Source organism: Pseudoalteromonas sp. P80D2, assembly GCF_036680945.1.
GTDB lineage: Bacteria > Pseudomonadota > Gammaproteobacteria > Enterobacterales > Alteromonadaceae > Pseudoalteromonas > Pseudoalteromonas shioyasakiensis.
Genome location: NZ_JAZDAR010000026.1, coordinates 404747 through 462289, shown reverse-complemented (window position 1 = coordinate 462289; position 57543 = coordinate 404747). Strand labels below are relative to the sequence as shown.

The 57543-nt window shown below is 42.1% G+C and carries 55 protein-coding genes and 1 other RNA gene (2 of these 56 only partly in view); 31 read left to right on the top strand and 25 right to left on the bottom strand.

The genetic code is table 11. The features are described from left to right. The 12 genes from mgtE to VRK28_RS06870 form a co-directional block, all read right to left on the bottom strand. Nucleotides 1–909 carry the 5' portion of a magnesium transporter gene (mgtE, locus tag VRK28_RS06925; RefSeq protein ID WP_054561109.1) on the bottom strand. It extends 450 nt beyond the left edge of the window, so 909 of the gene's 1359 nt are visible here — the first part of the coding sequence; it begins with the start codon at nucleotides 907–909; its stop codon lies beyond the left edge, outside the window. Nucleotides 910–1120: 211 nt separating this feature from the next. Continuing rightward, nucleotides 1121–1393, bottom strand: coding sequence for an HPr family phosphocarrier protein (locus tag VRK28_RS06920; protein ID WP_054561108.1), 273 nt, complete (start codon nucleotides 1391–1393; stop codon nucleotides 1121–1123). Between the two features lie 13 nt (nucleotides 1394–1406). Then, nucleotides 1407–2252 carry an RNase adapter RapZ gene (rapZ, locus tag VRK28_RS06915; RefSeq protein WP_054561107.1) on the bottom strand — a complete coding sequence of 282 codons (846 nt, stop codon included), beginning with the start codon at nucleotides 2250–2252 and terminating at the stop codon, nucleotides 1407–1409. Then, on the bottom strand, nucleotides 2253–2705 hold the full coding sequence (ptsN, locus tag VRK28_RS06910; protein ID WP_054561106.1) for a PTS IIA-like nitrogen regulatory protein PtsN: 453 nt from the start codon (nucleotides 2703–2705) through the stop codon (nucleotides 2253–2255). A 3-nt stretch (nucleotides 2706–2708) separates the two neighbouring features. Beyond that, nucleotides 2709–2996 (bottom strand): ribosome hibernation promoting factor, encoded by a 288-nt coding sequence (gene hpf, locus VRK28_RS06905; protein ID WP_036971325.1) that lies wholly within the window; start codon nucleotides 2994–2996, stop codon nucleotides 2709–2711. 27 nt (nucleotides 2997–3023) lie between these two features. Then, nucleotides 3024–4520, bottom strand: a complete 1497-nt coding sequence (locus VRK28_RS06900) for an RNA polymerase factor sigma-54 (protein WP_054561104.1) — start codon at nucleotides 4518–4520, stop codon at nucleotides 3024–3026. A 107-nt stretch (nucleotides 4521–4627) separates the two neighbouring features. Then, the gene (gene lptB / locus VRK28_RS06895) at nucleotides 4628–5353 is read right to left on the bottom strand and encodes an LPS export ABC transporter ATP-binding protein (protein WP_062566533.1); all 726 of its coding nucleotides are present in this window, start codon (nucleotides 5351–5353) and stop codon (nucleotides 4628–4630) included. Continuing rightward, nucleotides 5350–5871, bottom strand: a complete 522-nt coding sequence (gene lptA, locus VRK28_RS06890; protein ID WP_062566532.1) for a lipopolysaccharide transport periplasmic protein LptA — start codon at nucleotides 5869–5871, stop codon at nucleotides 5350–5352. The genes lptB and lptA overlap by 4 nt, the downstream gene beginning before the upstream one ends. Beyond that, on the bottom strand, nucleotides 5861–6415 hold the full coding sequence (lptC, locus tag VRK28_RS06885; RefSeq protein ID WP_062566531.1) for an LPS export ABC transporter periplasmic protein LptC: 555 nt from the start codon (nucleotides 6413–6415) through the stop codon (nucleotides 5861–5863). The genes lptA and lptC overlap by 11 nt, the downstream gene beginning before the upstream one ends. Further along, on the bottom strand, nucleotides 6412–6963 hold the full coding sequence (kdsC, locus tag VRK28_RS06880) for a 3-deoxy-manno-octulosonate-8-phosphatase KdsC (RefSeq protein WP_062566530.1): 552 nt from the start codon (nucleotides 6961–6963) through the stop codon (nucleotides 6412–6414). The genes lptC and kdsC overlap by 4 nt, the downstream gene beginning before the upstream one ends. 3 nt (nucleotides 6964–6966) lie before the next feature. Further along, entirely contained in the window at nucleotides 6967–7938 is a 972-nt protein-coding gene (locus tag VRK28_RS06875) for a KpsF/GutQ family sugar-phosphate isomerase (protein WP_062566529.1), read from the bottom strand. 3 nt (nucleotides 7939–7941) lie between these two features. Continuing rightward, nucleotides 7942–8910, bottom strand: coding sequence for a calcium/sodium antiporter (locus VRK28_RS06870; protein ID WP_062566528.1), 969 nt, complete (start codon nucleotides 8908–8910; stop codon nucleotides 7942–7944). A 248-nt stretch (nucleotides 8911–9158) separates the two neighbouring features. Between VRK28_RS06870 and VRK28_RS06865 the strand changes: the two genes are divergently transcribed. The 7 genes from VRK28_RS06865 to murA are packed head-to-tail and all read left to right on the top strand — an operon-like array spanning nucleotide 9159 to nucleotide 13815. Beyond that, nucleotides 9159–9977, top strand: a complete 819-nt coding sequence (locus VRK28_RS06865) for an ATP-binding cassette domain-containing protein (protein WP_082710978.1) — start codon at nucleotides 9159–9161, stop codon at nucleotides 9975–9977. Further along, nucleotides 9970–10749, top strand: coding sequence for a lipid asymmetry maintenance ABC transporter permease subunit MlaE (mlaE, locus tag VRK28_RS06860; RefSeq protein ID WP_054554167.1), 780 nt, complete (start codon nucleotides 9970–9972; stop codon nucleotides 10747–10749). Before VRK28_RS06865 ends, mlaE begins: the two co-directional genes overlap by 8 nt. Before the next feature lie 13 nt (nucleotides 10750–10762). Next, complete coding sequence (mlaD, locus tag VRK28_RS06855) at nucleotides 10763–11311, top strand: outer membrane lipid asymmetry maintenance protein MlaD (RefSeq protein WP_054561096.1); 549 nt, start codon at nucleotides 10763–10765, stop codon at nucleotides 11309–11311. A gap of 2 nt (nucleotides 11312–11313) precedes the next feature. Further along, on the top strand, nucleotides 11314–11991 hold the full coding sequence (locus VRK28_RS06850) for an MlaC/ttg2D family ABC transporter substrate-binding protein (RefSeq protein ID WP_062566527.1): 678 nt from the start codon (nucleotides 11314–11316) through the stop codon (nucleotides 11989–11991). Next, complete coding sequence (locus VRK28_RS06845) at nucleotides 11984–12277, top strand: STAS domain-containing protein (RefSeq protein WP_054561094.1); 294 nt, start codon at nucleotides 11984–11986, stop codon at nucleotides 12275–12277. The genes VRK28_RS06850 and VRK28_RS06845 overlap by 8 nt, the downstream gene beginning before the upstream one ends. A 5-nt stretch (nucleotides 12278–12282) precedes the next feature. Continuing rightward, the gene (locus VRK28_RS06840; RefSeq protein WP_054554171.1) at nucleotides 12283–12540 is read left to right on the top strand and encodes a BolA family protein; all 258 of its coding nucleotides are present in this window, start codon (nucleotides 12283–12285) and stop codon (nucleotides 12538–12540) included. A gap of 15 nt (nucleotides 12541–12555) precedes the next feature. Beyond that, nucleotides 12556–13815, top strand: coding sequence for a UDP-N-acetylglucosamine 1-carboxyvinyltransferase (murA, locus tag VRK28_RS06835; protein WP_055199193.1), 1260 nt, complete (start codon nucleotides 12556–12558; stop codon nucleotides 13813–13815). Nucleotides 13816–13882: 67 nt separating this feature from the next. Here the strand turns inward: murA and VRK28_RS06830 are convergent, their stop codons facing one another. The 3 genes from VRK28_RS06830 to VRK28_RS06820 form a co-directional block, all read right to left on the bottom strand. Continuing rightward, nucleotides 13883–14965 (bottom strand): trypsin-like peptidase domain-containing protein, encoded by a 1083-nt coding sequence (locus tag VRK28_RS06830; RefSeq protein ID WP_055020793.1) that lies wholly within the window; start codon nucleotides 14963–14965, stop codon nucleotides 13883–13885. 98 nt (nucleotides 14966–15063) lie between these two features. Then, nucleotides 15064–16416 (bottom strand): Do family serine endopeptidase, encoded by a 1353-nt coding sequence (locus tag VRK28_RS06825; RefSeq protein WP_054561091.1) that lies wholly within the window; start codon nucleotides 16414–16416, stop codon nucleotides 15064–15066. A 123-nt stretch (nucleotides 16417–16539) separates the two neighbouring features. Continuing rightward, nucleotides 16540–16983, bottom strand: coding sequence for a YhcB family protein (locus VRK28_RS06820; RefSeq protein ID WP_055020791.1), 444 nt, complete (start codon nucleotides 16981–16983; stop codon nucleotides 16540–16542). Nucleotides 16984–17161: 178 nt separating this feature from the next. Here VRK28_RS06820 and zapE point away from each other — a divergent pair, with 178 nt between their 5' ends. The 8 genes from zapE to VRK28_RS06780 all read left to right on the top strand — a co-directional run bounded on the left by zapE (nucleotide 17162) and on the right by VRK28_RS06780 (nucleotide 23898). Next, the gene (zapE, locus tag VRK28_RS06815; protein ID WP_058585925.1) at nucleotides 17162–18250 is read left to right on the top strand and encodes a cell division protein ZapE; all 1089 of its coding nucleotides are present in this window, start codon (nucleotides 17162–17164) and stop codon (nucleotides 18248–18250) included. Between the two features lie 339 nt (nucleotides 18251–18589). Further along, nucleotides 18590–19018, top strand: coding sequence for a 50S ribosomal protein L13 (gene rplM / locus VRK28_RS06810; RefSeq protein ID WP_054561088.1), 429 nt, complete (start codon nucleotides 18590–18592; stop codon nucleotides 19016–19018). A gap of 8 nt (nucleotides 19019–19026) precedes the next feature. Continuing rightward, the gene (rpsI, locus tag VRK28_RS06805; protein ID WP_095209788.1) at nucleotides 19027–19419 is read left to right on the top strand and encodes a 30S ribosomal protein S9; all 393 of its coding nucleotides are present in this window, start codon (nucleotides 19027–19029) and stop codon (nucleotides 19417–19419) included. Between the two features lie 743 nt (nucleotides 19420–20162). Then, on the top strand, nucleotides 20163–20753 hold the full coding sequence (gene petA / locus VRK28_RS06800) for a ubiquinol-cytochrome c reductase iron-sulfur subunit (RefSeq protein WP_054554178.1): 591 nt from the start codon (nucleotides 20163–20165) through the stop codon (nucleotides 20751–20753). Beyond that, entirely contained in the window at nucleotides 20753–22018 is a 1266-nt protein-coding gene (locus VRK28_RS06795; protein WP_054554179.1) for a cytochrome b, read from the top strand. Before petA ends, VRK28_RS06795 begins: the two co-directional genes overlap by 1 nt. Further along, entirely contained in the window at nucleotides 22015–22752 is a 738-nt protein-coding gene (locus tag VRK28_RS06790; protein WP_054554180.1) for a cytochrome c1, read from the top strand. The genes VRK28_RS06795 and VRK28_RS06790 overlap by 4 nt, the downstream gene beginning before the upstream one ends. A 79-nt stretch (nucleotides 22753–22831) precedes the next feature. After that, entirely contained in the window at nucleotides 22832–23458 is a 627-nt protein-coding gene (gene sspA / locus VRK28_RS06785; RefSeq protein WP_054554181.1) for a stringent starvation protein SspA, read from the top strand. Next, entirely contained in the window at nucleotides 23458–23898 is a 441-nt protein-coding gene (locus VRK28_RS06780) for a ClpXP protease specificity-enhancing factor (protein ID WP_062566526.1), read from the top strand. Before sspA ends, VRK28_RS06780 begins: the two co-directional genes overlap by 1 nt. 65 nt (nucleotides 23899–23963) lie before the next feature. On the opposite strand, the gene dolP is transcribed toward VRK28_RS06780, so the two are convergent. Genes dolP through VRK28_RS06760 form a run of 4 tightly spaced genes read right to left on the bottom strand, consistent with a single transcriptional unit; the run spans nucleotide 23964 to nucleotide 27436 of the window. After that, nucleotides 23964–24530, bottom strand: a complete 567-nt coding sequence (gene dolP, locus VRK28_RS06775) for a division/outer membrane stress-associated lipid-binding lipoprotein (protein WP_062566525.1) — start codon at nucleotides 24528–24530, stop codon at nucleotides 23964–23966. After that, nucleotides 24530–25117, bottom strand: coding sequence for an SIS domain-containing protein (locus VRK28_RS06770; RefSeq protein ID WP_054561085.1), 588 nt, complete (start codon nucleotides 25115–25117; stop codon nucleotides 24530–24532). Before VRK28_RS06770 ends, dolP begins: the two co-directional genes overlap by 1 nt. Before the next feature lie 32 nt (nucleotides 25118–25149). Further along, entirely contained in the window at nucleotides 25150–25521 is a 372-nt protein-coding gene (locus VRK28_RS06765; RefSeq protein ID WP_062566524.1) for a YraN family protein, read from the bottom strand. Nucleotides 25522–25558: 37 nt separating this feature from the next. After that, nucleotides 25559–27436 carry a penicillin-binding protein activator gene (locus tag VRK28_RS06760; RefSeq protein WP_062566523.1) on the bottom strand — a complete coding sequence of 626 codons (1878 nt, stop codon included), beginning with the start codon at nucleotides 27434–27436 and terminating at the stop codon, nucleotides 25559–25561. Between the two features lie 61 nt (nucleotides 27437–27497). Here VRK28_RS06760 and rsmI point away from each other — a divergent pair, with 61 nt between their 5' ends. Continuing rightward, nucleotides 27498–28355 (top strand): 16S rRNA (cytidine(1402)-2'-O)-methyltransferase, encoded by an 858-nt coding sequence (rsmI, locus tag VRK28_RS06755; protein WP_062566522.1) that lies wholly within the window; start codon nucleotides 27498–27500, stop codon nucleotides 28353–28355. 42 nt (nucleotides 28356–28397) lie between these two features. Continuing rightward, an RNA gene (gene rnpB, locus VRK28_RS06750) (RNase P RNA component class A) lies at nucleotides 28398–28749 on the top strand. A 481-nt stretch (nucleotides 28750–29230) separates the two neighbouring features. Here rnpB and VRK28_RS06745 read toward each other — a convergent pair. Both VRK28_RS06745 and VRK28_RS06740 read right to left on the bottom strand, forming a co-directional pair. Further along, nucleotides 29231–30877 carry a histidine kinase gene (locus VRK28_RS06745; protein ID WP_062566521.1) on the bottom strand — a complete coding sequence of 549 codons (1647 nt, stop codon included), beginning with the start codon at nucleotides 30875–30877 and terminating at the stop codon, nucleotides 29231–29233. Between the two features lie 17 nt (nucleotides 30878–30894). After that, nucleotides 30895–31440, bottom strand: a complete 546-nt coding sequence (locus VRK28_RS06740) for a hypothetical protein (RefSeq protein WP_062566520.1) — start codon at nucleotides 31438–31440, stop codon at nucleotides 30895–30897. A gap of 144 nt (nucleotides 31441–31584) precedes the next feature. On the opposite strand from VRK28_RS06740, the gene VRK28_RS06735 reads away from it, so the two are divergent. From VRK28_RS06735 to VRK28_RS06720, 4 genes are all read left to right on the top strand, one after another. Beyond that, nucleotides 31585–32223 carry a response regulator transcription factor gene (locus VRK28_RS06735; protein WP_062566519.1) on the top strand — a complete coding sequence of 213 codons (639 nt, stop codon included), beginning with the start codon at nucleotides 31585–31587 and terminating at the stop codon, nucleotides 32221–32223. A 185-nt stretch (nucleotides 32224–32408) separates the two neighbouring features. Continuing rightward, nucleotides 32409–32651, top strand: a complete 243-nt coding sequence (locus VRK28_RS06730) for a YdcH family protein (protein WP_054561078.1) — start codon at nucleotides 32409–32411, stop codon at nucleotides 32649–32651. A 183-nt stretch (nucleotides 32652–32834) separates the two neighbouring features. Further along, the gene (locus VRK28_RS06725; RefSeq protein WP_062566518.1) at nucleotides 32835–35081 is read left to right on the top strand and encodes a S46 family peptidase; all 2247 of its coding nucleotides are present in this window, start codon (nucleotides 32835–32837) and stop codon (nucleotides 35079–35081) included. A 139-nt stretch (nucleotides 35082–35220) separates the two neighbouring features. Beyond that, nucleotides 35221–37899 (top strand): M14 family metallopeptidase, encoded by a 2679-nt coding sequence (locus VRK28_RS06720; protein ID WP_062566517.1) that lies wholly within the window; start codon nucleotides 35221–35223, stop codon nucleotides 37897–37899. Nucleotides 37900–37944: 45 nt separating this feature from the next. On the opposite strand, the gene VRK28_RS06715 is transcribed toward VRK28_RS06720, so the two are convergent. Together VRK28_RS06715 and VRK28_RS06710 are read right to left on the bottom strand one after the other, a co-directional pair. Then, entirely contained in the window at nucleotides 37945–39771 is a 1827-nt protein-coding gene (locus VRK28_RS06715) for a metallophosphoesterase (RefSeq protein ID WP_062566516.1), read from the bottom strand. A gap of 52 nt (nucleotides 39772–39823) precedes the next feature. Then, nucleotides 39824–42580, bottom strand: a complete 2757-nt coding sequence (locus VRK28_RS06710; protein ID WP_062566515.1) for a TonB-dependent receptor — start codon at nucleotides 42578–42580, stop codon at nucleotides 39824–39826. 216 nt (nucleotides 42581–42796) lie between these two features. Here VRK28_RS06710 and VRK28_RS06705 point away from each other — a divergent pair, with 216 nt between their 5' ends. From VRK28_RS06705 to VRK28_RS06695, 3 genes are all read left to right on the top strand, one after another. Next, nucleotides 42797–43360: an RNA polymerase sigma factor gene (locus tag VRK28_RS06705; protein ID WP_082710973.1), complete on the top strand. Its 564-nt coding sequence runs from the start codon at nucleotides 42797–42799 to the stop codon at nucleotides 43358–43360. A 36-nt stretch (nucleotides 43361–43396) separates the two neighbouring features. Further along, on the top strand, nucleotides 43397–44278 hold the full coding sequence (locus tag VRK28_RS06700) for a FecR family protein (RefSeq protein WP_062566513.1): 882 nt from the start codon (nucleotides 43397–43399) through the stop codon (nucleotides 44276–44278). Nucleotides 44279–44349: 71 nt separating this feature from the next. Then, nucleotides 44350–47214 (top strand): TonB-dependent receptor, encoded by a 2865-nt coding sequence (locus tag VRK28_RS06695; protein WP_062566512.1) that lies wholly within the window; start codon nucleotides 44350–44352, stop codon nucleotides 47212–47214. A 102-nt stretch (nucleotides 47215–47316) separates the two neighbouring features. Here the strand turns inward: VRK28_RS06695 and VRK28_RS06690 are convergent, their stop codons facing one another. Then, a complete protein-coding gene (locus VRK28_RS06690; RefSeq protein WP_062566511.1) occupies nucleotides 47317–48777 on the bottom strand; it encodes a Gfo/Idh/MocA family protein in 1461 nt (486 codons plus the stop codon). A 274-nt stretch (nucleotides 48778–49051) separates the two neighbouring features. On the opposite strand from VRK28_RS06690, the gene VRK28_RS06685 reads away from it, so the two are divergent. Genes VRK28_RS06685 through VRK28_RS06660 form a run of 6 tightly spaced genes read left to right on the top strand, consistent with a single transcriptional unit; the run spans nucleotide 49052 to nucleotide 55754 of the window. Beyond that, nucleotides 49052–50317, top strand: a complete 1266-nt coding sequence (locus VRK28_RS06685) for a D-tagatose-bisphosphate aldolase, class II, non-catalytic subunit (protein WP_062566510.1) — start codon at nucleotides 49052–49054, stop codon at nucleotides 50315–50317. 23 nt (nucleotides 50318–50340) lie between these two features. Continuing rightward, nucleotides 50341–51459, top strand: coding sequence for an SIS domain-containing protein (locus VRK28_RS06680; RefSeq protein WP_062566509.1), 1119 nt, complete (start codon nucleotides 50341–50343; stop codon nucleotides 51457–51459). Nucleotides 51460–51476: 17 nt separating this feature from the next. Then, nucleotides 51477–52400, top strand: coding sequence for an ROK family protein (locus VRK28_RS06675; RefSeq protein ID WP_062566508.1), 924 nt, complete (start codon nucleotides 51477–51479; stop codon nucleotides 52398–52400). Further along, nucleotides 52378–53541, top strand: coding sequence for an N-acetylglucosamine-6-phosphate deacetylase (gene nagA, locus VRK28_RS06670; protein ID WP_062566507.1), 1164 nt, complete (start codon nucleotides 52378–52380; stop codon nucleotides 53539–53541). Before VRK28_RS06675 ends, nagA begins: the two co-directional genes overlap by 23 nt. A gap of 13 nt (nucleotides 53542–53554) precedes the next feature. Continuing rightward, nucleotides 53555–55249: a GMC oxidoreductase gene (locus VRK28_RS06665; RefSeq protein ID WP_062566506.1), complete on the top strand. Its 1695-nt coding sequence runs from the start codon at nucleotides 53555–53557 to the stop codon at nucleotides 55247–55249. After that, nucleotides 55242–55754 (top strand): hypothetical protein, encoded by a 513-nt coding sequence (locus VRK28_RS06660; RefSeq protein ID WP_062566505.1) that lies wholly within the window; start codon nucleotides 55242–55244, stop codon nucleotides 55752–55754. Before VRK28_RS06665 ends, VRK28_RS06660 begins: the two co-directional genes overlap by 8 nt. A gap of 30 nt (nucleotides 55755–55784) precedes the next feature. On the opposite strand, the gene VRK28_RS06655 is transcribed toward VRK28_RS06660, so the two are convergent. Next, a complete protein-coding gene (locus tag VRK28_RS06655; protein WP_062566504.1) occupies nucleotides 55785–57116 on the bottom strand; it encodes a sugar MFS transporter in 1332 nt (443 codons plus the stop codon). A 160-nt stretch (nucleotides 57117–57276) separates the two neighbouring features. Here VRK28_RS06655 and agaR point away from each other — a divergent pair, with 160 nt between their 5' ends. Beyond that, on the top strand, nucleotides 57277–57543 hold the beginning of the coding sequence (gene agaR, locus VRK28_RS06650) for a transcriptional repressor AgaR (RefSeq protein ID WP_054561067.1). Its footprint extends 498 nt past the window's final position; the window shows 267 of its 765 coding nt (coding positions 1–267); the start codon lies at nucleotides 57277–57279; its stop codon lies beyond the right edge, outside the window.

The window sequence follows — 57543 nt, the reverse complement described above, 5'->3', positions numbered from 1 at the left end:
GGCTGCTAACAATGCGGTTAATAAGTTAACCCCAAGCCAAATAGAGCGACGCTGCGAACTTTTTAGCACTGGCGCAAAGGTATCTTCTTCGTCGTCAAGACCAGCGAGGCTAAGCATGCTGTGTTCAGCATCTTCACGGATTACGTCAACGATATCATCGATGGTAATACGACCAAGCAAGTGAGCGTTATCATCGACGACAGGGGCTGAAATCCAGTTGTGACGTTCAAACAATTGCGCTACATCACTTTCATCCATAGAGATTAGGATTGACTCACAGTCTTCATCCATTAAATCACGAACAATTTTATCTGATGGGCTGGTCAGCAATGTAGTTAATGAAAGCGCGCCTAAAAAGCAGTTATGCTTATCAACTACATATAAGTCATCGGTACCCTCTGGTAGCTCACCTCGTAAGCGTAAATAGCGCAGTACAACATCGAGAGTAACGTCAGGACGAATGGTAACCGTATCGCTGTTCATCAAGGCACCGGCTGAACGCTCTTGATAAGAAAGTGCTTGAGTTGCTCTCTCTCTATCTTGCGAATCCATGGCACTGACAACGTCTTGATATACAGTATCAGGAAGACTACGTAAAACCTCACCTAAGTCATCGTCGTCCATATCTTCAGTGGCAGCAGCAATGTGCTCAGGCTCCATCTGGGCAATAATGCCAAGACGTACATCTTCAGAGAGTTCTTCTAGAACATCACCACGGACATCTGGATCAACCAGCTGCCAAAGCATACGACGAATTTTATGGGGAGAAGATTCAAGTAAAAGGGCTGTATCACAAGGTGCCGTTTTGGCTAACATTCCGCGCACTTGAACAAATTGACCACTATTGAGTGACTTGGTCACTTGTTTGAGTTGTTGTAGTGGGTAATCTTGTTCAAAGGCTTCTGGCATTGGCGTCCTTACAACTGAAAAAAGTTTAAATAGGCTAAGCAAATACAGCATAGTTGCTTTGTAGTGTATTTGCAGAGATATCGTCGCACTGCGATAAATTTATTAAGAGTTTTGTAATTTAGAAAAGCGAGCGATATAAAAGTAGGATATTTAAAGGGAATTTTAAATATCCGAATTAAGTTTACCGTAAACCTTGAAGTCTTAGCAAATGCTATTCTTGCTCGTGGAAGCGTTGTGCAATTAATTCGCCGATTGCCGTTAATGCAGCATCGGCGTCAGGGCCTTCGCATACAACGCGAACTTCTTTACCCTGACTACTTTCAAGTAGCATTAATGCTAACACGCTGTCGCCTTCAGCTTCTTTATCATCTTGATAAAGCGTAATTTTGGCATCAAATTGCAGTGCTAATTGCGCTAAAACAGTAGCAGCACGAGCATGTAAGCCAAGTTTATTTTGAATTAAAAAGGTATCTTCAGCGTGCATTGTTGGTGCCTAATTAAATGTCTTGTTCGCGGTGGCGAATTTTTACATTAGCATGGCTTTTGGCAAAGCTCTCACCAATTGTTTGCGCTAAGTAAACAGAGCGATGTTGGCCACCGGTACAGCCAATAGCAATAGTCAGGTAACTGCGGTTATTGCGCTCTAAGTGCGGTAACCAAGTTTGCACAAAGGTTTGTATTTGCCACGTGAACTTTTGTACTATGCTGTGGCTAGCTAGGTAATCTTTTACTGGTTGATCAAGGCCGGTTAGTGGCTTTAAATCAGGTTCCCAGTGTGGGTTAGGTAAAAAGCGTGCATCAAAAACGTAGTCAGCTTCTTTTGGAATACCATGCTTAAAGCCAAACGACATAAAAGTAATAATCAGCTTTTTATCTTTTTTACCTAAAATCTTTTCGCGAATTGATTCTGCTAACTGATGAACACTCAGATCAGTGGTATCAATCATAAAGTCAGCGCGAGTGATCAACACATCAAGCAGGATTTTTTCTTGTTTAATGGCCAGATCAAGCGGCAAAGAATCAATAGATAGTGGATGCAAGCGGCGTGTTTCTGAAAAGCGCTTGATCAGAGTTTGGTCATCACTGTCTAAATAGAATAGTGTTGGGTTTGCGAAACCTGGCAGGTACTCAAGAATATCATTAAATTCTTGCTGCTCTTTCGGTAAGTTACGCACGTCGATGCTGACCGCTATTTTATCGTAGTTATCAGACACACTTCGTACGAGCGAAGGCAGTAAATTAACCGGAATATTATCAACGCAATAATAGCCTAAGTCTTCAAGTACTCGTAAAGCGACCGATTTACCTGAGCCTGAGCGACCGCTGATAATTATTAATTCCATTTATGCCTCTGCTGATATGACCTGAAACAGTTGCTGATCGGTAGTAGCACTACGCAGCTGTTTACAAAATTCTTTATCTTTAAGTCTATCAGCAATTGTTGATAAGGTCTTTAGGTGAAGCTGACAGTCACCATCTGGTACGATGAGTGCCACAAAAATATCAACTGGACGATTATCAATTGCATCAAAATTAATAGGGGATTCACTCACTATCACAAATGCATGAGGCTCATCTGCGCCGCTCATTCGGCCATGTGGAATAGCAATACCTCGGCCAATGCCGGTGCTACCTAGTTTTTCTCGGTTGAGTAAAGCATCTAGGATATCTTGTTGCGATAAATGAGGAAGCTGCTGGTGGGCCAGTTCGCTGATATATTCAAGAATTCTTTTTTTGCTATTAAAAAGGACCGCAGCTTTGCTGCAGTCCTGGTTAGTAAGTGAACTTAGTTTCATAATTTAATGTCGAGCTAATTTCTCTTTGTGTTTAATGACTTGGCGATCAAGTTTATCGATCAGTGAGTCAATGGCTGCGTACATATCTTGATGTTCTGTAGAAGCGAACAATTCGCCTCCGTTTACATGTAAAGTTGCTTCTGCTTTTTGGCTTAATTTTTCTACATCTAGAATGACATGAACATTATTAATATGGTCAAAATGCCTTTCTAGTTTCGCAAACTTGGTGTTTACATAGTCTCTTAATGAATCTGTGATTTCTACATGACGACCAGTTAAATTTAGTTGCATAAGCATTTTTCCTTCTATGTAAAACGTCTAAATCAGACTCTTACGCTGATTAGACGGAGGTATTGCTAGAGACTCACGATATTTTGCAATTGTACGTCTAGCTACTTTAATTCCTTGCTCAGCCAATATATCTGCAATTTTGCTATCACTCAATGGTTTAGCTGAGTTTTCTGCAGCGACTAACTTCTTGATTAAAGCGCGTATTGCTGTAGAAGAACACTCACCACCATTTTCGGTGCTGACATGGCTTGAGAAGAAATATTTCAACTCAAAAATACCCCGTGGGGTATGCATATATTTTTGCGTTGTTACCCGTGAAATCGTCGATTCATGCATTTCGACCATTTCAGCAACATCATTTAGCACCATCGGCTTCATTGCCTCAGGGCCATGCTCAAAGAAAGCTTGTTGTTGTTGAACGATACAGTTGGTCACTTTTAATAGCGTATCGTTACGGCTTTCTAAGCTCTTAATAAACCACTTTGCTTCTTGTAAGTGAGAGCGAATAAATTGGCTGTCGCTACTTGATTTAACAGAGCGAGACATCGCCGCATATTGGCTGTTCACTCTAATCTTTGGCATACAATCTGGGTTTAACTCGACTACCCAGCGGCCTTTCACTTTTTTCACTGATACATCAGGTATAACGTACTCAGATTCTTCGCGTACTATGCTATCCGCAGGCTTAGGATTTAAGCTGTGAATAAGCGTCATCACTTCTTTAAGCTCATTTTCTTTAAGCTTAGTCTTTTTCATCAAAGTTCGATAGTCGCGACTCGCTAATAATTCGATATGCTCAGATAAAACCATTTTAGTTTCAGCTAAATATGGCGTATCGGCATCGAATTGGCGTAGCTGAATGCACAGGCATTCTTGTAAACTGCGCGCGCCAATACCCACAGGATCAAATAACTGAATTCTTTTTAAGACCGCTTCGACTTCATCAAGTTCGATTTCTTCTTCATCGTTATTTTGATTAAAGCTTTCGACGATATCTTCACAGCTTACCGTTAAAATACCTGAGTCATCGATAGCTTCTACAATTGCCACAGCAATCGCTTCATCAGTAGGGCTAAATGGCGTGAGTTGCAATTGCCACATCAGGTATTCGTGAAGGGTTTCGGTTGATGCTCCCTGATAGATAGATTCATCTTCAGGCATTGGCCCTGACGATGTTGAAGGGGCGGCACTCATGTACTCATCCCAGGTAACATCCATTGCTAAGTCATCGCTTACGGTGTCTTTATTGAGAGCATCACTACTTTCTTGCTCGTACTCGCTAGGTGCTTCTTCGGCAGACGCGCTGACTTGTACATCGTCAGATTCAGCTTTTTGCTCATTCTTGCCGGTGCTTTCTTCGTTGTAATCCGCTTCTTCCACTTCAAGTAGAGGATTACTATCAAGCGCTTCTTGAATTTCTTGCTGGAGATCCAATGTACTGAGCTGCAACAAACGAATAGCTTGTTGCAGTTGTGGAGTCATTGTAAGTTGCTGGCCCATGCGCAGCTGTAATGATTGCCTCATGTATCCCTAACAATCCTTTTTAAGTTATCGATACCTGTATAAACACAGTTATCGATTTATTGTCATTGTTATAAGTCTAGCAGATGCTCTAGTCGCTGGCGTAATGGTTACAGCCTGAATTGCTCGCCTAGATATACATCGCGTACAGTTTGGTCTGCTAATACGTGCTCAGGTGTGCCTGATGCAATTAGCTCCCCATGAGAAACAATGTAGGCTTTTTCACAAACATCAAGGGTTTCTCGAACATTATGGTCAGTAATTAGTACACCGATACCACGATTTTTTAGGTGCTCAATAATTTTCTTTATATCTAACACTGAAATTGGATCAACACCAGCAAAAGGCTCATCTAAAAGGATAAATTTAGGATTAGCGGCTAATGCGCGAGCAATTTCTACACGGCGTCGCTCACCACCTGACAGCGCCATACCTTGGCTGTCACGAATGTGTTGAATACTAAACTCATCAAGTAAGCTATTGAGTGTTTCTTCGCGGGTGGTTTTATTTAGATCTTTACGAGTTTCTAAAATGGCCATCAAGTTTTGGTAAACCGTCAACTTTCGAAAAATTGACGATTCTTGTGGCAGATAGCCAATACCTAAACGCGCACGGCTATGCATTGGTAAAAGGGTGATATCGTTATCATCAATACTGATTTTACCTTTGTCGCTAGGTACTAGGCCTACAATCATATAGAAGGTCGTTGTTTTACCTGCGCCATTTGGACCAAGCAAGCCAACAATACTGCCAGCTTCAACTTCAAGACCGACATTTTTAACCACTTGGCGGCCTTTGTAGCTTTTAGCTAAAAGCTCTGCTTTTAATGTGCTCATGGTTGGCCTTTATTATCTTTTTTATTTTCAACAGGCACTAAAATAGTGTGTACACGATCTGTTGAATTTTCGTCTTTTTCAGCACTGATCAGCTGCTGTGCCATATCATAGGTAATGCTTTTTGCTGTTACTTTTTGACCTGCTTGAGTAACTTCAGCTTCACCATTTAAGGTTAAGAAGCGTTTTGCAACATCATAACGTACTTCTTCTGCGCTAGCGCTCATTACGGTGCCATCAGCTTGCTTTTCTTCGAAGTAAGCAGGCTTACCTGTGGCAATAATCAACTCTACTGTACCTTCGGTGTCACCGCCGTGTGCTTCAAGGCGTTCAGCGGTAATACGACGATTACCATGCACGATCTCTACGTTACCTTCAAATATGCCAACGCCATCTTTTAGTTTACCTACTTGGCGATCTGAGCTAATGCTAATTTGAGCGCCAGTTTGCTCGGCAGCTGCGCCCGAAAAGGCAATCAATAAGCTTGGGATCAGGAGTAATTTCTTCAGTTTATTGGTCATAGTATATGGTTCGTGTATGGTTAGTTAACTCAACAATTTCGGTTTTTAAATCGGCTTTTAAGCCTTTACCGGTAATCTTTAAATTCGGTCCTGTTAGTGTCACAGGTTGCTTAGAAAACATGGTCATTTTATCAATGTCGACATTAATGTTTTCTGCTTTTATATCTTCGATCATGCCGTTATGGGTTAAGTTTTTAGCAACTACATCCCCTTCAAAAATCAGCTGATCGTTTTCGTACAATGTGGCTTCTTTGGCTTTTACTTGCCAAACCTGCTGGTCGCCATAAATAGTAAAAATAGGTTGCTCAAAAAAGGTAAACCCTAATTGTTGATACAACTCCATTTTAGCAGCAGCCACTTTATGACTAATTTTGCCTTGCTCGTCATACGCTGTTTGCTTTAACGCCACTGCGGTGTAATCAGGTGTTGCGATGATCTCGTCTTCACTAGTTATTGTGTCTGTTGATTGGTTAAAGTACGGGTACCATAACCACACCATGCAACAAACAAAAACAATACTCAGTAAAATACGGGCTATATTCATGCGCTGGTTCCATCGCTAGTTAACGGCTTACCGTTTTCTAACATGAGTAAATCAGTTAATTCACGCACAGCTCCAAAGCCACCTGGTAATAATGTGGTGTAATGAGCCAGCTTTTTAATCAGTGGGTGTGCGTCGTTTACAGCAACAGCAAACCCTACTTTTTCCATTACTGGTAAGTCTGGACCATCATCACCAATATAGGCAATTTGTTCATCGGTCAGCCCCAGTTTATCTTTTAACTCTTGATAAGCAATCAGCTTATCTTCTTGTCCCTGATAAATGTGCTGAACTGTTAGGCTAGTCATTCGCTGCTGAACTATTTGTGAATGGCGGCCAGTAATCACTGCCACTTCAAAGCCACTATTAATGAGCGCTTTAATACCAAAGCCATCTTTAGTATTAAATGCTTTAAGCTCTTCGCCATCATTACCTATATAAATTCGGCCATCAGAAAAAACGCCATCTATATCACAGATTAGCAATTTTACTTTTTGTGCGCGCTGACTCACATCAGGGCTAAGAGGCTGGTATAGCTCGGCGAATGTCATTGCTTAAAGAACTCCTGCTTTTAATAGGTCTTGCATATTAAGGGCACCAATTGGCGTATTACTTTGATCTACCACAATTAAACCATTGATACGTTTACGTTCCATAATATTTAAAGCTTCAGCTGCAAGCATATCAGGGCGAGCAGTTGTACATGAACGGGTCATTACTTGGCTAATTGCCGTATTATGGATATCGATGCGCTGCTCTAAAATACGGCGTAAGTCACCATCAGTGAATAATCCGGCTAACTTTTCATCTGCACCAATCACCGCGGTCATACCAAGGCCCTTGGCTGACATTTCGATTAGTGCGTCTTTAATGCTTTGGGTTTCGCTAACGATTGGCGTGGCGTCGCCTGCGTGCATCACATCATCTAATGTAAGCAATAAACGTTTACCTAAGCTGCCACCCGGGTGCGAAAGCGCAAAATCATCGGCTGTGAAACCACGGGTTTCAAGTAACGCAACCGCCATTGCATCACCCATCACCAAGGTTGCTGTGGTACTTGCAGTTGGGGCAAGGCCTAACGGGCATGCCTCTTGGCTTACTTTAATGCACACATGTACATCAGACAGTTTTGCCATGGTTGAGTCTGGGTTGCCAGTGAGTGAAATCATCTTTGCGCCAATACGCTTAATAACGGGGATAATACTAAGTACTTCGCTGGTCTCACCTGAGTTCGAAATACACATTACCACATCATCACGGGTGATCATGCCTAAATCACCATGGCTTGCTTCGCCAGGGTGAACAAAAAATGCCGGTGTGCCAGTACTTGCAAGGGTCGCCGCAATTTTATTACCAACGTGGCCAGACTTGCCCATACCAATCACAATAATACGACCTGTACATTGGAACATTAATTGGCAAGCGTTATCGAAATCTTGATTTATATATTGCTCAATTTCTTGTAAAGCTTGTGCTTCAATTTCGAGTACGCGCTTACCCTGCGCGATAAAGCTAGGTTGTGTCATTAATTATCCTACTTGGCTGAAAATATAGCCCTGATATGCAATAAATGCGACTAACAAGAAGCCACCTTCTACTCTATTGATACGACGAGCACCTTTAAAGTTCAATGACATGGCAATCAATACAACGGTTGCTGCAATCATGATAAGTGCATCGCGGTTTGCCGCAGAAGGGTCAATAACTGATGGGTTGATAATACCCGCAAGTGGTAATACGGCGAGTAAATTGAAAATGTTTGAGCCAACGATATTCCCAAGCGCTAAATCGTCTTCGTTTTTTAATACCCCTGCAATACAGGCTGCCAGCTCTGGTAAGCTGGTACCAATAGCAATAATGGTTAAGCCTATTACAAGGTCTGATAGACCAAAATATTTCGCAATATCAACGGCTGATTCAACTAAAAAGTGTGAACTAATGGGTAATAAAATCATGCCGATGACTAACCAAAATACGGCTGATTTAGTGCTTACATCGTTCGGAACGTCTTCACATGCTTCGCTGACAAATGGGTCATCTTGGTTTTTAGCACGCAGAGACACAATAACTAAGCCACCAATAAACACGGCAAAAGCAATCATCAAGGCAATGCCTTCAGCGAACGAAAAATAGTTATCTGAGAACACATACCAAGCAGCTACAGAGATTAACAGGACCAGCGGCATTTCACGTTTAAGTGTCATTGAAGATACTGAAAGAGGGCGTAGTAAAGCTGTGACACCAAGTACAAGTAAGATGTTAGTAATGTTAGAGCCGACCGCATTACCTACCGCAGTATCTGTTTTATCAGCAAGTGCTGCCGATGCAGATACCATCATTTCAGGGGCTGATGAGCCCATAGCAACAACGGTTAAACCAATGATTAGGGTGGGGATCCCCATATTTTTTGCGAGTGCAGCCGCCCCATAAACAAACCGATCGGCACTCCAAACGAGTGCAGCAAAACCAATAATTAAAATGACAAAAGAAGTCACCATTGTGATACGCCAACATTACTTATACAGATGACTGCAAATAGTAACAAAAGCGAACCTGAAAGTATAAGTAAAAGAATGGGCTGGCGAGCATAAAGCGTGCTTAGCAAGGAAACTAAATTTCAGGTGTCGTTAAGCTCTTTGCAGCTAGCTTTAGAATTTATTGATAGAAAATATTACAAAATTTTACGATTTGTTTTTTCCATCTTGACTAAAAAACCCTTAAAATGGCAAAACTAGTGAAAAACGTTATGGAGAGCGACTTGTCGCAATCAATAGTAGAAATCAAGGATGTAACCTTTTCACGGGGCGATAGAATCATATATAGAAATATGAGTTTTAACATTCCGAAAGGCAAGATTACCGCTATCATGGGACCAAGCGGCATTGGTAAAACCACCATGTTGCGCTTAATTGGCGGTCAGCTTAAACCTGATTCTGGTGACATTTTATTTGAAGGCAACAGCATTCCTGGCATGACTCGCAAGGAACTTTATGCTGCCCGCACCAAAATGAGTATGCTGTTTCAAAGTGGCGCTTTATTTACCGATATGTCAGTGTTTGACAATATCGCCTTTCCTTTGCGCGAACATACTCAACTCAGCGAAGATTTAATCCGACTTGTCGTTTTAATGAAATTACAAGCTGTCGGCTTACGTGGCGCACAAGACTTAATGCCGTCTGAGCTTTCTGGTGGTATGGCTCGCCGTGCTGCTTTAGCGCGTTCAATTGCTCTTGATCCAGAGCTTATCATGTACGATGAGCCATTTGCTGGCCAAGATCCTATCTCTATGGGTGTGTTAGTTAAACTAATAAAGTCACTGAATGAGGTGCTAGGTTTATCATCACTGATTGTGACCCATGATGTAACAGAGGTGATGAGCATCGCTGATCACGTGATCATCATTGCTGATCAAGGGGTGATAGGCGAAGGTTCACCAGAGCAAATGCAAAACCATGAATCCGAACTTGTACAACAGTTCTTAAATGGTTTATCGGATGGCCCTGTACCATTCCATTTCCCAGCTCCTGCGTATGATGATGAATTACTAGGAGTGCATAATGCTTGATCTATTCCAGAAGTTAGGTCACAAAACATTAGGGCGCTTTGCTGCGCTTGGCCGTTCTACTCAGATGCTGTTTGGTGCACTCGTTAATGTGCCGAACTTCAAAAAAGGCACGCCTTTACTTGTTCGCCAATTATATATGGTGGGCTCGCAATCTCTTTTAATCATTATGGTGTCAGGCTTATTCATCGGTATGGTGCTCGCCCTGCAGGGTTACACCGTATTAGTAGGCTATGGTGCTGAAGATAGCTTAGGGCCTTTAGTGGCATTGAGCTTATTACGTGAGTTAGGCCCTGTAGTAACAGCGTTACTGTTTGCAGGCCGCGCGGGCAGTGCACTTACTGCTGAAATTGGTTTAATGAAAGCAACCGAGCAATTATCAAGTTTAGAAATGATGGCGATTGATCCACTTAAACGCATTATTGCACCGCGTTTTTGGGCTGGTTTTATCAGTATGCCATTACTTGCATTAATATTTTCTGCGGTTGCTATTATCGGCGCTCATTTAGTGGGTGTTGATTGGCTTGGTGTTGACTCAGGAAGCTTCTGGTCAATCATGCAAGCGCAAGTGTCGTTCCAACAAGATATTGTGAACGGCATGATTAAGAGTTTTGTATTCGCCATGATTGTGACTTGGATTGCACTTTACAAAGGCTATGACTGTGTTCCTACATCTGAGGGGATCAGTAAAGCGACAACAGAAACCGTTGTGCACTCGTCATTGGCAGTATTAGGTTTTGACTTTATTTTAACAGCGGTAATGTTTACCAGCTAATTAGGGTATAAAGATGAATTCACGGAAATTAGAAATATTAGTTGGCTTTTTTGTAGCCCTTGGTATCGCTGCATTTGCATTATTAGCATTTAAAGTTGCGAATGCCGGCATTAGTGGTAGTGGTGAGACTTACCAACTGAACGCAAAGTTTGAAAACATTGGTTCTTTAAAAGCTCGTGCGCCGATTAAAGTAGGTGGTGTAGTTGTTGGCCGAGTTGAATCAATCTTTATTCACCCAAAAGAGTTTGTGCCTGTGGTAAATATGGCGATTGATGCAAATTACTTATGTAAGTTTTCAGACACAACATCAATCTCTATTTTGACATCAGGTATTTTAGGTGAGCAGTACTTAGGCATTAACCCTGTTATTGCTCCTGAATCTGCTGAGCAACGCTGTATGGGTGAAGATGTAACAGCAAGTGAGCATGATACAGATCTAGATGATTTATTTGGTGTTGAGAGTAAAGCGCTTGCAGATGGTGACTACATTACTGATACGAAATCAGCGCTTGTTTTAGAAGAGTTAATCGGTCAGTTCTTATTCAACCAGGGTGGTGAATAATTATGTTTAAGAAGTTTTTATTATGTATTGCTGTGCTGTTTAGCCTAAACGCACAAGCCGCTGAACCTAAGGTTGATTTAAAAGACCCGTACAAAATGGTTCGTACAGTGTCAGATAATACTTTTGCTCGTATTACGAAAGATCAACCTCTTATTGCGAAAGACAAAGAGCATCTTCGCGTTATCGTACAAGAAGAGCTAATGCCTTACATTGACTACAAGTATGCTGCACTGCGCGTACTAGGTAATCACGTGTCAAAGGTTCGTGCTATCGAAGATAAAGAGGAAAAAGCGAAAGCGATTAAAGAGTTACAACGCTTCATTGACGTTTTTCAAAAGTATTTAATTGCTACTTACGCAGGTGTGTTTACTCAATACACTAATCAAAGCGTTGAGTTTGCTCCGCCTCAGCCTTTCAAAGGCCAAGATGTGGTGGTTGTTAAAACTAAGATTGTTGAAGCCGGTAAACCTGATATCAGAATCGACTTTAAAGTACGTGAAGACCGCAGTGGTGACTGGGGCGCGTACGATATGATAGCAGAGGGTATTAGTTTGCTTGATGCTAAACAAAGTGAATTACAAGGTATTTTACGCCAACATGGTCTAGATTATGTAAGTGACTTACTAGAGCAGAAGAGCCAACTGCCAGTGCAATTTAGAGGTGATGGTGGCGATGAGTAAAGTCGAGATTACTCAACTTGAAGATAACCAGTTTCGAGTCAGTGGCGAACTGACTCGAAATTCAATTGGCCGTGAACGCCTTCTGAACGCCAAGCCAGATTCTAGCCATAAAACATGGTATTTTGACCTTTCTGGGCTATCTAGGGTTGACACGGCGGGCTTAGCTTGGTTAATTCACTCTTTCGCAGAATTAAAGCAGCAAGGTATTCACCTTGAACTGCAAAATAGCCCTGAACAATTGCAAAATTTAATGCAGTTGGGTCAGGTCACAAACCTATTTGAGTGAGATTTATGGAAACAAGCCAAGTCGAAACGTTATTACGCGACGAACTAAAACTAGATGAAGTGATTGTTAAAGCAAATGGTAGCCACTATGAAGTGATTGCTGTTGGTGAGTGTTTTGATGGTTTATCTCGCGTGAAGAAGCAACAGTTGGTTTATGCTCCGTTAATGTCAACAATCTCAGACGGTACAATCCACGCTGTATCTATCAAAGCGTTCACACCGACTGAATGGAAACGCGAACAAAAATTTATTTTACCTCAATAGTCGCAGGGCCTCCTAATGGATCAATTTGTTATTCAAGGTGGCACCTCGCTGGCAGGTGAAGTCACTATTTCTGGCGCTAAAAATGCCGCTCTTCCAATTCTTTTTGCTGCGCTTTTAGGGCAGGGAAAAAGTACCTTTAGTAATGTTCCTCGTTTACGCGATATCGGCACCACAGAAGCCTTGTTAAAAACACTGGGTGCAAATGTCGAGTGGCAGCAAGACAAGCTAATCATTGATGGTGCGACGGTTGATAAAACACTTGCACCGTATGAGTTGGTAAAGCAAATGCGTGCCTCAGTGCTTGCATTAGGCCCTTTAGTTGCCCGTTTTGGTGAAGCGCAAGTATCACTGCCAGGTGGTTGTGCAATTGGTGCTCGCCCAGTTGATATCCATATTCAAGGTCTTGAGCGCATGGGCGCTATCATCAAGGTTGAAAATGGTTACATTAATGCCAAGGTTGATGGTCGCTTAAAAGGCGCTGAGATCTTTATGGAGATGGTCAGTGTTGGCGCAACAGAAAACTTACTAATGGCAGCAACGCTGGCTGACGGTAAAACTGTACTGGAAAATGCAGCTCGCGAACCTGAAATTACCGATCTTGCTAATTGCTTAATTGCGATGGGGGCGAAGATCAGTGGTGCAGGCACTAGCCGTATCGAAATTGAAGGGGTTGAGTCACTATCGGGTTGTGAATACAGCATTCTTCCCGATCGCATTGAAACAGGCACTTTCTTGGTTGCGGCGGCAATGGCTGGCGGTGAAGTACTTTGTAAAAATACAGACCACCATAGTCTTGATCCTGTGATTGAAAAGTTGCGTGCTACCAATGCCTTGGTTGAAGTCACTGATAACAGCATTTACCTTGATATGCGTGGCCGCGAACTAAAAGCGGTTAACATTAAGACTATGCCACACCCGGGTTTCCCTACCGATATGCAAGCGCAATTTACAGCTTTAAATGTGGTAGCGAAGGGCAGTGCAACCATCACAGAAACGATTTTCGAAAACCGTTTTATGCACGTGCCAGAGTTACAGCGTATGGGCGCAAACATTCGCTTAGAAGGTAATACAGCAATTTGTGGGGATACAGAAAGCTTATCGGGCGCACAGGTAATGGCAACTGATTTACGTGCCTCTGCAAGTCTAATTCTTACTGGCATCGTTGCTCAAGGTGAGACTATTGTTGACCGCATCTATCACGTAGATCGTGGTTATCAACGCATTGAAGATAAGTTGAGTGCGCTGGGTGCCAATATCAAGCGCCGTTCAAGCTAATCGCTAAGACTTACAAAAAAGGCCTAACATCAGTTAGGCCTTTTTTATATCTGTGTTGTTTCAGTAACTACTGCTCGTCTTCGAGTTCTGCAACAGTTACCATCACTTTTAAGACCTTACCATCGCGGTAAATCTCAAATTCAAGTTCTTTACCTGGCTCTGTATTCGCTAGTTTCTCAAGCACTTGTTGTGGGTTTGCTACAGGAATACCGCCAATTTTGATTACAATGTCAGTTTCTCTGATGCCTGCTTTCCAAGCTGGGCCAAATGGATCAAGTTGAGAAATACGCATTCCTGCAACAGGTGTAAAGCTATCACTTACATCTTTGCCCGTGCTATCAATACCTGTGCCACTGAAGCCTAAATAGCCACGGACTACACGACCATGTTTGATTAGCTTATCCATCACATCTTTGGCAATCGAGTAAGGTACCGCAAAGAAGATACCCTGAATATCGAGATTTTCATGAGTTTTAAATTGCGCCGAGGTAATACCGACTAAGTCACCTCGTGAATTGACTAACGCGCCACCTGAGTTACCTACGTTAATCGCAGCATCCATCTGTAACAGGCTGCTGTAAGGGCTATCGATTAAATTTTGTTTACCCGTCGCACTGATAATACCTTGGGTAATGGTTTGGCCTAAGTTAAGTGGGTTACCAATCGCTAAAACAACATCACCAACACGTGGCTTAAATTTATCGTTCACTGGAATTTTTGGTAAATGCTCAGCGCTGATCTTTAATAGCGCTAAATCTGTTTGAGTATCAAAACCAATCACTTGTACATCATAAAAGCGACGGCCATCAGCGAGTGTAACGATAATGAGATCGGCATTTTTGATTACATGGTAGTTAGTAAGAATATAGCCGTCTTGGGTCATGATCACGCCGGAGCCAAGAGCTTGAACGGTGTTTTGGCGTTTATAGCGCGGTTGATTGGAAATGCTTTCTGAAAAAATAGTAACAACCGAAGGTGCTGCTTTTTGCACTGCATCAGCAAAGCTCATGTGCTCTGATGATATCGCCGCAGGTAAATTCATATCTGGTAACAGTGTGCTACGAAGGCTTGGGCTAAATAACACCACTAAAAAGGCAATGCCTAAACCGGTGAAAAGCGGAGGAAGGATAAATTTAAAAAGTTTTAGCACAGTATTCTTATTATCAGTGAGCAATCCCTTAATGATGGCACAAAAAAAATAACAGCGGCAAGCACCGCTGTTATTTTTTCATGATTTATCAACTAGGTTTACTGGATCAGTACGAAAATAAGCTCTCTACCGCGTTTAACACCTAGTACGATGTTACCTTTGGTATTTTCGATGATCTTATTCATGTCGCGGATTGTTTCAACGCGTTGACGGTTAACTTGCATGATCACGTCACCTTCTTCAAGGCCAACACGAGCAGCAGGAGAACGTGCTTGCACGCCGGTTACTTCAACCCCTTTTCCATCACTCTTCTGAGTGTTTTCTAATGTTGCACCTTGGAAAGCTGGGTGTGTCTCTTCGCCAGCGGCAGTAGTTGCTGATGCACCATCGAGTGTGACATTTACAGTTTTAACTTTGCCATCTCGGTAAATGCCCAGTTTTACTTTTTTGCCTTCACCAAGTGTGGCAATTTTACTGCGTAGTTCATGGAAGCCACTAATTTCGGTGCCATCGACGCTAATAATTACATCACCGGCTTTGATACCCGCTTTACTTGCTGCGGTATCATCCATTACTTGCATAACGTAAGCGCCTTGCTTCACGTCAAGTTGTTGTGCTTTAGCAAGGCCTGCATCAAGTGGGCGTCCCGAAATACCTAACGAACCGCGACGTACTTCGCCGTGTTCGATAATTTGGTCAACAAGGTTTTTCATCATGGTAGATGGAATTGCAAAGCCAATGCCCACGTTACCGCCAGATGCGCCTAAGATAGCGGTGTTGATACCAATCAGTTCACCGTTAAGGTTAACTAACGCACCGCCTGAGTTGCCTTGGTTAATAGCTGCATCGGTTTGAATAAAGTCTTCATAGCCTTCTATATTTAAACCGCTACGGCCAAGGGCACTGACGATACCTGATGTTACTGTGTGACTTAAACCAAATGGATTACCAATGGCAACTGCAAAATCACCTACACGTAACTGATCCGAATCGGCAATTTTAAGCGCGGTTAAGTCCTCTGCATCAATTTGCAATAAGGCAATATCTGATTCTTTGTCGCTACCGATTTTAGTTGCTTCATATTCGCGACCATCTTCTAAGGTCACCACCATTTTTTCGGCATCTTCGATAACATGATTATTGGTTACCACGTAACCTTCGTCTGCATCAATGATCACACCTGAGCCTAGGCCACTAAATTCACGCTTTTGACTGCCACCACGAGGAACACCAAAAAAGTCATCAAAAGGAGTCGCACGGCGGCGAACTTCTTTAGAGCCTGACACTTGAATACTCACCACACCCGGTGTGATCTGTTCAAGCATAGGTGCGAGGGTTGGCAATTGTTGACCATTTACAGCAACAGGAAGTTTTGCCATTGAAATTGCAGGGCTTAATAATAAGCTAGAAGATAAAATAGCAGCACTGATAACAGATAATTTCATTTTCATAGTCTGGGTTTACTCCACTTCAGAGATAAAGCAAAAACTAAAAAGGGCTGCATAAGCAGCCCTTTTCTTGGTTTAGATATAAAGCTGTTATATCTAAAGACTATGGGGTCAAAAAAAAGTTCATCAAGAGGCTTTAGAATGTTCTGAAACTTTCTCTGAGCCAGTGAACAGGCCCGTTTCACCAACAACATAGTCAGCAGGCTGAGCTTCAGCACTTGAACGATCGCCTCTGCGGTCTTGTAATGAGTTTTGTAATTGCTCAGTCGTTTCTTTAGAAAAGAAAGGCTCATTTGGATGCTGTTTTTTATCAGCAAGTAGTAGTTTATTTGTTTCTTCTACATGGTTCAGTAGCTGGTCGTAGTTATCTTTCATTTTAGATACTAGCTTACCTGTGCTCGCTAGATGATCAGCTACATCTTGACGATATTGTTCAAGCGCATTGTTAGCTTGCTCGACTTGTTGTTCTAGTTCGTCTTGCTTAAATTGTTTTTTGGTTACAAAAGCACCAATGAAGAATGCTGAAATTGCAACGATGATTAGAATACCTATCCAGGTAATTGTGCCCATAAATCTACCCCTTTGGGAAAAAATAACAAAAACAAATACTTTAAAAGCATTTATAGTCCAATCATTATTAAAATATGCTTAATTTGATTGTGAAATCATACTGCGGGCTAATATACCCTGAGATACGATGCGTGTTAATATACTGTGCAAATTTAACTGTGTTTTATTGTAACGACCTATGACTCCTTGGCAGAAATACCAACAAGATTTACAACGTGAAGACTTTGTACATGATGCAGCGCAAGAAAATGCAGTGCGCCATTTGCAAAGACTCTATGATGACCTAACGGCAGACAAACCGGCCGCGAAGGGGTGGTTTGCCAAACTATTCTCTAAAGATAGCACGCCAAGTATAAAAGGGCTGTATTTTTGGGGCGGAGTAGGTAGAGGTAAGACCTATTTAGTTGATACTTTCTACGAAGCTTTACCTACTGATCGTAAGATGCGTGTGCACTTTCACCGTTTTATGCATCGCGTGCATGATGAGCTGAAAAAGTTAAAAAATACCAGTAATCCATTAAATGTAGTTGCAGATATCTTTAAATCAGAGACAGATATTATCTGTTTTGATGAATTTTTTGTACAAGATATCACTGATGCAATGCTACTAGGTGGTTTGATGGAAGCATTATTTGAACGTGGCATTGTGCTGGTTGCGACGTCAAACATCGTGCCTGATGACCTGTATCGAAATGGTTTACAACGTGCGCGTTTCTTACCAGCAATTGAGCTGGTAAAAGCCAACACCGAAATCGTAAATGTGGACTCGGGGGTTGATTATCGTTTACGTACCCTTGAGCAAGCCGAAATTTTCCATAGTCCGCTTGATAAGCAAGCTGATGATAATTTATTTGAATACTTCGATAAGTTGTCACCTGAGCCGGGTGTGCTCGATAAAGAAATTGAAATTGAAGGGCGGATGATCAAAACCCGTAAAGTGTCTGACTGTATTGCTATGTTTGAGTTTAGTGAACTATGCGAAACAGCCCGCAGCCAAGTTGATTACATGGAAATAAGCCGACTTTATAACACGGTGATTTTGTCTAACGTAAAATCACTGGGCCAAGCCAATGATGATGCCGCACGTCGTTTTATCGCGTTAGTGGATGAATTTTACGAGCGCCATGTCACGCTGATTATTTCTGCTGAAAAGCCAATAACTGAGCTATATAGCGAAGGTAACTTAAATTTTGAATTTAAGCGTTGTATTAGCCGACTACAAGAAATGCAATCGTTAGAGTATTTGGCAAAAGAGCATCTAGCTTAGTCAAGTTGTCAGCCTTCAGCTGTCAGTTTTTAGCTGATCGGTGTTGAATGTAAGGCGCGCCAAGCAAGCGTGACGCCTACTAATTAATGTAGGCGTGAAATTTATTTCGCGCGCACTTAGCTGATTTTCTCGAATAAAAAACAACCATCATATAGCAATGTGGTTCAAGTGCTGGTATACTCCCGCGTCTGCCACGTTGCGTTCTATTGCCAGATATTAGTTTAGCCTCTAATTGATGGCTCAAAGTCTTAAACTCGAAGGGGTTAAAGCATTCAACTTAGAGCGGTAATTTATAATAATTACCTGTGGTTTTAATTAAAAAACATTGGATTTTAATAAATGAAAACGTTTGTTGCTAAGCCAGAAACAGTAAAACGTGACTGGTACGTAGTTGACGCTGAAGGTAAAACTTTAGGTCGCATCGCTACTGAAATCGCTCGTCGCCTACGCGGTAAGCATAAAGCTGAATACACTCCTCACGTAGATACTGGTGATTACATCATCGTTATCAACGCTGAGAAAGTTACTGTTACTGGTAATAAAGCAAAAGACAAAATGTACTACGCTCATACTGGTTTCCCAGGTGGTCTTAAGTCTACTACTTTCGACAAGCTTCAAGCTGCAAAGCCTGAAATGATCATCGAAAAAGCTGTTAAAGGCATGTTGCCACGTGGTCCTTTAGGCCGCGCAATGTACCGTAAACTTAAAGTTTACTCAGGTACTGAGCACAACCATGCTGCACAACAGCCTCAGGTTCTAGACATTTAAGGAGCACTATCATGGCAAATCAATACTACGGTACAGGTCGTCGTAAAAGTTCAAGTGCTCGCGTATTCTTACGCCCAGGCACTGGTAACATCGTAATCAACAAGCGCTCTCTAGAAGAGTACTTCGGTCGTGAGACTGCTCGCATGGTTGTTCGTCAAGCATTAGAGCACGTAGAAATGACTGAAAAGTTTGACCTACACATCACTGTTTCAGGTGGTGGTACTACTGGTCAAGCTGGTGCTATCCGTCACGGTATCACTCGTGCACTTATGGAGTTTGACGAGTCTCTACGTCCTACACTTCGTAAAGCAGGTTTCGTTACACGTGATGCACGTAAAGTTGAGCGTAAGAAAGTGGGTCTTAAGAAAGCACGTAAGCGTCCACAATTCTCAAAACGTTAATATTTACGTTTATCAGAATACCAAAAACCCAGCTTCGGCTGGGTTTTTTGTTTCTTGGAGCTGTCAGCTTTCAGACGTCAGTTTTTAGCTAATCGAAAGAGGGCTCTCTGCTTGAATGAACAAGTTCTTGCCAAGGCTTAATATTCCCATATACTTCTCGCATCTCGCATCTCGCATCTCGCATCTCGCATCTCGCATCTCGCATCTCGCATCTCGCATCTCGCATCTCGCATCTCGCATCTCTCATCTCGCATCTCTCATCTCTCATCTCGCATCTCGCATCTCTCATCTCGCTGAAGCGCAAAATCCTACCTTTTTTCGTTCGATATTTAACCACTGTTAATAATTAGTACGTATAACAGTAAAAAAACTTCAAGATTTAGCAAAATTAGCTTAAATCCATCAGTTAATTGATGAAATTTTTTGCTACAATTGGGGGGCAAGTAATGTGAGTGAGTTCAACAACAGCTAATGCAGAATTCTGTTTCCTCTTAGTGAGGTTGATCTTGGTCAGTATATTGTTTTTTTATATGCGTTATCATAACCAGCGGCTTCATACTCGAGCTAACCTAAATTAATAATTCATTAAATAGGGTTTATTCGAGCATGAGACTGTGAATAACCTTGTTTTAATCAAGGGTTTTAATTATGATCGCGTCTATTTTGAAATTTCTAAAAATTAACCTGCTGTAACTGATGTTCTCAATATGGCAAGTGTTGGGAATCATAGTGGAGATAAGTGGATGAGCAATGCGCCTGTAGACAATGGCCGACGTCGCTTTTTAACCATAGCTACCTCTGTTGTTGGTGGTGTTGGTGCGGCTGGGGCTGCTGTTCCTTTTATTGCGTCTTGGAATCCAAGTGAGCGAGCTAAATCTGCGGGTGCGCCTGTAGAAGTAGATATCAGCAAGCTTGAGCCAGGACAATTAATACGTGTTGAGTGGCGAGGAAAACCTGTTTGGGTTATTAATCGTACACCAAGAATGCTTGAACAGATGAAAGAACATGAAGGTCAACTTCGTGATCCTGCGTCTGAAGAGCCTCAACAACCTGAATCATCAACCAATGAATATCGTTCGCAACGTCCTGAAATTTTCGTTGCTGTTGGTATTTGTACGCACTTAGGTTGTTCTCCTAGCTTCCTACAAGGTGGCTTTGGTGAGAAAGTAGAGGGCACAGACGACGGTTTCTTCTGTCCGTGTCACGGTTCTAAATTTGATATGGCTGGTCGTGTATTCCAATCTGTACCTGCACCATTAAATCTAGAAATTCCTCCGTATACCTTCCTTGATGACACGACTATTCTAGTCGGTGAAGAAAAAGGAGTGGCGTAATGTTTGGTAAAATTATTGGTTGGATCGACGATCGTATTCCAATGACACGTGTTTGGAACATGCATATTGCACAGTATCCAGCACCAAAAAACTTTAACTTCTGGTACTTCTTTGGCTCTTTAGCCATGTTAGTACTTGTTAACCAAATCGTAACTGGTATCTGGTTAACAATGAACTTCGTACCATCTGCTGAAGGTGCTTTCGCATCGGTAGAATACATCATGCGTGATGTTGAATACGGTTGGTTACTTCGTTACCTTCACTCAACAGGTGCATCAGCGTTCTTTATCGTTGTATACCTGCACATGTTCCGTGGCATGATCTACGGTTCTTACCAAAAACCACGTGAATTACTGTGGTTATTCGGTATGTTCATCTTCTTAGCGCTTATGGCTGAAGCTTTCATGGGTTACTTACTACCTTGGGGACAAATGTCTTTCTGGGGTGCACAGGTAATCATTTCACTATTCGGTGCGATTCCGGTTATTGGTGATGACTTAACGCTTTGGATCCGTGGTGACTACGTAATTTCTGGTGCTACGCTTAACCGCTTCTTTGCACTACACGTAATTGCATTACCTTTAGTAATCGTTATCTTAGTATTCTTACACATTGTTGCACTACACGAAGTGGGTTCAAACAACCCAGATGGTGTTGAAATTAAGCGTAAGAAAGGCACTGTAGCTGAAGAAGATAAGCCTAAATTCAAATTCCACGAGTATTACACCAACAAGAAAGACATTGTTGATGCAATCCCGTTCCACCCTTACTACACAGTAAAAGATATTGTGGGTGTGGTTGGTTTCTTAATCTTATTCTGTTGGGTTGTATTCTTTATGCCTGCGATGAATGGTTTCTTCCTAGAAGCGCCAAACTTCGAAGCAGCTAACCCGCTGAAAACACCAGAGCATATTTTCCCAGTTTGGTACTTTACGCCATTCTACGCAATCCTACGTGCAATCCCTAACAAGTTAATGGGTGTTGTGGCGATGGGTGCATCTATCGTAGTGCTTGCGTTACTACCTTGGATTGACCGTGGTTCGGTTCGCTCTATTCGTTATCGTTGTGGTCTTCACAAGTTAAACATCGCACAATTCGTGGTAACTTTCGTTATCTTGGGTTGGGTTGGTGCTACACCACAAACTGATTTCAAAACGCTGTTATCACAAATCACGACTGTGACATACTTCATGTTCTTCGTATTGTTATTTGTTTACAGCAAGAATGAGAAAACTAAGCCATTACCAACGAGGTTGACGAAATGATGAAAAAGCTAATTATCGGTTTATTCGCATTGTTGCCATCGTTGACAATGGCAGCAGGTCCTTCGGTTCCTTTAATGGATGCGAACATTGACCTTAAAGATAACGCATCTTTACAGCGCGGTGCTAAATTGTTCATGAACTACTGTCTTGGTTGTCACCAAATGCAGTATCAACGTTATGAGCGTACGTTCCGCGATATCGGTATTCCTACTGAGATTGGTCAAGAGCAACTAATTTTTGATGGCTCAAAAGTAGGTAGCCACATCAAAAATGCGATTGATAAAGATGACGCAGCTAAATGGTTTGGCGCAGCGCCACCGGATCTTACGCTTGTAGCGCGAGTTCGTGGTACTGACTGGATCTACACTTATCTGAAGTCATTCTATAAAGACGAGTCTCGTCCGTTTGGCGTAAACAACGTTGTTTTCCCATCGGTAGGTATGCCACACGTTCTTCAAGAACTACAAGGCTTACCAACACCAATCACTGAAGAAGTGGAAGAACATGGTCACACTGTGACTAAAGTTGTTGGCGTTGAAACAGATGGTTCTGGTGAAATGAGTGTTGACGAGTACGATCGTGCTGCTCGTGACTTAACTAACTTCTTAGCTTACGTTGGCGAGCCGTCACGTTTAGAGTCAGAAGCGTTAGGTCTAAAGGTAATTGGTTTCCTAGTGATTCTATTTATCTTGGCATTCATGCTGAAGAAAGAATACTGGAGAGATGTTCACTAATCCTGGGCATTTTGAAAGGTAGTTTTGTGATAGGGGCTTAAGCCCCTATTGCTGTTTTTGTAATATAATGGAGGTAGGCATGGCCGTAGCTGCCAATAAGCGCCCTGTAATGACCCTGTTTTCTGGTGCTAACTGTATGTATAGCCATCAAGTACGTATCGTACTTGCTGAAAAAGGTGTAAGTGTTGACATTCACCTGGCTGAAAAGGATAACCTGCCAGAAGCACTTCATGAGATTAACCCTTACGGTACAGTACCAACACTGATCGATCGTGAGCTTGGTTTATATCAGGCAAACATCATCATGGAATACCTTGATGAACGTTTCCCTCATCCTCCACTAATGCCAGTTTATCCGGTTATGCGTGGCCGTAGTCGTCTGATGATGCATCGTATCGACACGGATTGGTATAGCCTAGCTAACAAAATCACTAGCGGTAGCAGCGAAGCTGCGCAAGCACGTAAAGAGCTTACAGAAGCGTTACTTGCAATTGCACCAATCTTCTCTGAAGCACCTTACTTCATGAGTGAAGAGTTCAGCTTAGTTGATTGTTACTTAGCACCACTACTTTGGCGTTTACCTGAGCTTGGCATTGAGCTTAATGGTGCAGGCGCGAAAGAGCTTAAAGAATACATGTTGCGTTTATTTGAGCGTGAATCATTCCAAGCTTCACTAACTGAAGCAGAGCGTGAGATCCGTTTATAATGACGCCTAATCGTCCTTATTTACTACGCGCTTTCTTTGATTGGATTGTTGATAATCAGTGCACACCACACTTAGTGGTTAACGCTGATTTTCCTGCTGTACAAGTACCAACACAGTTTGTGCAAGACGGTCAGATCGTTTTGAACATTAGCCCATCAGCGGTAACACAATTTGCAATGGACAACCAACAGCTTAGCTTTAATGCGCGCTTTGGTGGCCAACCAATGCAAGTGTACGTACCTATGGGTGCTGTGCTCGCAATTTATGCACGTGAGAATGGTGAAGGGACTGTATTTACTGCAGAAGAATTCATCGAGGACGAAGACGACTTTGCTCCGGTATTAGAAAGTGTTGAAACACCTGACGAGATTACGCCAGATGATGAACCACCTGCTAAACCAGAGAAGAAAAAAGGTGCTCACTTACGAGTGATTAAGTAACCTTAGTCAGACAAAAGAAAACCCGCTATTTAGCGGGTTTTTTATTATCAATTTACGGTTGGATATTACAAATATTCAAACACTTTAATAACACGTTCAACGCCTGATACGTTACGTGCTACATCAACCGCTAAATTCGCTTCAGAATCGCTCACTAAGCCCATTAAAAAGACTTCGCCATTCTCTGTTACTACTTTGATATTATTGCTGCTGATACTCTCTGTGGTGAGTAATTGCGTTTTCACCTTAGAGGTTAACCAAGAGTCGTGCGTTTGCGTGCTCATGCCAATATTTGAACCAATGCGAATTTGGTTGTGGATTTTACGAATGCCATCAACGCCTTCAATAGCGCGTTGTGCTTCGTCTTTCATTTCTGCGTTGGCAACTTGGCCAATCATAAGCACAATGCCATTAACGCTAATGACGTTAACGTTAGCAAATTTATGTAGGTGCTCATTTTCGCTGATAGCAATAGAACTTTTAATTTCGATATTGTTATCGTCGATTTGTGAACCAATCGTGCGGCGATCATTCGCAGCAGTTACAGCGCCTGCAGTACCGGCGACAACGGCAGCTGCACAGCCTTGCAGCAATAAAACGGTACCAAATACTAGTAAAGACTGTTTAAACATTAATTTTCTTCCTGTGGGAATAAGGTTAAATCGATAAGCTCACTGAGGCAGTGCAAATTCACTAAGTGTGACTCAACAATACGGCTTGGGCGTTTGGATGGAACACGAATTTCAACATCATTTGGGCCAAGTAAGCCAACTAATTCACCGCCGTCATCACCAACAAGCACAATTACTTTCATATCACGGGTCAGTGCCGCTTCAACGGCTGAGATAATCTGCTTTTCATTACCATTGACAGCAATTGCTAATAAAAGGTCGCCTTGCTGTGCAAATGCACGAATTTGTCGTGCAAAGGTTTCGTGCTCATCATTATTTGCGGCTGAGCCTAAGTTAACTTGATCTTGTGCAAGCGCAACTGCGGGTAGGCATGGGCGCTCGGTTTCATAAAAGTTAATTAATAGCCCTGCCATGTGCTGTGCCAACATGTGGCAGCTAGGAGTGCCACAACATAGCAGTTTATTGCCGTTAATAAGACTTTGTGCAATGGTGAACGCTGCCGATTCAAGTGCGCTTGGCAGTACTTCACCTGCCGCTATTTGAACTTGAATATTTTCGGTAAAGATTTTTTTTATCGTTTCTTGCATAACCTACCAAATTAAGCCGACGCCAAACGGCGTTAGTAAATATTTTTAAACCAGTTTAGGGTGCTGTTAAGCTCACCTGTTATAGCGACATAATCTATCCGCATTGCCTGGTGTGAGATCTTTTTTTCGGCAAGATAATGGCTAATTGTGCGCCGTAATCGTTGCTGCTTTTGTTTGCTGAGCGCATAGTTTGCACCACCACGCAGGGCATTTTTTCTAAACTTTACCTCTACAAATACCAGTGTTTGCCCGTCACGCATTATTAGATCGAGCTCGCCGTACTTGCATAAGTAATTGCGCTCAATGGCTTTTAAGCCATGTTGTATTAAATACTGTTCTGCCTGATGTTCGTAATACAGGCCTTTCTCGCGGCTATTTTGCCACAATTGATTAAACCACGACATAGCTTCATCCTTGAGCTAATTCTACGTTTAAAAAAGGTTATTCAGCGGCATTGATCCCAATAGCAGATTGCATAAATAGCGGGATTGGTTGCTCAGTCGCTAAATCAACCGCAATGATTTTCTTATTCTTGTACTGTGCCCAATCTAGGGTGCGTGTAACATAGCCATTACTAGCAATGCTTAATTGACCACTGATACCACTAAAGCGTTTGCCTTGTACCATACTCAGTTGTTTTACATCACCGAGCATACTGGCTGCATCGAACGCCATGGCAAATAAGCGCTGGCTTATATCAGCGTTTTCTGGCCATAAGCTTTCGTACTGTTGGCGTAAATTGTGTTGCTGAATTTGACCGTCAAGCATCCAAGGTAGTTCCGTAAAATAAAGGCCATCTAAGTCGCCTTTATCGGTTCTATCAATTTGTTTACTGTGGCTTTTTGAGCTGGCATAAAGCGGGATTCTATCTGCGAAGGTACTCACATTAACGTCTAAATAAGGCTTGATTAAGCGTGTTTCGGTGGCATCACCTAAAATATAAATCACGTCAATGTCGCTGCGTGAGCGGGTTTCACTTTCTACTTCTTGCTTGAATAATGATTTGACGACTTTAATACGCTCTTTACTTTGGTCTACTTCAAGTAAGCCAGTGATCGTTTTCGGCATATCATCTTTACCTGAGTAAAACCCTATTTGTGGTTTAACTTCGCTGTATCGTTGCCACTGCGTATTAAAGTGTTCAACTAAACGCTTACCGTTACTATTATTAGGGGCTAGCAACATCGGCTTTTGATAGCCTGCTGTTAAAAATCGCTCTAATGCTTGCTGAACTTCATGCTCAGGGCTTAGTGCAAAGAAAAAGTGCTGCTGTGAAATGCGCTCACCATCAAAGGTGTTTAAATGCATTACCGGGTAATCAACCAGTGTTTGTGCGCTAGTAAGCTTTTCGATATTGCTTTTTAGTAGTGGGCCAATAATAAAATCAGCATTAAATTCGCTTAGCTTGAGTGAGATCTCTGCAGCTGATAGTGATTCATCAATAAATAGAGTTTGCTCTAATGACTGTCCATCTAAGGCCGCAAGCACACCGGCTTTTAAGGCATCACCTAATCGCTCATTAGCACCTGATTGTGGAATAAGCACAGCTAAACGGTTCACATTTAAAGGCTCAATTTGTACCAGCTCAGTCACTTTTTTTGGCAGCACTTCAGCGGCTGGGTGACCCGGGTAGCGACGCAGCCAGTTATTCATTGCTTGGTGAAGTTCAACAGGCGCACCTAAATATACTTGATGATAAAGCGCTAAATTAACCCAACCTTGTTGCACCACAGAGCCTCGGTTAAAGCGCTCAAGTGCGTACGATGAAAGCTGGGTTAGGCTTTGCCATAAATCTTTGTTTAAATTCGCTACAGTAAAGTTATTTTCGCTGCTAAGTATTGATGCCTTAAAAAAGAAAGGCATTGCTTGTTTTGGCATACCTTGCGACGCGTAAACGCGCGCAGTCAGGTATTGATGCCATGCTTGATGCTCTGGCTGGCTTAACTGAGGCTCAAGTTGTTGTAACTGAGCTAAAGCTAAGTCGCTTTTGCCTTGATGCTCTTGCGCAAGGGCAATGTAAAGTTTGTTTTGAATTTGGTCGACACTTGGGGTTGCTTCTAGTTCGAGGCAGATTTTTTCTAGCAGTGCCCAGCGCTCTTCGCTGATAGCCGCATCACGTGCAGTATATAAAAGCTGGATTTTATCGGCACCTTGACGGTTTAGCGCCGCTTGGTACATAGATTGTGCGTCGGTTAGCTGTGATAGCGCAATACTCGATTGGCTCGATTGATTTTCTGCACTATTTCGAGGTTTTTCGGTTGTGCTACAAGCCGATAACCCTGACAATACAATTAATAGACTAACAAGTTTAAGTCGCACAATGATTTCCCGATACGTTAACGCGATTTGCTTATATTACTGACTGACGCAGGAGACCTCAATGTTAAATGAGGACAATTCAGATAAAATCGGCACTCTTTACATTGTTGCCACGCCTATTGGTAACTTTGATGACATCAGCCAGCGTGCCATCCAAACCCTATCTGAGGTTGACTTAATAGCCGCTGAAGATACTCGTCATACAGGAAAGTTGTTAAGCCACTTTAATATCAAAGCAAAAACCTTTGCTCTGCATGACCATAACGAGAAACAAAAAGCGCAACAAATTGTAGATTGGTTAGAGCAAGGAATGAACATTGCGCTGGTATCTGACGCCGGCACGCCTCTTATTAGCGACCCAGGTTATGCAGTGGTCAATTTATGCCGTGAACAAGGCGCGCACGTCACGCCAGTGCCGGGAGCATGTGCTGCAATTACCGCTGTATGTTGTTCTGGTTTACCAACAGATCGTTTTCAGTTTATTGGTTTTACACCAGCAAAGAGTAAAGCAAGGCAGACCTTTTTTATCGAAGCGGTAAACTCAGGTATTACTAGCATTATGTATGAAAGTACCCACCGTATTATGGCGAGCCTTGATGATTTAGAAGCAGCGCTCGGTAAAGAACAGCCTGTAGTATTTGCCAAAGAGCTTACCAAAACTTTCGAAACCTTTTTCAATGGCACAGTTGCCGAGCTAAAACAGTTCTTAACGGATGATCCCACTAAGCAGCGTGGTGAAATCGTACTGATGCTACCGGGTAAAGCAAAGCAAAGTGACGATATTCCAGAAGATGCGCGCCGCATGCTCGGTTTACTCGAAGCCGAAATGCCACTGAAAAAAGCCTGTGGTGTTGTGGCTGAGTATTTTGGTTTGAAGAAAAACGCACTTTATAAAGCAATTATTGACGAAAAAGGCTAATTCTTTACTGCATAGACGTGCGCGCTCAGGTATACTGCGCGCCGAGTCAGCCGAGATAATCGCTGCCTGCAACGAAAATGCGCAGGGGGAGGAAAGTCCGGGCTCCACAGGGCAGGGTGCCAGCTAACGGCTGGGGGGCGCGAGCCTACGACAAGTGCAGCAGAGAGGAGACCGCCAACTTCGGTTGGTAAGGGTGAAAGGGTGCGGTAAGAGCGCACCGGGCCACTGGTAACAGTTGGTTGCAAGGTAAACTCCACCCGGAGCAAGACCAAATAGGGTTCCTTATGGCGTGGCCCACGTTGGAACCGGGTAGGTTGCTTGAGCCATAGAGCAATTTATGGCCTAGACGAATGATTATCCACGACAGAACCCGGCTTATTGGCTGACTCACCAAATTAAATAAAGCCCACAGTGAAAACTGTGGGCTTTTTGTTTTTTGGGCGGAGAAAATCCACTCCGCGCATACAAAACAGCGGCTTATTGGCTGACTCACCAAATTATATAAAAAGCCTCGCAGCAATGCGGGGCTTTTTGCTATCTTCATGGACACAAAATTAAGAAAATCCACTCCGCGCATACAAAACAGCGGCTTATTGGTTGACTCACCAAATTAAAGAAAGCCCACAGTGAAAACTGTGGGCTTTTTGTTTTTTGGCGGAGAAAAATCACTCCGCGCATATAAAACAGCGGCTTACTGGCTGACTCACCAAATCATATTAAAGCCCGTAGTGAATGCTACGGGCTTTTTGCTTTTTAGGCGGAGAAAATCCACTCCGCTCATACAAAACAGCGGATTATTTTTTTGCATAAAAGTATACAAGGAGAGGGTAATAGCAGAGTTTTTAGCTGATTGCTATTTTGGCCTAACCATTATGCTAAATAGTGAAATTTATCATTATTGTTAAACCACCACATTCACCATTTTTAAACTGAGTTTTACCTTTGAGCACTGAGACACGTTCGACGATCCCTAATACACCAAACCCGCCCTTAGCATTTGAGTTTTTATGTTCAGGTAACCCTATGCCGTTGTCAAAAATAATTATCTCAAGCTCACTTTCTTGGTAAGTAATATCTATTGAAAACTCAGTGGCTAGAGAGTGCTTAACTGCATTGGTTGATGCTTCTTGGCAAATGCGGAAAATAGCGATTTTAAAATCATCATTTAAGCTATCTATCGGTCCACTTATTTTGCATTGATAAGCGATTCCAGCTTCATTTAGGTGCTCAGAGAATAACTCGCTTTTTAATGCTGCTTCTAAACCTAATTCGTCTAATAGACGAGGTCTCAGCCAGTGCATTAACCTGTATACCGAGTCATACATATGGCTTGAAACGTTTTGAAGTCTTGTAATTGTCGATGCTAACTCGTTATGGTTAGCTGTTTTCTTTTCTAATATTGCAATATTTGTTTTTAAAGCTGTCAGGTTTTGACCTATATCATCATGTAATTCTTGTGAAAGCTGGCTTCGCTCAGATTCTTGAACATTAACAACTTTAGTAGCTAAGTTTTGAGTTAACGTACTAAGTTCAATTAACTCTTTATTTTGCTCTAATAATGCGGATTTAGACTCATTTAATTCAGTAACAAATGCACTGAGCAAAAGAGCCAGAACGCTGTAACTTATTATGTAAAGTTGCGTAGTCAGGAGTAATTCGGTTTCATTCACACCATAGACGTTAATGAGCAAAGATATAACAGTTACACTTGCATAGCTCAGAGCACCTAAGGCCCCGTATCGATAGCTAAACCATATCAAAGGAAATATAGCGAGCATTCGCAAGAGGTAGAGTGATTTAGGTTCAAACAGGTAAACCCCAATAAAAACAGTGAGGCAAAAACACAGCTGCACTAAAAGCGTGCCAACTTCTTTAGTTATAAGTTTATTTAATTGCTGGTAAATTGTTTTAGCATGAAACGCGAAAAGCAACATGATAAGTGTCGTTATGATACCGCCAAGCTGATGAGCTAACATCATTTCAAAGCGATCTTCATCAGCAATAAGTCGGTATTTATTTTGGCTATCACTCGGTAAGATAATGAGCATTGATCGTATAAAGCGATATGAAATTGCAATAAATAATACTGTAACAGCACTTTTAACAGTTTGAATATCTAATCGAACTTTGAAAAGCTTTGCCAGCACAAGAGGAGTAAGAATCAAAAACTCTCGGCATGCAGAGCTAACCAGTCTATAGAGGACATCATCAAGAGGAACATCATAAAAATACCAAACATAACTGATTTGTCCTAATGTAAAACCTACTGCTAATGCTGGCCAATAACGTAAAGGAAAAAACAGATAACAAACTACTCTGAAGCCAACCGGAAAGTACCAACTAACAAAGTCCTCGTACACAACATAGTTAAAGGAAAATAAATAAAGACTATTTTCGATAACTGGCGCAATTAAAACTATTAAGCACGAAAACAATGCAAACTTTACTATGTCACTGCGCTGGGTGCTCTTCAACTTGAAAGCTAGCGGAACAAAGTAATTTTTGTTGAAGACTCTATCCATGAGTAAGCATAACCTTTTTATAATATATAAACTTGCGTCGTATCAAACTGTTGTTTGGCGCTAGGGTTACACAAAGTATAACGTTGTGTAACTTGAATTTCAGCTTTATTTCCAATGAGTTGTAATAAATGCCCTTTAGCAATATCTGACATATTACGCTTATGTTTTACAATCACTTCACGACCTAAAGCTCCTTGCAAGCGTGGTTTAGGGAAAGCTGTTTTGGTTACCGGCTTGATATGCTCGCACTGAGTAAAATAATCTAAACATTGCTGTTTTGCTTTATTGATGGTCTCGTCATTACTTTTAATTATGTCTACATTTTTAATGAAATGAACAAACGCGGCATTTCGTGAAGTGAAGTTAGCCGTAACATTAGCTAAGGCTTTTGATTCTGGCCATTTACGCATGACTACATATTTATTTTTACCTGTTTTGACTAGGTTAGTAGAGCCTTTTGTCATTTTACTTGTCCACTCAATACGATAATTTGACTCGCCAATGTAATGTAGTAATACGGTGATGTTTTGAAAGTGGCTTGTTTCCCCTGCGATCTTTTTCATGGCTATTTCCTTGTCATTTTGGGTAAGCTTACAAGGAGATAAACAATAAAATTACTTCCACTTTTCTTAGGCTTATAAGAATTTTTCTTACCTTAGTAATCCACTCCCGCGTTATAATGGGATTAATCAATACATGGAGTTGTTATGAAATTTGCGCTTATTGACGATCATCAAATGGTAAGGGAAGGTTTTAAGGCTCTCATCGAAGAAGAAGATCCTGATTGGCAAGTTAGCTTTGAAGCAAGTAGTTACAGTGAGTGTCTACAAAACTTAGGTGATATTGATATAGATTGCTTCGTCATCGATATTTCGCTGCCAGATAGAAATGGGTTAGAAGTTTCTCAACTAATTGGCAATAAGCTACCAAGTGCTAAGCGTATAATTTTGAGTATGTATGAGGAAAAGTCTTATATTCAAAGAGCGCTAGATTTAGGTGTTGATGCTTATCTATCTAAGCGAGATGCAGCTGAAGAGTTAATAACAGCAATACATTCTATCTTTAAAAACCAATTATTTTTAAGCCCTTCAATTAACACGCATTTCTTAAAACCTCAAAAAACTGACAGTGTATTAAACAAACTGACGCCAAGAGAATTAGAGGTTTTTAAGTTACTTGCACAGGGCTTTAATGCGAAACAAGTTTCACAGGTAATTGATATAATGCCTAAAACGGCTCATGTTCATCGTGCCAGCATTATGAGCAAACTGAATTTAACTTCGCAAATTCAAATTACTAAACTGGCTCTTGAAAAAGGGGTGATTCTTATTGATGACATAGGGTAAATCCATTCCCGTTTTGTATGCTGTTTATCAATTGCTTAAGTTATCAAAAACGGAAATTTCTAGTTTAAACGCTATATTTTCTGAATCGTTGTGATTATTGATCTCGGACAAGGTTACTGCGTTGACTCTGTATGTTGCAGTGGTACAGTGAAATTGAACTTAAATTCTAGCTAAAGGAGTTGCCCATGTTAGGCGAAAAACACTCGTTATTGAATGAATTCCCAGAGTTTAATGAATTAATCCATAGCCTCGCGAAACACGATGCTCACTTCAAGAAAACCATGCAACGTTACGATGATATGGATAAAGAAATTCGCTCTCTTGAGTTGCAAGACTCTCCAATCGAAGATGCGGACATGCATGAAAAGAAGCATCAACGCGCCGTGCTAAAAGATGAACTTTATGACTTTTTAAAAGCCAATGCTTAATAAATGAATCGAATAATGCTCCTGCTAACTGCATTCTTACGGTAGGAGCTTTTTCTCTCCTCTATTTTTACTCTCCAATCGTATTTAATCGCAATATCCCTTTACTCAATCAAGGTTATGGTAGTCTTAGCGCGATTTTTTAAGGCAACAATGGAATAGTGCTTTGCACTGACTGGGATTAACATGATTAAAAAAAATATTATTACTACTTCATTAGCACTTATGGGTGTTGTCGCTGTAGGTAGCGCACACGCTGATGAAGGGCAGTGGCAACCGCATCAATTAAAACAATTACAAAGCGAGTTTGACCGCGTTGGTATTGAGTTACCGGCTTCACAAGTGGCAGATCTTAACCAATATCCACTCAATGCAGTGGTTGGTTTAGGCTATTGCTCTGCGTCATTTGTGTCACCAAAAGGCTTAGCGGTAACTAATCATCACTGTGCTTATGGTGCGATTCAAAATAACAGCACACCAGAAAATAACTTAATTGAAAAAGGCTTTTTAGCAGCTGACTTGTCAAAAGAATTACCAGCAGGCCCGCAAGAGCGTTTGTATGTAACTGAACAAGTGGATGATGTAACAGATCGCGTATTGGGTAACTTACCTGCAGATCTACACGGCAAAGACCGTTATGAAGCGATTCAAGCAAACCGCAAAGCCTTGATCAGTGAGTGTGAGTCAGATCCTAACTACCGTTGTACGGTACGTGATTTCCACCATGGCTTAGAGTACTTTATGATCAAGCAACTGATGATCAAAGATGTGCGCTTAGTGTATGCTCCGGCAGAAGCGCTGGGTAACTTTGGTGGTGACATCGATAACTTTGAATACCCACGTCATACGGCCGATTTTACCTTTGTACGTGGTTATGTTGGTAAAGATGGAAAACCTGCTGATTACAGCGAAGATAACGTACCTTATGAGCCAAAGTCGTTCTTAAAAGTGAATGCGAGCGGCGTAAGCTTAGGCGATGGTGTGCTGGTGGCAGGTTACCCTGGTCGCACTAGCCGCTATAAACTAGCAGATGAAGTAAATTATTCAGCGAGTTGGTATTACCCGACATTGCTAAATACTTACAACATGACTCTTGATGTGATTGCCAAGCAGAGCAAAGGCGATGAGCAAGCACAAGTTAAATATGCCTCTCGTGTAAAAAGCACTAACAATCGTTTAAAGAAACTGGAAGGCTTACAAGATGGTTTTAAAGTAACGGATATTCCGGTTATTAAAGCTGCGCAAGAACAAGAATACTTAGCTTGGTTTGCACAAAGTGCTGAGCGTAAAGCTTACGCAGATTCATATCACGCATTAAAGTCATTATTAGTAGAAGCGCACGCACAGCAACAAAGCCATTTTTACTTTGATTACGCAAAACGCGCAGACTTATTAAGTACGGCAATTCGTTTATACCGCTTAGCTAAAGAAAGTGAAAAGCCTAATGCAGAGCGCGAAATGGGTTATCAAGAGCGCGATCTTCCTATGCTTAAAGCGCGTTTAGAGCGTTTACAAAAACAGTTTACGCCTGAAGTCGATAAAGCCTTATGGTTAAGCTACTTAGGTAACTATTTAGCGCAAGATAAAGCAGCGCAAGTTGCGGCATTAAACGACGGCTTAGGTATTACAGATACCACAACACAAGCTGAGCTTGATGCGATTATTGCTTCTTTTTATGCTAATACAGAGCTTACAGATGTAGAAGCACGTGTTAACTGGATTGGTAAATCTGTAGCAGAGTTTGAAGCATCAAACGATCCATTCATAAAGTTAGCTGTTGCTCTATACGATACCAACATGGCACAAGAAGCTGATAAAAAAGAAATGGCGGGTCGCTTAGCAGAAATTCGCCCGCAGTATATGCAAGCCGTGATCGCTTTCAATAACGCTAAAGGTAAGCCAGTTTACCCAGATGCAAATGGCACATTACGCGTAAGCTATGCACAAGTTGATGGTTACCCAGCGGCAGATGCTGTTTATAAAACACCTTTTACATCACTACGTGGTTTAGTGGCTAAACACACTGGCGAAAAGCCATTTGTTGTTACCGATAAAGTACTTGAAGCTTACAAAAAGCAAGCGTTTGGCGCGTACTATCGCGGTGACTTAGGTTTGCCTGGTGTCAGCTGTAGTTTATTCAGCTTTGGTTGTGAGTCACAGGCAGCTAAACCTCTAGAAGTTAACTCAGTACCAGTCAACTTTTTAAGTAGCGCTGATACCACAGGTGGTAACTCAGGTTCGCCAGTCATGAATGGTAAAGGTGAATTAGTGGGCCTTAATTTTGACTCGACTTATGAATCAATCACCAAAGATTGGTACTTTAACGCCAAAATTACCCGTGCTATTCACGTTGATATTCGATACATGCTTTGGTTAATGGAAGAAGTTGATAACGCAGGTTACCTACTTGATGAAATGACCCTAGTTAAATAGCTCCGCTATGTTAATAATAACCGCAGCAATCGCTGCGGTTTTTTTATGTCTTTAATTTTTGCCAATCTAACGTTTTTAATTTGTTTATTTTCAATACTTTTGTAATGTACAAAACAGATACTTTTACTTGGGAAAAATAATGAGCGCCAAACAAATAATAAAAGCCATTTCAGTGAGTGTTGTGGCAATAACGGCAAGCTTTAATGCCAGTGCAGCGAATACCGAAGCAATGTGGCCGGGTACGGCTTATAATCAGCAAATACCAACATTTAAACAAGTACTCGGATACGATGTAGGTGAGCGCATCACCAATTACAACGATATGCGTCGTTATCTTAGCGCTTTAGAGCAAGCTGCACCTGATCGTATTAAAGTGTTTAAGTACGCAAACAGCTGGGAAGGTCGTGAACTGGTTTATGCGGCGGTTGGCACTGCGGAGCATATTCGCTCATTAGAAACTCTCGCCAATAACACCCAAGCTTTGGCTGATCCGCGTATCACCTCTGAAAAAGAAGCTAAGTCGCTAATTAAAAATTTACCGACGTCTGTGTGGCTTCAGTATGCAGTGCACGGTAATGAAATTAGCTCAACCGATGCTGCATTATTTACTGCATATCACTTACTCGCAGCCCCGAATGATGCCATTAACAGCAAAATTTTAGATAACACAGTGGTGTTTATCGACCCACTACAAAATCCTGATGGTCGTGAGCGCTTTGTTACTCGTTATTATGCGACCGTAGGTCTTGAGCACAGTGCAGATAGGTTAAGTGCAGAGCATAATGAGCCATGGCCAAGAGGCCGAACAAATCATTATTTGTTTGATATGAACCGTGATTGGTTAGCGCTTACTCAGCCTGAAAGTAAGGGCAGAGTGGCTGCAATCAATAAATATAAACCACAAGTGGTGGTTGATATTCATGAAATGGGCGGCGACCAATCTTACTACTTTGCACCGGCTGCTCAGCCATTTAACCCGCATATGACGAAAACTCAAATCGCTAACATGGATGCGATTGGGCAAAATCATGCGAAGTATTTTGATGAATTTGGCTTTGATTATTTTACCCGTGAAATTTTTGATGCCTTTTACCCAGGCTACGGTGATAGCTGGCCTGTTTTTTATGGTGCATCAGCATCAACTTACGAAGTAGGCTCTGCGCGTGGTCATGTATTTGAGAAAAATACCGGTGAACTACTCACCTATTTTAATACTGTAAAGCGTCAGTTTGTGGCCTCAATTTCGACCGCCGAAGGGGCTGCCAACCAACGTGAAAAACTACTAGGTGACTTTTATCAATATCAAGTTGATGCAATTGATTCGGGTAAAGATAGCAAAGAGCGAGTTTATATTTTACCTAAGCAAAGTAACCGTGAAGGCGCTCATAGACTCGCCACCTTAATGGCTGAGCATGGTGTTGAAGTTAAACAAGCAACTGAAGACTTCAAAGCCTGTGGCGTTAAGTATAAAGCGGGTAGCTATTTTATTGATACCGCACAGCCACGCGGGGTATTTGTACGTACCACATTTACAGACCAAGTAGATATGGCTGAAGCATTTGTAAAAGAGCAAGAAAGACGTCGTGCTCGTAACCTAGGTGATGAAATTTACGATGTCACAGGTTGGTCACTGCCGATGATGTTTAATGTTGATAGCGATAGTTGTGGTCGCGCAGTTAGCGCAGATAGCAAAGCTGTTCAGGCCGACGACACATTGCTTGGTAAAGTGAATAATCCAGAAGCCTCAGTGGCTTATATTGTTGCTTGGGGTGATACGGCCGCAGCACGCTTTTTAACAGCAGCACTGCAAGCTGGCATTAAACTGAAAAGTGCTGATCAAGCATTTGTATTAGGTGATAAAACTAACTACCCAGCGGGTAGCTTAGTAATCGAAAAACGTCTAAACGATAAAGACTTACTGACTAAAATTAGCCAAATTGCCGAGCAAACTGGTGCAATTGTTGATGGTGTTGATTCAAGTTGGGTGATTGAAGGCCCAAGCTTTGGTAGTAACAAAACAGTGCCTATGGTTGCACCTAAAGTGGCGATTGCATGGGATGCAGCCACTCGTGAGCTAAGCGCCGGTAACACTCGTTTTGTTATCGAAAGACAGCTTGGCTACCCGGTAACCGCTATTCGCACAGCCATGCTTGCTTGGGCTGATTTAAGTGATTACCAAGTGCTTATTTTACCAGAAGGTAATTACGAGCAAGCACTCGGTAAATCGGGGGCGGCTAATTTAAAAAGCTGGGTTGAAGCGGGTGGCGTGTTAATTGCCCTCGGTAATGCTAACCGCTTTACCACTAATGCTGATTACGGTTTGTTAGATGTTAAACGCGAGCAAGCTTACCGAGAAGATAAAGCAAGTAGCAATGATGATAAAAGCAGTAAAGTGGCAGGGCAGTTATTCAATTCTCGCGATGATTTAAAAGCAGCGAGCATTGAGCCACACACATCGCCAGACTATGTAGCTGGTGTACTTGCAAATGTTGAAGTAGACCAAGAGCATTGGTTAACCGCAGGGGTTGATAAAGACCTTGTTGCGGTAGCTTACGGTAATGATATTTACACGCCAATAAAACTGAACTCAGGTAAAAACTTAGCCTGGTTTACAGGTAAAGATGATGTGCTAGCAAGTGGTTATCTATGGCAGCAAAATAAAGCACAGCTTGCGTATAAGCCATTGCTTGTTCATCAACCGCAAGGCAAAGGCATGGTGATAGGCTTTACACAGTCACCAACCTACCGTGCTTACCTTGAGGGCATGAATGTTCTGTTAACTAACACGATTTTCCGCGCTGCAGCACATGCTCAGTAATGACTAAGCACAATAAAAATGGCACCTATTAAGGTGCCTTTTTTATTAAGGGCGACATGCTTTTGCTGGTTTGTTTGCATTTAAGTTTAGATCAATCATCAAGCAGCGATCGTTTTCACCATCTGCTAGCTTTTCAAAAATCATAAGCGCTTTGCTAAGACCTATCTGTAGCGTACAAACATCAACGATTTGTGCTATTTTCCCCACATCTTTGGGTATACATTGCCCCATTGTATTTAGTTGCTGGGCCATGACTTTGTATGCTTTTAGGTGTGTTGTAGGAATGTCTTCAAATGCCAAAGTCCCTGCATTTCTGAGTAAATAAAAATCGCGTATAAACTCAAATAGAGTGACTCCTTTCAGCGCGCGCTCAGAGTGTTGTGTTAAAGGCTTATTTATTGGACTGTCGTATAATCCTAATAGCTCGTGGAAACTGAATGAGAGTAACACGCTTCTAAAACTTTCCGGCCATTCCCTTGGTATAAAACGCCAACGCGTAAGGCCAGCGAGATGCCGCAAAGTAAACTGGTGATAGTCTTCACTATCTAGGATATCCGCAAGCCATTTCTCATCTGGATTATGCTCTGCTAAGTAGCTGTATTCTTTTTCATAGGCAGGAAATAGCGTGTCAAAGCCAGCAATAGAATCAAGAAGTACGGTATCAACTTTGGCTTCATTGCCTATGATGCTGACCAATTTGTATGCCGGACGGTATGCACTTATTGAAGGAGCTTGAATGTTATAAAGGGTATTTTTTGCAGTTTTAATCAAGCTGGTGTCATTCATATGCATATGGCCGCCTATATGCAAACGTAGTCCAGTTTCCGCTAAGGTCGCTTGTGTATTGCTGGTTGGCTCTCTAGTGAGCTGAAAAGCATCGCTGCCATACAGCTCTTTAATCGATGCACTTTGTTGATCGTAAAACTCACCCATCGGAAAATGGCTAAATGCAATAAGCGTTTTATTTTGCTTTTTTGCTGCACTCACAATTTGCTTTATCCAAGTTATTAAATATGGTTTTTCAGTAAGTACTTTATTGTATCCAGCATTTCCAGAGCCTTTGAATGTTAGTTGGTTGTTTTTAAACTCAGGTAAATACACATTGGCATCTATGGCTAAAAGCCACAATCCAGCAACGGGTTCCACTAGATAACTGGTGTCGGGGAGCATTGCACAGTGTTGTTTATCCTCGCTACACTGTTTATATTGGCGTTCTGACAAGGCTGCATGATCACTGGTAAAAGGTGTTTGCCAAAGCAAATCTTGGCTACTAGGCATTAAACCAAAATCAGCCATAGCAGAGACAATCTCTTGATAGCCACCATGAGCAATGCCATCATCGCAAAACAAAGTGTCGGTCTGTGACGCTTTACAGTTTCTATGATCTGGGCTAAAGATAGCAACTTCGCGTCCTTCATCGTTCAAAAAGTCAGACTTACCTGCCGCGGTTTTTATAGGTTTAACAGGATCATGGTTTCCTGGAATAACAAAAAAACGCATGTCGTAGCGTTTTGTGTAATCATTTAATAATGCTTTTAGCCCCTTTAGGTGAGCGGGCTGTCCATCGTCAGTAAAGTCTCCGGGTAAAGCGACTAATTTCACACCGCGTTCGGCAATATCATCTAAAGCCGCTATCAGAGCAAAGTAGTTTTCATTAAAAAGTCGCGTTGAGTGAAGCTGTGCTTTCATACTGCGAATTGCAACGGGTTTGGTTTGGCTATCTAGTTTTACCCCTTTAAAGCCGCTTTGGCTAAAGTCAGCATAGATATCGTGAAAATGAACATCGGGAATAAATGCAATTTGTGTGTTTAGCTCTTTGCCATAGGTTTGAAGCGCCACAAAAAGCAGTGAAAATAGCGTTAATAATCGCATTTAAGTTGCCTTGCTGAAAAAAAATTGGGGCGCAAAGGCCCCAATAATGTATTTAGAAATTGCCGCGTAAGCCTAATGAGAAGCGACGACCTGAGAACTCATACATAGTTGGGAAAGCCGGAGCAATAGTGTAGCCCGTTGTTTCTTCATCTGTGATATTGATCCCCTCAAGAGTGACTTTAAACATGTCGTTTATTTGATAGCCTAACGAGATATCTGTTTGACCGTAGGCATCGCGGTAAACAGGGTACATATCGCGTTCAATATACTCTACATACTTGTCTTTATAGTTGTATGAGATACGCGCATCAAAGCTGTCATTTTCGTAGTAGAAAGTAATATTGTAGGTTTCGTCAGCTAAGCCTTCTGGTGGTGTTGGAATCGCTAAATCAGAGGCACCTGTAAGTGAGTTATCAAGCGTCGTATAGTTAGCGTTAATACCGAACCCCTGTAACATTGGGTGAAAACGTGCAAATGGAATTTGTGCAATGAACTCGATACCACTTACATCGTACGAACCATCTGCATTTACTTTTTGATAAACATCAAAGTCGTAAACGCCATCCACAGTACCATTGTCATTATATTTAGTTACATCAGTAACAACACCTGTTAGAGATTCACGCACTACGCCTTCAATTTCTTTTTCGAAGTATGAAACAGCAAGTAAACCACCTTCTTCTAAATACCACTCTAGGCCTGTTTCCCATTGATCTGCATAAGTTGGTTTTAAATCAGGGTTACCATCGCGGTATTTAAATTCACTTAAACTCACAGTACGTTTATAAGCAATATCCGTTAATGCAGGGCGGATAAAGGTTTCTGATGCTGCCGCGCGGAATAGTAAGTTGTCAGTAAGCTCTAAGCTAAAGTTAATGCTAGGTAGAGTTTCTTTATAGTTACCTTCTTTTGAGATAGGTGCTGGCGTATAATTTGTGCTGCCATCATTAGCTTGCACTTGGTGATATCCTGAAGAATCTACATTGGTATCAATGTAACGAACACCGGTATTTAAAGTGGCAGGTAAGGTGCCAATTTCAAATGCAAAATCAGCCATCGCATAAATGGCGGTGGTTTTTTCTGACACTTCGTAGAATTGATCCGGTGCGTAGTCAACGCCGAAACCATCGTAACGTAATTCATTACGCGCATAGCTATTTGAAATTTGACTCCAGTCTTGTTTAGACGATACGTCAGATAAATACTCACCACCTGACACTAAATCTGAAATAGTATGTATTTCGCTATCAGCTAAGGTACGTGTGCCTACCCACGATGAATCACCTGCGCTAGGGCCTGTGATTCGGTTGCTACCATAATTACGTTGTTTTGATTTATCAGTATAACGCGCACCAAACTGAACTTTTGATAATGCAGGGAAGAAATCTAGTTGAAAATGGCGGCTAAAATCGAGTTGAGCTGCATATTTGTCATCAGAGATATCTTCAAGATTTACTTCATAGTAATCAAATGTATAAGCTTCAGGAGAATTATACATATCGAATGTGTCGGGGTTATCGCTGGCAATGGTTTCACCGCCTGTTGATGTGTAACGAGTGCGAGTTGGGCCATAAGCAGTGTGCTTTAAATTAGTTGTCTCAGCTAATTTATCTGCACCACTGTAGCCAACGACACCGTAAACTTCCCAGTCACCTATCATCCAATCAAGGGTTAAGCTAAATTGCTGGTAGTCTGTATCGCTACTATTTTCTTTGCTTAAAAACTCATGCTGCGTTGCGGCATAGTTAACATCAGTTAAAACGGTAATACCATAATCTGCAAGGGTGGTGTTATCGTAACTGTTTATTTTTTCTAATGCACTGATACTTGAAGCTGAATAGGCTGCGGCATCATACTGGTCTTCATGATTATCAAAGTTACCCAGTAGCGCATCAAAAGTGAGGCTAAATTCACTGCTCGGTTTGTATTGTAGTGATAAAGTTGCGCCCCATTTTTCTTGTTCAGTTAAGTAAGCTCTGTCGCCGACTTTATTTATAAATACAACGCGGCTGGTTTCATCTTTGTCGAAGCGATCATTGATAGTGATCCCCGTATCGCGCTCTAAAACGTCAACAGTTTGGTCTGATTGCCATTGTGATGAACCTGATTTTTCTGTCCAACGTGACAGAGGACGAAAATCAATACCAGAGTTACTATCTGTTCTATTTGTACGCTCTGAATAAGCGAATGAAGCAAGCGCGCCCCAATCACCAAAGGTATTACTCGCTAAAAACGCAAACTTAGGATCGCTTTGCTCAGAGATATCGTTATATGCGCCTTCAACCGATGCCACTATTTGACGACCATCATAGTCAAATGGGCGAGCAGTCGTAATTGCAACAGAGCCTGCAATGCCGCCTTCTTCATCTGCGGCTGTTGGCGATTTTTTAACGGTGACACTTTGAATAATTTCTGACGCAAACATATCAAATTCAACATCACGGCCACCACTGCCTGAGGCTGTCGCAAGGTTGTTAATAGAAACAAAGGTAAATTCAGACGGTAAGCTACGTACATTTACTTTTTGACCTAGGCCTTTATTACGCTCAATCGTAACACCCGGCATACGCTGTAAAGCTTCTGCTAAGTTTTGTTCTGGGAAATCTGCGATATCAGACGCGACAATTGAATCTGAGAAGCCAATATTAGTGCGTTTTAAATCAATCGCTTTTTCTAAGCTTTTTATGTAGCTGCCAGTGACAACAATTTCTTCCATTGGCTCTGGGTTTTCTTCTGCGTAGGTGGGAGCAATTAATAATGAGCCAACAGCAAGCGCTAAAGGTGATAATGAAAATGCACGGTAAGTCATGAGGGTTAATTCCTGTTAAATGCAATATTTGGTTTAAATTCGCCTCTAAAGACGCTGCATTAACAAAGAAGGGGACCTATTTTTTAATGAAGCTTTCATGACACTTTTAAGTCGATAGTTACTTAAAACTGTAACGAAATGATCATCAAACAGCTGTCCCCTTTAGGCTAGCATTTACGTCATACTCAGATAAATAAGCTAGCCTTTAACTTAAATATGTCTTTACCTTCAATGACTAACGGCTTTGATAATAAGATCACAGAGCAAAGCAGAACACTTTTACAATGCTTCATAGCAAATCAAGACGCTTTAAAAGGCTTTTTTTGCAAAGCAGTGGCAGAGCGTGCTGATGCGGATGATTTATTTCAGAAGCTACTTCTCAAGGCACTTAGATCAGAACACCTAGACGCGATAGATAATCCGCTCGCATATGGTTATCGGATGGCTCAGCACTTGATAATAGATCACCACCGTGAGCAGAAAAAAACACCAGAAAGTTTAGAGCATGAGCCTCATTGTGAGGCGTTATCGCTTGAGTCCGCACTTGAATATGAGCAACGTATTGAACTTTATCAGCGCGTTTTGTCGCAAATGCCGGCATTGCGCAGAGATGTGTTTATTCGCCGCCGTATTAAAGGCCAAACACGAGCTGAGATTGCAAGTAGTTTGGGGATCTCAGAAGAAGCAGTTAAAAAACATATTTCACGGGCAATGGATATGCTGAAAAATGCCATGACTGAGTATTTTTTAGTACATGAATGTCCCCGTCATGACAGTTAATCCGTCATATTAGTATTACCAGCAATTGAGACAACGATGAATTTTTCACACCAACATGATTATGAATCTGATAATGCGCTAGAAAAGGCTATTTGGGACGACCCTGCATTATTAGCCGCGCTTGAGCTGGTGGATGCACAACAGAATGAACAACTTGAACAAGCTAAAAAACGCCGTCGTTTAGCGCAGTATTCTTGGGGGGGCGGTGCTGTAGCAGCATGCTTTGCTATTTTCATGTGGACTTTAATGCCAGTGAATGAACAGCCGCCCATATCGTCCTCTGATCTTGTAGCTGTTCAACAATTTACTAGTGGTAAAGCACAACAAGTGAATTTGTCTGATGGTACACAGGTCGCAATGAACGTGAATACGCAACTTGAGTTCAGTGAGAATAGTCATGCTCGAAAAGCAACCTTAGCAAATGGCGAAGCATATTTTTCTGTACATCGTGATGAATCGCGCCCTTTCACAATTGATACGGGCAATGCCACGATCGAAGTTCTTGGTACGGCTTTTAATGTGGACAAAACATTGCGAGAAACATTAGTTGATGTTTTTCATGGTAAAGTTTCAGTAACCAGTTTAGATGGAACGCAGCACGTTGAATTAGTGAAAGGGCAGCGTGCCCGAGTAAGTGATTCTACAATACAGGTCTTGCAATTTAATGCCTCACAACCTGATTGGCAGCAAGGATGGTTGGACTTAGATAACGTGTCTATCAATGATGCATTATTTCAGTTAAATCGTTATAGCGAAAAACCTGTGGTATTAAGTAATGTACCAAGTGATATACATGTAAGTGGTCGCTTTGCTGTTGACGACATTCTTGGTGCTGCAAAGCTCATCGCTCAGCTAAATGAACTTGATGTAAACCAATACCCCGATAGCATTGAGCTAAGTAAAAAGGATGAAAACTGATATGATGTTGTCATAAACCTTTCATTGAAAATAGGCACAATATTTTCCTCTAGCAATGAGGATGTAAGTTAATGTGGCGTATTTTCTGCTGTGTTTTGATGCTGTTTGGTTTGTATGCCAAGCAGCTGTTTGCTGCACAAAGCACTCTAAAAACAGCGCTTAATGATCTGGCTGATCAGTACCAAGTTGCAATTATTTATCCAGACAACCTAGTAAGCTCAGTTATCTTACACTCAGCCACGTTACCTAGAACAGTTAGTCTAGAGGCAAGCCTTGATGCCCTGTTGCTAAAACATGGCTTTATTTGGCAACAAACATCATCGGGCATTATTATTTCCAAACCAAGCCAGACACAACATCACTCACTGTCACAGCCCTATATAGAGGAAGTGACAGTGAAAGGTGATAAAAACAATCAGGCTTCTTCTGTGGTTTATGCCCGCGATTACCAACAAAGTGCCGATTACGCGCAGCAGCAAAAACAAAACTACATTGGCGAGGCTGACTTTGCTAGCGGCACAATGCTTTCTCTTCTACCTGCTGAAAATTTGGCTGAAGCACTACAAGCAATTCCTGGGGTAAGTATTTCAAGAGACCGCGGAGAAGCACTTAATATTAATGCGATGGGACTAGGCCCTGAGTATCAATTAACCTTGTTAAATGGGCACAGATTAGCAAATACTGAAAACGTTCGTAACTCGAATCAATATGGTCAGCAGTATCGTTTTGATACATTCAGCGCCGAGCTTTTTTCCAATATTGCCGTATATAAACTCGCTGATGCAAGGTTACCTAGCGGAGCAGCTGGAGCGACAGTCAACTTGATCAGTGATGATCCGCTTTCATTTGATGATGATCACCTAAAAGTAACCTTAACCAGTGCAGCCCTTGCAGGTGAGCGTAACTTTCAACCAAGCTTTGGTTTAGTTGCCAATACTATTTCAGCTGACAATAAGTTAGCTGCTGTCGTTAAGTTTAATTACGAAAACCGCTTACAAAGGCAATTTCAATTTGAAACGTGGCATTGGGGAAATAATGGTGGAGCACCTGCAGCTTATCAGTGGCAAGGGCTTGAAAATAATAGCTTAGTTCCCACCGATACGTTAGCACTTACTATCGAACATGAAGATAGAACTCGTGCAAGCTATTACACAAATATTGCTTGGCAGCCTAATCAGCGATTTGAATTAAATACACTTTGGCTTCGTTCAGACACCGATTTTACCTACGATGAGCACCGGCTCTCAATTAATCCATCAAGTGATGATGCAACAGCCATATTAGGTGAGCATCAAAACAGTATTCAAACGGTGCAATTTAATGCGGCAAAAAGTAAATCTTCACGCGAAGAATCAGGCCTTTACTACCATACGCAAACCTTACAAATATTACCTACATGGTATGCAAAAGATGGCAGCCACTGGCAAATAAGTCCATTTTACAGCCACAGTGAATCGTTGAGTGAAACGCAAACCCCAATCACCCGAACTCATGTTGACTTAAAAGCTGTACCTGCAGAGATTTCTATTTCAGGAAAACAGCTTGCCTACTACGAATTGGACAGTAATTTAGCGCTTGTTGATAGTTACTCACAGTTATCACAATTAAGCCGCCGCCAGATTGAAGTAAACGATGAAGTAACAGAATGGGGGGTAGATGGCACTTGGCAAATATCATCTATTTGGGGGTTGTCGAGTTTACAGTTTGGCGCAGTAAAGTCTATGCACTCTCATCAGTATCTTCGTCAAGATGTAAGTTTGTCTCAAACACAGTTAACTGATTTACCAGCGCTTGATGGCCGTTGGTTAGAGCCATTAAATACGGCATTTGAAGCCGATTTTCTGTCACACCCTACACAAGCTTGGCTGATCCCAAAACGTGACCTTTTACAGTTGTATGATATTGACTTACCATTTACCGATGGGCAAGCCAATGATTACTTAAATAGTTATGAAACCGAATTTACTGCTTATGAAAGCTATATGCACAGCGTATGGCAAATACCAGAACTTAAAAGATTAACGACTGCTTTTGGGCTCAGACACAGCTATGTAAAAAGTAAAACATTAGGGCATGAGCTTAATGAGAATGGCCAATTAGCAAAGCTTTCTGAGCAGGTAAACATTTCTACTTGGTTACCTTCTTTGAATTTCAAATGGCAGTTGTCTGAGCAATGGCTTGCTCGCTTAGGTTATAGCCGTGCAGTGAATCGGCCTAACTATTCTGATTTAAACCCTAAACTACATGTTAATTCTGGTGGTTTACCCTATGCCGAATTAGGAAATCCTGCTTTAGAGCCTGTAGTAGCCAACACCACAAGCCTATCTTTCAATTGGTCAGGGGAAGAGAGTAGTTTGCAATTGATGGCCTTTAATCATCAGCTCGATAACTTTATTGTTGAACAAATCAAAAACGTAACCTATCAACAGCAGCAATACCCAGCTTTACAGGCCAATAATGATGGGCAAGCAGCAATTAGTGGGCTGCAGTTTAGTACTGACTTGAAACTACCTGTATTATCAAATTCTCTACTGCAAAGTCGAATGATATCGAGTGTTAGTCAGTTATTGGACGCCAAATTAACGGCGGAGCAAATCGACAACACAGATATTGAAGGGGTGTCTGAATTAACTGCAAATCTGCGTTTACTGTTTAATGCAAAGAAATGGCAAAGTGCAGTTAACCTTAATTACCGGAGTGATTTTTTAGAGCAACGAGACTTATCGAATAATGCAGATGTTTATGTCGATGATTTTACAAGTGTAGACCTAAGTTACAGTTGGCTTTTCTCTGATTTAGTTGCATTGCGGTTTGATATTTTTAATGCCACAGATAAAAGCCTAGTTAGAGAGGTGCAAACAAACGACGCCTCATCACTTATGAAAGTCGAGCAATTTGGTCGCCGTTTTGTGCTGAGTCTTTCATTAACCCTATAAGTGATCATCAAAGCATCATCATATGGATGCATAACTTGTGTATTAATAAAAAAGCCCGCAGGGCAAAGGGCGGGCTTTTTAGTGTTCCAAGGAGAGAAAGTGTTAAGACACAATCCCTAGTGGCTTACCTGTTTGCCAAGCGCCACGGGTAAAATCTGGAATCGTTTTGCTGTTACTTCTATCAGCAACCGATGCCATACTTTGCGGGAAGATTGATGACCATGCTGCGGCATCGTATACATCTTGATCGAGTGGCTCATTATTGCGTAAGCAGTAGATCATGCGCCAAAGCATAATGAAGTCCATACCGCCGTGGCCACCGTTCTTGACCGCTTCTTCACCCATGCGTTTCCATAGTGGGTGATCAAACTCAGCACGCCACTTTTCCATATCTTGATCCCAGCTATGAAAGTTTTGCATATGTGGCTTACGACCCTGTGAACCTGCTTTCTCCCAGGCAGCGAGCTCTGCTTCATATTGCTGTTGGTAAATTTTCGCGATAGCTGGTGGCACATCTTCAAGAGCAATGCGATTAGGGAAACCAGCAAATGTACCATTAGTACCTTGAATTAGGTTATGGCGGCTGTACGGGCGAGGGCTTGTGGTGTCGTGCTGAACCATAATGCTACGACCTTTCACTGTTTTAATAATGCTGGTGTTCATGTCGCCAGCAGTAAATTTCAGTGAGCGGCGTTCGTGGCCCGCAGGAAATTCACGCTCTGCGTAAGCTGCGCGGCCAAGTGCAGGTGAGCTAACTGATGTAACAAAATCAAAGCGGTCACCACGGTTGATGTTCATATACTGAGAAACAGGGCCTAAACCATGGGTTGGGTATAAGTTACCGTCTACTTTTGTATGCCAGTAAGTGCGCCAAGAACCTGTGCTGCGGTCAATTTCTTTCATTTGCCAACGCAGGTCATGAATATAAGCGGCTTCACCATGTAGTAACTCGCCAAATATCCCCTTACGAACCATGTTTAATACCATTAACTCGTCACGGCCGTAGTTAACGTTTTCCATCATCATGCAGTTCTTTTGCGTGCGCTCAGCAGTGTTTACTAGTTGCCAACACTCTTCCATCGTGGTTGCTGCAGGTACTTCAACAAAGGCATGCTTACCACTTTCCATGGTCTGAACACTCATCGGTGTGTGCCATTTCCAAGGCGTTGAAATGATCACAATGTCGATGTCATCGCGAGCAAGCATGTCTAAATAGGCTTTATCAGAACCCGTATAAGCAGTTGGTTTAGGTAAGCCTTTTTCAACAACATAATTAACAGACTTATCTAGCATCAGCTGATCTGTGTCGCAAATAGCTTTAATTTCAACACCTTCAATATGGCAAAGGTGTTTTACATGGCCGCTACCACGTTGACCAACTCCAATAAAACCAACACGTACCACATCCATTGCTGGCACAGCTAAGCCCATTACGCTTTTACCTTGTGCTGCAAGAGGTGTGCTTTGATTATCACCTTGTTGGCTTTTCGCACAACCAGTCACGACTGTCGCGGCGGTAATGGCTGCGGCAGATTTTAAAAAACTACGTCTATCTATTGTCATAACGATACCTAAATCACTGAGATTATTTTAATAGTGGGTTTCAGTTGTTTCTGTTATATCGCAACTCAAAGTCAATTACAATTAAATGCTTTCAAATTCTTTCGTAACTTTGGTTTTTATTATTTTAACCCTTATAGAATACCGTGTTTAGTGTGTTTTTAACTTGTTTTGCGCCTTTCGTTACCTTTCGTTTTGTTGCGCAGCGTTTCGCGCTGTGCTACTGTAATTTCAAATCACGTATCTAACCATTAGCGTAAGCTGCTTGGAGAAAACCATGAATGCATTAAAAACGATTATAAATAACAATCGAGTAGGGCAAGCGCAGGGTATTTATTCTGTGTGTTGTGCACACCCGCTCGTTATCGAAGCAGCAATGTTGCAAGCTCTAAATGATGACACCGAAATTTTAATAGAAGCTACAGCGAATCAAGTTAATCAGTTTGGTGGTTACACAGGAATGAAGCCCCATGACTTCGTTGAGTTTGTTCATGCAATAGCGGAAAAAGTAGGGTTAGATACCCAGCGCATTATTTTGGGGGGTGATCATTTAGGTCCAGTGTGTTGGGTAAATGAGCCTGCAGAGGTTGCAATGGTAAAAGCTGTTGACCTAGTAAAAGCCTATGCAAGCGCGGGTTTTAAGAAAATTCATTTAGATGCCAGTATGCCATGCGCTGACGATGGAGAACGTTTAGCTGATGCCGAAATTGCCAAGCGTGCAGCGTTGATGTGCCAAGCCGCTGAGTCGGTAGCAAAAGGTAACGATATTCTTTATGTGGTGGGTACTGAGGTTCCTCCTCCGGGTGGCGCTACAGAAGAACATGAAATTATTGAGGTATCTCATGTTGAGGGGGTACAGCAAACAATCGAATTACACCAGGCTGCATTTGCTAACTTAAACATAAGCGATGTGTGGTCGCGTGTTATTGCTGTTGTTGTGCAGCCGGGAGTTGAATTTGATAACCATCAAGTTTTTGATTACCAACGTAATGAAGCGCAAAAACTGAAAGAGTTTATCACCACTGTCGATAATCTTGTTTATGAAGCTCACTCTACCGACTATCAGCCAGATCATTGCTATCACGAGTTGGTGCAAGATCACTTTGCCATATTGAAAGTGGGTCCACAGCTTACCTATGCGCTACGCGAAGGGTTGTTTGCGTTATCTTATATTGAAGATCAATTAGTCGAAGCTGGTCAGCGTTCTAATTTACGTGATGTGTGTGAACGTATCATGCTAGAAAAGCCACATTACTGGAATAAGTTTTACCCAACACAAGGTGCTGAAGCTAAGCTGTTTAGAGCTTATAGTTATAGCGACCGTATTCGTTATTACTGGCCTGAAGACGAAATAAAACAAACAGTAGAAAAACTGTTTGAAAACTTAGAAGGGCAAATTATTCCTCAGACCTTGCTTAGTCAGTTTATGCCAGCGCAATATAAGGCATTGATCAATGGCCAAATTAACTCATCACCACGTGAGTTAGTACTCAATAAAATAATGGAAGTAACGAATACCTATTCGCGTGCTTGTAATCAATAAGTGGTGTTGAGAGAGAATTAATTATGACGCAGTTTTTATCATTAAACGAAACAGAGCTTAAGCAGCAAAACGCATATTGGACAGCAAGAGAAATCTCTCAGCAGCCAGAGTCATGGTGCAATACAGCGGCTATTATTGAAACGCATCGAGCAGAAATAAGTGCATTTTTAGCGCCAATTTTGGCATTAAAAGGACTGCAAATCGTATTAACGGGGGCTGGCACATCGGCCTATGTTGGCGAAGCATTAGCACCTCACTTAACAGCCAAAACAGATTTAAATGTGCGTGCAGTTAGCACCACCGACATTGTGTCTAACCCACATGGTTTTTTACAAAAGAGCACGCCCACTTTACTTGTTTCTTATGCGCGTTCAGGTAATAGCCCTGAAAGTGTCGCGGCGGTTGATATCTCAGAGCAAGTTGTTGAAAAGTGCTTCCACTTAGTTATTACCTGTAATGAAAATGGAGAGTTAGCGAAAAGGGCGGCAGCTAAAAGAAACAGCTTTAGTGTACTTATGCCAAAAGAAACTCTTGATGAAAGCTTTGCTATGACCAGCAGTTTCACCTCAATGCTGCTTTCAACCTTATGTATTTTTACCCCTGATGTTAACCAGCTCGCACAAGTGGCCACGCAGACAGAGCAGCTGCTCGACACGCAACTTGAAGAGATCAAGGGTTTTGCGCAAACTGACATTGAACGTTTGGTGTTTTTAGGAGCAGGTTCATTGCTCGGCTATGCTAAAGAAGCGGCCTTAAAGTGCTTAGAGCTGACCAATGGTGATTTAATAAGTTACTTTGAAACCCCACTTGGTTTTCGTCATGGTCCTAAAACCATTATTAATGATAAAACCGCAGTGATGTTAATGGCCTCAAGTGATTTTTATAGTAGTTTGTATGATACTGATTTATTTAATGAACTACTAAATGACCAACAGTGTTTAGCGGTTAAAAAGCTGGCGTTAAATACTGAACTGGTCGAGCTAGATGATGTTTGGCAAGGTCTGTATTATATTGTCTATTGTCAGATTTTTGCATTTTATAAATCAATGTCACTCGGTTTAACACCTGATAACCCTTGTCCTACGGGCGAAGTTAACCGTGTTGTAAAAGGGGTAACTATTTACCCATTAACTTCTCGCTAAGTAGTGTTGGGTAAAGTATGGCTGTTTACGGACTCGATATTGGTGGTACAAAAATAGAGACCGCCATTTTTAATGATAATTTAGAGCAACAGCAAAGTTGGCGTATTACTACGCCAACGGATGACTATCAGCAATTTTTGCACGCAATTTATCAGCAGGTAATTAAAGCCGATGAGCTATCGGGTTGCCAAGGTGCGGTGGGCATCGGTATGCCAGGTATCGTTAATGATGAAGGTAAAGTACTGTCGGCTAATGTGCCGTGTGCCACAGACAAAGTGATTGCCAACGATCTTCAAGCATTATTAAAACGCCCTGTTGCGATATTAAATGACACCCGGTGTTTTGCCTTATCAGAAGCTAATGGCGGAGCTGGTGAAGGTTATAGCCGAGTATTCGGTGCCATTGTTGGCACTGGTGCGGCGGGTGGTATGTGCATTGATGGAACCTTGTTTAACCAAGGTTTGGGCATGTCAGGGGAGTACGGCCATTTACCGCTGTCTGCGTATTTACAACAAAAATACCAGCTGCCAGTTTTAAAGTGCGGCTGTGGTTTAAATGGCTGTGTCGAAAGTTATATTGCAGGGCCCGGTGTACAAACCTTGTACCAGCATATTACGCAATCTCCTAAATCTGCGATTGAATGGGCAAACGATATCAAACGTGGTGATGAGCAAGCCTTAAAGGTGCTAGCTTGTTACTTAGATATTCTTGGCGAAACCTTTGCTGCTATCAGTAAAAGTTTGCACCCAGAAGTTATCGTGCTTGGGGGCGGGTTGTCGCTCATTGATGCAATAGTAGAAAAACTCCCTGACGCGATTCAAACTCATTTATTTTCAGGTTTTGCCGTGCCAGAAGTGAAGCGCGCAAAATTTGGTGATTCTAGCGGCGTAAGAGGCGCTGCAATAATAGGAAGTGTTCATGCTAATTCCAACGCATCTTAATCGCTATTACTTAAAAGCCGCAAAAGTGGTGACTGCTGATGCGGTTTTACTCGATCATGTGGTCTTGGTCGAGCAAGGTAAAATTACTGCCATTACTACGCAAATGGCGCCCGAGATCGAAGTAATAGATTTAGGTGAGCACAGTTTATTTCCAGGCTTTATTGATTTACATATTCATGGCCGTGAAGGCTGCGATATTATGGACGGCACCCCAGAATCACTAGAGATTATTTCTCGTTCTTTAGCAAAGCATGGCGTAACGGGGTTTGTTGGCACAACGGTGACTGCAGACTGGGACGTCTCAATTCAAGCTTATAAAAATATGGCGAGTGCCTATCAAAAAGGCTTGGCTGGAGCGCAGTTGCTAGGGGCTTATAACGAAGGTTTATTCTTTGCCGAAGCGCATAAAGGCGCGCATAACGAGTCATTTTTTTTAGAGCTTACTAAACAGCGATTTGATGAAATTTATGCCGCATGTGAAGGTTGCTTAAGCTCATTTGCGTTAGCGCCAGAACTACTTAAATCCCCCGACATGATCCGCTATATCACCGATAAGGGTGTGCGTGTGATGCTGGGTCATACAGATGCTAATTTTGAGCAAACAACACAAGCTCTTGCTCATGGAGCCTGCGGTGGTGTGCATATTTTTAATGGTATGCGCGGTATTCATCATCGTGATCCCGGCTGTACTGGCGCATTACTGATGGACAACGATGCCATGGTTGAGCTTATTCCTGATGGTATTCATTTGCATCCGAGCATCATGAACATGGTTTACCGTTTAAAAGGGGCAGATAAAATTGCTCTGATCACAGACTGTGTGAGCGCCGGAGGCTTACAAGATGGTCGCTACCGTTTAGGTGAGCTTCCTATTGTGGTTGAGCAAGGTGTTGCAAGAACTGAGAGCGGCTCTTTAGCAGGCAGTACATTAACCATGGAAGTTGGCGTTGAGCGCTTTTATAACCTAACCGACGCAAGCCTAGTCGAAGCAACTAACATGGCCAGTTTAGTACCCGCTGAGTTTTTAAATAAAGCGGAGCAAATAGGCAGTATTGCGGTAGGTAAACAGGCTAATTTTGCCCTGCTCGATAAAGACTTTTCTGTTCAAGCAACAATCTGTGCGGGTAAGCAAATCTTTTAAAAGTTAAGTGAGAATGCAGGCAAAAGTATTCGATGCCATTGTTATTGGCAGTGGCATTACTGGCGGCTGGGCTGCTAAAGAACTGACCGAAAATGGGCTCAATGTACTGCTGCTGGAACGTGGCAGGCAGGTTGTGCATGGTACTGACTATATCACTGCCTTTAAAGAAGATTGGCAACTGCCATTTCGCGACAGGCCCAGCTTGCTAGAAAAGCGCAACCAAGCTAAACAAGCACGCACTGGCTATGCCACCAAGCAATCAATAAAACACTGGTTTGTGAATGATTTGCAGCACCCTTATCAAGAATCACAGCGTTTTGATTGGATCAGAGGGTATCATCTTGGTGGGCGCTCATTAACTTGGGGGCGGCAATGCTTGCGCCTCAGTGATATAGATTTTGCAGCCAACAAACAAGATGGTCACGGCGTTGATTGGCCTGTGCGCTATCAAGATATTGCGCCTTGGTACGATAAAGTTGAAGCCTACATCGGGGTTATTGGCGAAGCGCTGAACTTACCTCAGCTACCAGATGGACCTTACTTACCTCCTTTTGCGCTTAATGCCGTAGAGCAGCAGCTTAAACAAAGTTTATTAACTCACTACACTAATCGGCACCTCACCATCGGGCGAGTTGCGCATTTAACTGAGGCAAAGCCTGAGCAAGGTCGTGCTCCATGCAGCAAGCGCAACCGCTGTATGCGAGGTTGTCCAACCGGTAGTTATTTTAGTAGTTTAGCCTCGACCTTACCTGCAGCGATGCGTACTGGACGACTCACTATTCAGACTCACTCCATTGCTAAAGAGATTATTTACAATCCAGATAGCGGGCAAGCCACAGGTGTGAAAGTAATTGATGCTGAATCTAAAAAAGAGCGTATCGAGCGAGCGAACATCATTTTTTGCTGTGCATCAACGGTAGCCACAACAGCCTTGTTATTAAATTCAACCTCTGCACGTTTTCCTAATGGCTTAGGGAACGATAGTGGAGAGCTTGGTCATAACCTCATGGATCACCATTTTAGGGTTGGCGCAACGGGTGAACCAAAAGGTTTTGCTGATGACTTTAATGATGGCGACAGACCCGTTGGCTTTCATATTCCGCGCTTTCGAAACCTTGATGATAACGAGCAGCATAGCTTTATTCGCGGCTATGGCTATCAAGGATACGCAACACGAAAAGATTGGCGACGGGGCTTTAAAGAACTTAGCTTTGGTAAGGCTTTTCGAGAAGAGCTTGCCAAACCTGGGCCTTGGCAAGTTGCATTAATAGGCTTTGGTGAATGCCTGCCTTATCATCGTAATAAAATGAGCTTAGATCCGGTATTAAAAGATCAATGGGGATTACCTTTAGTTAATTTTGATTGCCAATTTGCTGAAAACGAGCAGCGCATGCGCGAGGATATGAAAGCGCAAGCCGTCGAGATGCTCAGCAAAGCTGGTTATCAAAATGTGCAAGCGTACGATAAAGGCTCAGCGCCGGGGCAAGCCATCCACGAAATGGGAACTGCGCGCATGGGACATGATGCTACAACCTCAGTGCTTAATCGTTACAACCAAATTCATAGTGTGCGTAACGTCTATGTCACTGACGGCTCGTTTATGTGCTCGTCGGGTTATCAGAACCCTTCGTTAACCTATATGGCATTTACTGCAAGAGCCGCCGATCATGCTGTACGGCATTATCAAAACGGGGTGTTCAATGGCTGATTTACAAAGGCGAAATGCGATTAAATGTTTAGCTGCATTATTCGGTGCGGCTATTAAGCCAGTGGCTGCGACTCAGCTATTTGATAAAGTGAATGACAATCATTTTGAGGTGCTTAAAACGGTGGCGCATCGAGATGTGGTTTCGCATATGCAGGCGGTTATTTTAGAGCTAGAGCCAAATGAGCAACTGTATTTTAATTTAGTCGCTTTCACAGATTTAATGCTAGCAAATACACTAACTACGACTGAGCGTACGGCATGCTTAAAAGGCGCAGAGCTGATTGCAGAAGGTGCTCTTTCATCGTCGCAATTAGCTGATAAACTCACAGGTTTATTTACTATCTCTTTGCAGCAGCAACAGCGCATAATAGCGCAGCAAGCCTTACCTCTTTCAGAAGTGAGCCCTGATAAGCGTGACGAGTACTTAATATATAAGTGTATTTTTACCGTGCGTGAATTTTTGCTACTGGGCTATTTCACATCAGAAAAATTGCAGGCTAGTTAAATAGTAAAACAACTAAGCCTGCCCATGTCTTTACTTACGCCAACTTGTTAGTTTGTGACCAATCAGTGCGTAATAAAGAATAAACACATAGCAAGGGATCAACAGATAGTAAGCTTGTTGTGCATTGCCCGTATATTCTGCAAATACACCGTATACCAAAGGCAATAGCGCGCCACCTGAAATCCCCATAATCAGTAATGCCGCGCCGGTTTGGGTTTTATCGCCAAGATTTGCAAGGGCCATAGGCCAAATGGTCGGCCATACCAGCGCATTCGATAAGCCAAGTAATGCAACAAATAACACGGTATCTGGAAAACCGTTATCAGCAAGCCAAAAGAGCACTACGTTTGCAATCGCAGTTTGTTGCGGATTAATTAAAATGATACCAAGTGAAAACACACAACCACTTAACGCGGAAAATATCAGCGCCTGTTGCTGACTAAAAAAGCGAGGAATTAACACGATACCTAAAACATAACCCAGCACCATAAAGCCCATGGTGTAAGAGGTGAGTTCTGCGAACTGCAATACCCCTTGTTCTTTGCCGTAAAGGCCAATAGTGTCGCCGGCAATGACTTCTGCACCTATGTAAAAGAATAGGGCTATCACGCCTAAAACTAAGTGTGGAAATTGCAGGACTGATTTACTCTCGCTGTTGTTGCTGGTTTTTGGTTGTTCAATATCAGGTAGCGGGGCCAGCATGATTAACGCCGCTAATATTGCTAATGCGATTGCCATTACAAGGTAAGGAGTAATTAAACGATTAGCCAGTTCTTGTAACTGTAATTGCTTTTGAATGCTGTTTAATTGAGCCAGAGCTTCTGGGCTAAAGTTGGCAATGTCGCTAAATACAATCGCTGAGAAGAGCAATGGAGCCACCACACCAGCACTCTTATTGAGAATACCCATAATGCTAATGCGCACGGCTGCTGTGTCTTTAGAGCCAATAAGCACGATGTAAGGATTCGCAGCGGTTTGTAATAAGGTAAGGCCGCTACCTAAAGTAAATAAGGCAACCAAAAACAACCAGTAAGCCTGAATTTGTGCCGCAGGAATAAATAACAGTGCACCAAATGCCATGGTACCTAAACCAAACGACATACCATGCTTATAGCTGAATATTTGCAAAATCTTAGCGCTTGGCAGTGCCATTACGGTATAGGCGATATAAAACACCAGTGTCACCATGTAAGCTTCAATATGGTTGAGATCGCAGACCATTTGTAAAAATGGGATCAAGGAGCCGTTAAGCCAAGTTATAAAACCAAATAAGAAAAACAACCCACCTATGATCATCATAGGCAGTAATTGCGTGCGATTGGTGTGTTCTGTTTGCTCTAACAGTGAGCTTTGTGTTGTCATTTTTGTCACCAAAGAAGATTGTTGTGAAATAATCATAAAACAAAATTCGTAAGTTTTGAAAGTTTTATTTTATTTCGAAACTAAATTTGGCTTTGAAACTGTAAATTGTGTAATATTGAACTACAAATTTGAAAGCAGCTATTAAAACAACAGGCCAGCTATGCTAACCACAATAGAAAGAAGACAAAAAATCGTCCTGATGACTGAGGAAAATGGCAAAGTAAATGTTAAAGATCTCGCAAAGACCTTTGATATTTCGGAGGTTAGCATTCGCCATGATCTTAACGAGCTCGGTAAACGTGGCTTAGTTGTCCGTTCACGTGGTGGGGCAATTGCCTGCGATAAATTGGCTAAAGAGCTTTCGGTAAAAGATAAGCATAACGAAAACTACGCAGTGAAAGTGTTATTAGCGAAAGCTGTGGCAAGT

What these genes read in the sequence shown, in the direction of transcription:
- VRK28_RS06920 (WP_054561108.1), bottom strand. Translation starts at nt 1,393, where the DNA reads ATGCACGCTGAAGATACCTTTTTAATTCAAAATAAACTTGGCTTACAT.
- rapZ (WP_054561107.1), bottom strand. Translation starts at nt 2,252, where the DNA reads ATGGAATTAATAATTATCAGCGGTCGCTCAGGCTCAGGTAAATCGGTC.
- ptsN (WP_054561106.1), bottom strand. Translation starts at nt 2,705, where the DNA reads ATGAAACTAAGTTCACTTACTAACCAGGACTGCAGCAAAGCTGCGGTC.
- hpf (WP_036971325.1), bottom strand. Translation starts at nt 2,996, where the DNA reads ATGCAACTAAATTTAACTGGTCGTCATGTAGAAATCACAGATTCATTA.
- VRK28_RS06900 (WP_054561104.1), bottom strand. Translation starts at nt 4,520, where the DNA reads ATGAGGCAATCATTACAGCTGCGCATGGGCCAGCAACTTACAATGACT.
- lptB (WP_062566533.1), bottom strand. Translation starts at nt 5,353, where the DNA reads ATGAGCACATTAAAAGCAGAGCTTTTAGCTAAAAGCTACAAAGGCCGC.
- lptA (WP_062566532.1), bottom strand. Translation starts at nt 5,871, where the DNA reads ATGACCAATAAACTGAAGAAATTACTCCTGATCCCAAGCTTATTGATT.
- lptC (WP_062566531.1), bottom strand. Translation starts at nt 6,415, where the DNA reads ATGAATATAGCCCGTATTTTACTGAGTATTGTTTTTGTTTGTTGCATG.
- kdsC (WP_062566530.1), bottom strand. Translation starts at nt 6,963, where the DNA reads ATGACATTCGCCGAGCTATACCAGCCTCTTAGCCCTGATGTGAGTCAG.
- VRK28_RS06875 (WP_062566529.1), bottom strand. Translation starts at nt 7,938, where the DNA reads ATGACACAACCTAGCTTTATCGCGCAGGGTAAGCGCGTACTCGAAATT.
- VRK28_RS06870 (WP_062566528.1), bottom strand. Translation starts at nt 8,910, where the DNA reads ATGGTGACTTCTTTTGTCATTTTAATTATTGGTTTTGCTGCACTCGTT.
- VRK28_RS06865 (WP_082710978.1), top strand. Translation starts at nt 9,159, where the DNA reads ATGGAGAGCGACTTGTCGCAATCAATAGTAGAAATCAAGGATGTAACC.
- mlaE (WP_054554167.1), top strand. Translation starts at nt 9,970, where the DNA reads ATGCTTGATCTATTCCAGAAGTTAGGTCACAAAACATTAGGGCGCTTT.
- mlaD (WP_054561096.1), top strand. Translation starts at nt 10,763, where the DNA reads ATGAATTCACGGAAATTAGAAATATTAGTTGGCTTTTTTGTAGCCCTT.
- VRK28_RS06850 (WP_062566527.1), top strand. Translation starts at nt 11,314, where the DNA reads ATGTTTAAGAAGTTTTTATTATGTATTGCTGTGCTGTTTAGCCTAAAC.
- VRK28_RS06845 (WP_054561094.1), top strand. Translation starts at nt 11,984, where the DNA reads ATGAGTAAAGTCGAGATTACTCAACTTGAAGATAACCAGTTTCGAGTC.
- VRK28_RS06840 (WP_054554171.1), top strand. Translation starts at nt 12,283, where the DNA reads ATGGAAACAAGCCAAGTCGAAACGTTATTACGCGACGAACTAAAACTA.
- murA (WP_055199193.1), top strand. Translation starts at nt 12,556, where the DNA reads ATGGATCAATTTGTTATTCAAGGTGGCACCTCGCTGGCAGGTGAAGTC.
- VRK28_RS06825 (WP_054561091.1), bottom strand. Translation starts at nt 16,416, where the DNA reads ATGAAAATGAAATTATCTGTTATCAGTGCTGCTATTTTATCTTCTAGC.
- VRK28_RS06820 (WP_055020791.1), bottom strand. Translation starts at nt 16,983, where the DNA reads ATGGGCACAATTACCTGGATAGGTATTCTAATCATCGTTGCAATTTCA.
- zapE (WP_058585925.1), top strand. Translation starts at nt 17,162, where the DNA reads ATGACTCCTTGGCAGAAATACCAACAAGATTTACAACGTGAAGACTTT.
- rplM (WP_054561088.1), top strand. Translation starts at nt 18,590, where the DNA reads ATGAAAACGTTTGTTGCTAAGCCAGAAACAGTAAAACGTGACTGGTAC.
- petA (WP_054554178.1), top strand. Translation starts at nt 20,163, where the DNA reads ATGAGCAATGCGCCTGTAGACAATGGCCGACGTCGCTTTTTAACCATA.
- VRK28_RS06795 (WP_054554179.1), top strand. Translation starts at nt 20,753, where the DNA reads ATGTTTGGTAAAATTATTGGTTGGATCGACGATCGTATTCCAATGACA.
- VRK28_RS06790 (WP_054554180.1), top strand. Translation starts at nt 22,015, where the DNA reads ATGATGAAAAAGCTAATTATCGGTTTATTCGCATTGTTGCCATCGTTG.
- sspA (WP_054554181.1), top strand. Translation starts at nt 22,832, where the DNA reads ATGGCCGTAGCTGCCAATAAGCGCCCTGTAATGACCCTGTTTTCTGGT.
- VRK28_RS06780 (WP_062566526.1), top strand. Translation starts at nt 23,458, where the DNA reads ATGACGCCTAATCGTCCTTATTTACTACGCGCTTTCTTTGATTGGATT.
- dolP (WP_062566525.1), bottom strand. Translation starts at nt 24,530, where the DNA reads ATGTTTAAACAGTCTTTACTAGTATTTGGTACCGTTTTATTGCTGCAA.
- VRK28_RS06770 (WP_054561085.1), bottom strand. Translation starts at nt 25,117, where the DNA reads ATGCAAGAAACGATAAAAAAAATCTTTACCGAAAATATTCAAGTTCAA.
- VRK28_RS06765 (WP_062566524.1), bottom strand. Translation starts at nt 25,521, where the DNA reads ATGTCGTGGTTTAATCAATTGTGGCAAAATAGCCGCGAGAAAGGCCTG.
- rsmI (WP_062566522.1), top strand. Translation starts at nt 27,498, where the DNA reads ATGTTAAATGAGGACAATTCAGATAAAATCGGCACTCTTTACATTGTT.
- VRK28_RS06745 (WP_062566521.1), bottom strand. Translation starts at nt 30,877, where the DNA reads ATGGATAGAGTCTTCAACAAAAATTACTTTGTTCCGCTAGCTTTCAAG.
- VRK28_RS06740 (WP_062566520.1), bottom strand. Translation starts at nt 31,440, where the DNA reads ATGAAAAAGATCGCAGGGGAAACAAGCCACTTTCAAAACATCACCGTA.
- VRK28_RS06735 (WP_062566519.1), top strand. Translation starts at nt 31,585, where the DNA reads ATGAAATTTGCGCTTATTGACGATCATCAAATGGTAAGGGAAGGTTTT.
- VRK28_RS06730 (WP_054561078.1), top strand. Translation starts at nt 32,409, where the DNA reads ATGTTAGGCGAAAAACACTCGTTATTGAATGAATTCCCAGAGTTTAAT.
- VRK28_RS06725 (WP_062566518.1), top strand. Translation starts at nt 32,835, where the DNA reads ATGATTAAAAAAAATATTATTACTACTTCATTAGCACTTATGGGTGTT.
- VRK28_RS06720 (WP_062566517.1), top strand. Translation starts at nt 35,221, where the DNA reads ATGAGCGCCAAACAAATAATAAAAGCCATTTCAGTGAGTGTTGTGGCA.
- VRK28_RS06715 (WP_062566516.1), bottom strand. Translation starts at nt 39,771, where the DNA reads ATGCGATTATTAACGCTATTTTCACTGCTTTTTGTGGCGCTTCAAACC.
- VRK28_RS06710 (WP_062566515.1), bottom strand. Translation starts at nt 42,580, where the DNA reads ATGACTTACCGTGCATTTTCATTATCACCTTTAGCGCTTGCTGTTGGC.
- VRK28_RS06705 (WP_082710973.1), top strand. Translation starts at nt 42,797, where the DNA reads ATGTCTTTACCTTCAATGACTAACGGCTTTGATAATAAGATCACAGAG.
- VRK28_RS06700 (WP_062566513.1), top strand. Translation starts at nt 43,397, where the DNA reads ATGAATTTTTCACACCAACATGATTATGAATCTGATAATGCGCTAGAA.
- VRK28_RS06695 (WP_062566512.1), top strand. Translation starts at nt 44,350, where the DNA reads ATGTGGCGTATTTTCTGCTGTGTTTTGATGCTGTTTGGTTTGTATGCC.
- VRK28_RS06690 (WP_062566511.1), bottom strand. Translation starts at nt 48,777, where the DNA reads ATGACAATAGATAGACGTAGTTTTTTAAAATCTGCCGCAGCCATTACC.
- VRK28_RS06685 (WP_062566510.1), top strand. Translation starts at nt 49,052, where the DNA reads ATGAATGCATTAAAAACGATTATAAATAACAATCGAGTAGGGCAAGCG.
- VRK28_RS06680 (WP_062566509.1), top strand. Translation starts at nt 50,341, where the DNA reads ATGACGCAGTTTTTATCATTAAACGAAACAGAGCTTAAGCAGCAAAAC.
- VRK28_RS06675 (WP_062566508.1), top strand. Translation starts at nt 51,477, where the DNA reads ATGGCTGTTTACGGACTCGATATTGGTGGTACAAAAATAGAGACCGCC.
- nagA (WP_062566507.1), top strand. Translation starts at nt 52,378, where the DNA reads ATGCTAATTCCAACGCATCTTAATCGCTATTACTTAAAAGCCGCAAAA.
- VRK28_RS06665 (WP_062566506.1), top strand. Translation starts at nt 53,555, where the DNA reads ATGCAGGCAAAAGTATTCGATGCCATTGTTATTGGCAGTGGCATTACT.
- VRK28_RS06660 (WP_062566505.1), top strand. Translation starts at nt 55,242, where the DNA reads ATGGCTGATTTACAAAGGCGAAATGCGATTAAATGTTTAGCTGCATTA.
- VRK28_RS06655 (WP_062566504.1), bottom strand. Translation starts at nt 57,116, where the DNA reads ATGACAACACAAAGCTCACTGTTAGAGCAAACAGAACACACCAATCGC.